The sequence below is a fragment of the Clostridium sp. USBA 49 genome (assembly GCF_900167505.1).
Taxonomy (GTDB): Bacteria; Bacillota; Clostridia; order Clostridiales; family Clostridiaceae; genus Clostridium_AT; species Clostridium_AT prolinivorans.
Genome location: NZ_FUYD01000011.1, coordinates 1 through 57671, shown reverse-complemented (window position 1 = coordinate 57671; position 57671 = coordinate 1). Strand labels below are relative to the sequence as shown.

Genomic DNA, 57671 nt, shown 5'->3' with positions numbered 1-57671 from the left:
ATAACAGCCTCAATAATATCGTCTTCAACAATACCGGCACGAATTTTCTCATCAGTAGTTTTCACAAGGCTTCCTCGTGTCGTCACTACTGCTGCTATTCCCGTTTCTTTGGTAATTGCAATGATATGTTGAATAAACACCCATTCGCTTGACATAGATGGTGTAACTCCATATTTGAATCTACCATATTTATCGGCTGCAGCTACCTCATATCCCCACTTCATTGCATTAAACGGCAAATCACTTACTACAGCATCAAAGTTAAGAAGCATACCATTTTCGATCAGTGCTGGTGCTTTAATTACATCGCCTAGTTCCATCCTAAAATTACAATGGCCATGCAAAAGAAGGTTAATCTTGCTCAAATAAAATGCATCTTTATTCATTTCTTGACCATAAACCATGAGCAAAGGGTTTAATTTTACCGCTTCTACAATCGTTCCTCCGACACCTGAACATATATCACACAAGCTGTGCTTTGACTTAACATCTATCAATTCAACCAGCAGCTGTGAAATGATGTCTGGTGAAGTAAACTGACTTTCTGCCATGATGTTGCCCCAAGTATTACTCTGCCTGATGTACCATTCAACAAAACTTCCTGCGACTTGATAATCCTTCAAATCCAAACGGTCAATATTGTTAATAACCATCCAAATACCTGCATCATCAACGTCCTGTAACCGCTTAAAGAGGTAATCAGTAAAGATCCCCTTTAATAAATAGTTTTCCTCTTCTAAACTTCTTGCAGCATACATGAGGAAATCCTTTACCCTGTCGTTGTGGACCCTGATGTCGTTCCAGGAATAACTATCTACAATGTGCCAACCTAACCTTTCCTTGGTGTCGTTAATCCACTTTATTGTCAGTACACCGAGAATCAAACGATTAGCTTCTTCCGGACGCACTCTTCCTTGCATATAATCTGAAATCTTATAAGTAACTTCAGTGATAGGGTTAACATCTACCACAACATTCCCTCCTTCAATCCATTTTCTTCCGTTAAGTAAAATATAGCATATGTACACATCATTGTCAATTGGTTTTTAATAACCTTTTTTTAGTTTTTTTATATATTTTTTTAATTACTATAATACATAATTAGATTTTGTTTTTAAGTTCAAACAACTTTTTGCAAATACATATATAAAACTTATTTCATTAGCATCATATCTATCCAATTTCCTCAACCCCCTACAAAAAAGACAATTATCTAATCCGGTAACTCAACTACACATTTTCAGGGTAGTTGACATATTCCCTCAAGCAACAAAAATAAGGGTTTCCTGACATTGCCACATCCGGCAGATCGGCCTCGAGAAAAACTAAATGTCTGGAAACCCTTTATTTACAAGCTTTTCAGTTTTTTATTTCTCAACCCTTGACATCAATGTGACGCACTCAACGTGCACAGTATGAGGAAAAAGATCAACAAGCTTTACCTTTTGTACAGTATAATTATTATCTATAAGTATTTTTAAATCATTTATTAAACTTATCGGATTGCATGAAACATATATTATATTTTTAGGGTTAAAATCTATTACATATTTTAATGCAGTTTTATGCACTCCTGGTCTTGGTGGATCAAGTATTACTGTATCTGGTTTATCAGTTAATTTTTTTATTACTTCAGCTACATCTCCAGCTATAAATTCACAATTTTTTAAGTCATTATATTTTGCATTTTCATTGGCTGCTTTTACTGCTTCTTCTATAATTTCTACTCCTATAACTTTTTGGGCTTTAGGAGCTACTATCTGTCCAATAGTTCCAGTACCACAATAAAGATCAAAAACAGTTTTTGATTCTGAGTTTCCTAAAAAGTCTCTTACTACACTATATAATTTTTCTGCTCCTTTAGAGTTAGTTTGAAAAAATGAAAAAGGAGTTATTTTAAAATTTAATCCAAGCAAACTCTCAATTATATAATCTCTTCCATAAAGTATTTCTATTTCATCTGCAGTAACTACATCAGAAAGTGAATCGTTTATTGTATGAATAATAGAAACTAAAGTACCTTTATAAACTAAGTTTGTTAATTTTTCTGTAATTTCTTTAAAATCAAAATCCATTTGAGATGTAGTAACTATATTAATAAGTATTTCTCCAGTATTTTTAGCTTTTCTTATAACTAAATTTCTTAAATATCCTTCATGTGTCAATATTTTATAATGCGAAATATTCTTTTCTCTAAAATAATTAAGTACTGTAATTAAAATTTTTCTATAGTCTTCATCTACAATCTGGCAGTTATCTACAGTAACAATACTAAAAGTTTTCCCTTTAAAATGCATTCCAAGAGAAAGCTCTCCCCCTTTTTCATAATCACCAAAAGTAAATTCCATTTTATTTCTATATTCAAATTCTTCTGGGCTTTTTTCTATGCCTAAAAATTCAAATCCTTCTATTTCTGCTTCTTTAAAAAGCGCTAGTACCTGTTCTTTTTTTAAATCTAACTGATTTTCATAAGGAATGTTTTGATGACTACAGCCTCCACACTCTCCAAAATGTATACATTTGCTCGGTATTTTATAATTTACATCTTCTAATATTTTAGAAGGTTTAGCCTCTATATAATTTTTCTTTTTTTTTATTATTTTCCCAATAATTTTTTGATTTGGCAAAGCGTTTTTTACATATATTTTTTTATCTTCTGCAAAACCTATTCCCCAGCCTGGAAATTCGGTTTTTTCAATTTTAATCTCATATTCATTGCCTTTTTTCATAAATTTATATCATCCTCTCCAAGATTTAAAATTTATTTTATAGCACAATTTATTATTTATAATTTTTAATAAATTTTTAAATAAAAAGCTTTTACTTAAGCTTATTAACTTAAGCAAAAGCTTTATTTAGAATTTTTTAATTAAAATTTTCTTTTTTTATTATATCTAATATATCTTGTATTTTTTCTACTATATAATCAGGATTATACACCATTATCTTATCTATAGGCAGAGCTGTATATTTTACTAAACATGATTTAGCTCCAGCATTTTTACCACATAAAATATCGTAATGGCTATCTCCTACCATTATTGCTTCATTTGTGGATATTTTTAACCCTTCACAAGCTTTAATTACCGGTTCTCCATCTGGTTTATGTTTAATTGTATCTTCTGGAGTTATAAAAACATCTATATAATTAAGCAAATCAAAAAGTTTCAATCCTCTTTCTGCTAAAATTTTTCTTTTAGAAGTAACTACTCCAGTTTTTATTCCTAATGTTTTAAGTTCAGATAAAGTTTCTTTAGCTCCAACTACTTCTTTTGTAAGTTCATCATGAATATTTTCATTATATTTTCTATAAGTTTCTAATAATATATGAGCATTTTCTTTATCATATCTAGACAATGTATCTAAAAGAGGTTCTCCAAAATGCATAACAATTTCATCTTTAGATGCATCTAATCCAAGATGCTTTTTTAATGTGTATTTAAAGGAATTTATTATTAAATCATTGGTATCAATAAGAGTACCATCCAAATCAAATAAAACTGCTTTTATCAATATAACCTCCTGTATTATCCAAATCTATATAACTATTTTTGTTATATATTAATTAAAATTATTAACATTCATATATAATTATCTCACAAAAGTTTTTTTATTAAATATTGCTCATTATATGTAGATGTAATAAAATTTCAGTTTCAAATCAAATTCTCTCAAAGTCTTGATATTCCTATTATTCTTCAAAACCTTCTGGGAATTCTGCGTTGTGATATACATCTTGAACGTCGTCATCATCTTCAAGAGCATCAAGCATTTTTTGTATTTTTTCGGCTGTTTCCATATCTACTGCTGTATAGGTATTTGGAATCATCTTTAATTCAGCTTCTAAAAATTTAAGACCATTACTCTCTAAAGCTTCTCTAACAGTCCCAAAATCTTCTGGACTAGTAGTAATTACATAAACTTCATCTTCTACTTCAAAATCTTCTGCACCAGCATCTAATGCCATCATCATTAATTCATCTTCATCAATTTCATCTGTTTTTTCAATAACAATTTGCCCTTTCTTTTGGAACATAAATGATACGCATCCTGTAGCACCTAAATTACCGCCATACTTTGTAAAAGCGTGTCTTATATTCCCCGCTGAACGATTTTTATTATCAGTAAGTACGTTAACTATAACTGCAACTCCACCTGGAGCATAGCCTTCATAAACTATTTCTTCATAATTAGCTCCATCCATCTCTCCAGCGCCTTTTTTTATTGCCCTATTTATAGTATCTTGCGGCATGTTATTTGCTTTAGCTTTTGCTATAACATCTCGAAGTTTATTATTTGTCTCTGGATTAGAACCAGCTTTAGCTGCCATTATAAGTTCTTTTCCTATTTTAGTGAATATTTTACCTTTTTTAGCGTCAGTTTTGCTTTTTTTTGCCTGTATATTATGCCACTTTGAATGTCCTGACATAAAAATCTCTCCTCCTAACAAAAATATATAAAATTAATATATAAACATACAAAAACATACAAAATATTATATCATATAAATTAAATTAGATACAACAAAAGAATTTTCTGAATTTTCCAAATTAATTTATGCCTTAATATTCTTCATATAATCTATTCCCTGATTTAAAATAAAATCCTTCGTTTTCTTCAGTCAAATTCACTCTGCCTGAAGTAATTTCAATTATACTATTTTTTATTTTATTTAAATCCTTAATTTCACAATATATTTTTATATTTACTTTATCTGAATAATTTATGTTTTCAATATGCCACAAATTTTGATTTAAATTATATTGTACCTTACCTAACATATCATAATCTATTTCTATATTTAATGAGCATCCTTTAACTTTTTCAACTATTCCGCTTTTTTTAATAGCTAAAGCAGCTCCTTTTGAGTAAGCTCTAACTAGTCCCCCTGATCCAAGTAAAATTCCTCCAAAATATCTAGTTACTACTATAACTGTATCTGTAACTGAATTTTTTTTAATTACATCTAAAACCGGTATTCCTGCTGTTCCCTGAGGTTCTCCATCATCACTATATCTTTGTATTCCCATATTTTCTCCAATTACATAGGCATATACATTATGAGTAGCTTCTTTATGCTCATTTCTTATTTTATTTATAAAATTTTTTGCTTCTTCTTCGCTATATACTCTTTTAGCATGACCAATAAAAATTGACTTTTTTTCTTCAAATTCACTACTTACTTCATTTTTTATTGTAAAATAACCCAATATATCCCACCTACCTATAAAATGCTTATGTTTTATATAATTTCATATTAGATATTTAAAAAAATAATATCTTATTAAATATTACATAGATACTCCTCTGCAGCCTTTTTTAAATATTCTTTAGAAGTATTTTCATATATAAATTTAATTTTATCTATAGCTTTTTTACTTTTAATTTTATTTAAAGATTTAATAGCATAAAGAACTACTTGAGAATTTTCATCGTCAAGAGCCCTTATAAGAGGTACTTCTAAAGATGTATCCCCTATTTTCCCCATAGCTGAAACAGCCATTCTTCTTACATTTACATGCTTATGTACCATAGCTTTTTTTAATATATCTAAATTATCAATACTTTTTAATTCTCCTAATATCCAAATAGCACTTTCTTTTTCTTTAGAAACCATAGATGTATAGTTATTTTTTATATAAGAAGTAAGATTTTTTATATTTTTCTCATCTAAATATTTAAGTGCATATAATTTATCCTGTTTACCTAAATTACATAAAATTTTAAACAATTCTTGTATATCTTTACTTTTAGCCAAAAATCTATATTTTATCTTACCTTCTATTATATGTCTTTTTATTTCTTCTTTGTCAATATTTCTTATTTTACTAATAGCATCTATTGATTTACCTTCTAAAAATAAAAAATAAGTTATATCTTCAGTTGTAAAATTATCTATTTCATCCCAATTAAGCTTTATTAGTCCTTTGTTCAAATAAATCACTACCCTTTTAAAATATCGCTTATTACTTCTAATCCTTTTTCTATTTCACTATTATTTACTTTAGAAAAACCCAATCTAAAAAAATTTTCTCCTTCTTTAGCATTTTTGTAAAACAAAACACCAGGTGTTATTAATACACCTTTTTCTTTACATTCATAAAAAAGATTTATACTATTTTTTTTAACATTTCCTATGTTTTTTAAATAAAAATTAAGACCTCCACCTGGAGAAATAAAGCTTACTTTTTCCCCTAATATTTTTAAAATACTTTCTTTCATAAAATTATATCTTTCATTATAAATTATATTAAGTTTATTTATGTAATTTCTCCAAAATCCTTTTTCTATATATAGTTGTAACGCTCTTTGCATAAGACTTGACGTAGCTATATCAGTATCTACTTTAGAATTTTGTATTTGCTCTTTAAAAATATTAGGACAAATTAAATATCCAATTCTTATTCCAGGTAAAAAAATTTTTGAAAAACTTTTTATATATATAACTCTATCGCTATCATCTAAAGCTCTAAAAGTAGAATATTTAATAGAGTTATCATAAATAAGTTCAGATAAATAATCATCTTCAATTATATAAAAATCATATTCTTTTGCAAGATTTAATATTTTAAGTTTTTTTTCCAGGCTATAACTTATTCCTGTTGGATTTTGAAAGTAACTCATAAGATAAAAACATTTTATTTTATGTTTTTTTAATATACTTATAAGTTCAGTTAAATTTGCACCATCTCTTTCCATATTTACTTCAAATATATTAGATCTTCTTCCTTTAAATACGGATAAAGCTCCACTATATGTAGGTTTTTCAACTATTATATTATCATTTATATTTATTATAGCTTTTGATACTATATCAATTCCTTGCTGTGCTCCTGAAACTATAAGTATATTATCAATATCAAGCTTTTCATTCCAAAAATATTTATTTATACTTTCTCTAAGCCCACTAAAACCCAGTATTTCTTGATATGCAAGAGCATTAGATCCATCTCTATCTAAAACTTCATTTAACACCTCTTTAAAAGTTTCAACTGGGAAAAAATCACTGCACGCATTTTCCCCAGTAAAATCAATAAAACTTTTAAATCCACCTGCCGATAATTTTTTAAATGTTTCTGAATAATCTTTTTTAAAAGTTTTATTTATATCTCTTTTTTTTGCATAAGTTCCACTTCCAAGTTTTAAAACCGCATAACCTTCCATCTGTAATCTTTTATAAGCATTTATGATTGTATCATTATTTACATTTAAAAACTTTGAAAATTTTCTTATAGAAGGTAATTTTTCACCATCTTCTATTTCATTTGAATCTATTAATTTTTTAATATGTCTGGATATCTGTATATATTTAGGTATATCTCCTTCATAAAATTTTAATTTATATTTTTCCATTTAATCACCTTTAAATTATTTATTAAAATTTAAGCTACTAGCATAAATTTTAATTACACTAGTAGCTTTTATTTTATATAAAATATACATTCTCTTTAAACAAAACTTTCCCATCTTCTGTTTTAAAATCTCTACTATCTTTTTTAATAAGTTTTTTCTCCCAAAGCTTATTTAATATATCTTCAACAGCTATATCATAACTTTCAAAAAGCTTATCATTTTTTATGTCTTCTGTACTTAAAAATTGATCTTTTTGCTTCATATAATTTATTAAAATAGAAGCGGTGTTTCTAATAGTCTCATCAATTTTATCTTCGATATAATTTATAGTATTTATAATAGCTTTACAGGGATCTTGACTATGAAAAAATAATTCATCTACACATTTTTTAAAATTATCATCTAAATTCATAGCCATAGTTATTGCATCTTTACTTATCATATAACCTGAATAATTTATAAAAAGTTTAGCATAGTTTAAAGTGCATTCTATCGCAGCACTATAAGCTGTATAAATTCCATCGTTTGAAAGATATTTTTTACATACATCTATAGATTTTAATACTTTCCCAAGATAAACCATATTCCATCTTTCTCTATCTAAATCAGGATAATATCTTCCGCTATCATATTTTATAGTTATATCCATATCCTTTGAAAAAACAAGTCTGGAGGAAGCAAACATTCTATGCATAAATCCTCCTTTTAAATCTTCTTCATAAAGCTGAATAAATTTATCTTTACTCATAAGTTTAATGTGTACAGGAACGTCTTTTTCTTCTGTATATATATTTTTTATATTAGGCATTTTATTATCTAATATAACAAACAAATCAATATCAGATTCATCCCACAAATCACCTGTAACCATACTTCCAAAAACCATTACCGCTAATACTGATTCATTAGCTTTAAGTCTATCTATTATGCTATTAAAAGCCTTTTGGTATTGCAAAATAGTTCTTTCCACTAAAATCCCCTCCTTTATATAATAAAACTTATATTTTATTATAATATAAGTTTGCATAAAAACAAATAGTATAATTATAAATTATTCAAAATTCAGAAATTTAATATTTATTCATTTATATATTAATTTTTAACTTTAATATAGCTCTTTAGTAGAATAGTGCTAATTTATGTTAATGAATAAAATATATTATAAAATATATTTCTTGTTAATATCCTTATATTAGTAAATTATATTTAGTTTTAACTTTATGTATCTATATTAATGCATTTTTATATAATATTTACACTTAAAATATATAATAATTATACTATAAAAAGTATTTTTATTAAAAATTACTTACTATATGCCAATAACTTATCCTTCTAAAATTTTTTCGAATAGTAAATTTTTTACTATATATTTTATATAGATTATTAGGTTTAATAATATTATTTTTTTATTAAATATTTTTTGCATTTATTGTAAATTTCTTCATCAACATCTGCAAATATACAAGTTCCATTCTCGTTATATTCTTGTTTATAAACATTAGCATTTCTATAAAGGAAGGCTGCTATAGATTGTTCTGTATAAGGTATTAAAAATTCTGCTTTTATTAAAATCTTAGGAAGATTTTTAGAAATTTCATCTAAAAGAGTATCAATATTTATATTTTCTTTAGCTGATACCTCTATAATATTCATGTCTTTATAATTTTCTTTTATATTTTTTATATTTTCTTCAATTGCTTTATCTATTTTATTTAGTACCAATATAGTTGGCTTATTTATAGCGTTAAGCTCTTTAAGTACTAAGTTTACAGCTTCAATCTGCTTTAGAGCTTCATTAGATGAACTATCTACTACATGAAGTAAAAGATCTGAATTTATAACTTCCTCTAAAGTAGATTTAAAGGCTTCAATTAAATCATGAGGTAATTTTCTTATAAAACCTACTGTATCACTTAAAGTTATAAGTCTATTATCTTTAAGAAGCACAGCTCTAGTTGTTATATCCAGCGTTGCAAATAACATATCTGCCTCAAAAACTTTTTCTTTTAAAGGAAAATCTTTAGGCATAGCTATATCACAAATTTTATTTCGTAATGTAGACTTCCCCGCATTAGTATATCCAACTAAAGATACCTTTGGAATATCATTTCTTCTTTCTCTTTGTGTTTCCCTATGTTTTTTTGTTTTTTCAAGTTCTCTATTAAGATCGTATATTCTTTCTTTTATATGCCTTCTATCTGTTTCAAGTTTCTTTTCGCCAGGTCCTCTTGTACCAATACCTCCACCTGTTCTTGAAAGTACTGTACCTAATCCTGTAAGCCTTGGAAGCCTGTATTTTAATTGTGCAAGTTCAACTTGTATTTTAGCTTCTTTGCTTTTAGCTCTTCTTGCAAATATATCTAATATAAGAGTTGTTCTATCAATTACCTTAGTTCCTATAATATCTTCAAGATTTCTAACTTGAGATCCACTAAGTTCGTCATCAAAAATTATTACATTTGCTTTTAAAGCTTGACGTAACATTGAAATTTCTTCTACTTTTCCTTTTCCTATATAAAAAGCAGAATCTATTTTATTTCTTTTTTGAAAAACTTTATATATAGGATTTACATTGCAAGCTTTAGCAAGTTCCTCAAGTTCATCTAAACTTTCTTCACTTTCTACTCCTACTAATAAAGCTCTTTCTGTTTTATCTTCTAAAACTTCATAATTTTTTAGTATAGATTCTATATATTGTATTTTATCTAAAAAGTTAAAATTTATAGCTTCTTTTAAAGATAATGGCCCTACTATTTCTTCTGTTAGTGTGTTATTTTGCACACAGCAAAAACCTATACTCACTTCTAAACATTTACCATCTTTTTCTGATAAAGCTGCAATACAATCTAGTTTAAGTTTTAAAAGAGCTGATAAATCTAAAGCTGAAAGTTTTGAACTTCCATTGGGATGAGTATGTATTATTCTTATGCCTGAAAGTTTTTTTTCATTTATATCTATTACAGGCATTTCAACAGTAGAACTATCTCCTATGGCTATATTTATAATTTTTCCTTTTCTATCTATAGCTATACTTATTTCTCTATTTATTTTATTTGTTATATCGCAAATTATAGTAGAAATCTCTTCAGTAAAAAGTTCATCTTTATAAATATTAATATCATATAATTTTTCTAATTTTTCTAATAATGAATTTTTAATTCCTTCTATATTCCCATATATCATTATATCACTCCGTTTATTAATTTCAAAAATATTCCTCTACTTGACAACTTTCATATAATTTTATACTATAAAAACAATCTTGTAAATATCTATTAATTTGGAGGATTGCAATGGAAAATAAAAAAAGAAATATACTTATAACTAAAGAGGAAATTGAAAAAAGAGTATCAGAAGTCGGCCATGAAATTACTAAAAATTATCAGGGCAAAAACTTATATGTGCTTTCTTTATTAAGAGGTAGTTTTATTTTCACAGCTGATTTAGTAAGGCATATAGATGTACCTGTTAAAATTGGATTTATGACTACATCTAGCTATGGTAATAGCGAAGAAACTTCAGGCGTTGTAAATGTAGTAAATGATGTACCTGATAATATTGAAGGGTATGATGTTTTAGTTGTAGATGATATAATTGATAGTGGTATTACAATGAAATTTGTTATGGATCATGTAAAATCATTAGGAGCAAAATCTGTTAAAAGTTGTGTATTCCTTGATAAACCAGAAAGAAGAAAAGTAGATTTAAATCCAGATTTCTGCTGCTTTAAAATTCCTAATGTTTTTGTTGTAGGATATGGATTAAATTATGGAGATCATTATAGAAATATTCCTTATGTATTTAACTGGGAAGAAAATTAATGTTATAAATGTTATACAAATAATAATATTTTTAAAATATAAATACTTTAAAAATATTGAAAAGCCATACATAAAATTAAGATATATTCTATTTCTTTTTTATGCATGGCTTTTATTTATAAAATTATATAAATAATATTATTATATAATATGGCTTTTAATAAAGTTTATTTTATAATCAAGTTTTTTAATTTTTATATGTATTATCTAGTTTATAAGAAGCATCATTTAAATCTAGATCTATAAATGTATTTGGTATTTTACCAACTATTATAGTTTCAGCTATAGGTACTTCTCTTTTAACTTCAATTTCGTTATTTTTAGTTGGAATTATTACTCTTACCCTTGCAGAAACTTGAACATATATTTTATGTCTTGTTTGATTTATTCCAGCACTTTCAAATTCCGATTGATATTTAGTTTCTATATATCCTATAGGTTCCATAATAACTGGTACTTTAGGCCCCATTTGTGCCAAAATATTATTTTTAAATATATATCCTATGGGAATTTTTATTCCTGTCTCTCCCATTTTTTTTAACTCATTTTGAGAACTTATAGATATATCTGTTGCTATTTTATTCATTTTTAAAGTATCTGCTTTAAGGAAAACTATATTCCCATCTTTATCTTTTTCAATATGTATTATATCATCATAATTAAATTCTTTAGAACATTCATTTAATATAGCATTGTTTATTATTTCCATAGATTTAAATCTCATTTGAGCATCTGCAACTACCATTATTGTTGGAGTTATTATTTTATCTAAAGCATATATAAATATATTAAAGCTCATAAGTATACTTATAAATATCAATATAATTTTTACTTTATTTTTTTTCTTTATAATATCACCTTCTTTTTAATGTAAAATTTACTTTTTCAGCCTATAACTAAATTTCTTAATTATGCTCATCTCTATTGTATAAATTTTAAAAGTTTAATATAGAGCTATTTAATAAAATAATAATATTTATTAAATAATATTAAATGAAATATTTATTTCTTATATTACTTATATTTAGTTATTTAGTTTTCATTATTGATATCTATAATATAATTTATTTAAACTTATTCAATTTTAATACTTAAATCTGAATAAATTTTTTATTTTTGTAAATATTGGTAGTGTACATATTTATTTTTTATATACAAAAATACTTAATTTCTATAGATTTATATATTTTTTATATTATGATATAATAATGAAAGGTTGTCTATATTATTATTTGGACAGGTTTTCAAGGAGGATTAATATATGCAAGAAGAAAAAAAATCTAATAATACTAAGAAAGCTAAAAAAAAGACTTTAAAGATATTAAAAAATATACTTATTTCTCTTTTAATTATTTTTATTTTATGTGGTGTAGCAGGTGCTGGTGTAATATTTGCTATTATTAAAACTTCCCCACCTTTAGATGTTGATACTATTTTAACTTTAAGTGAGCCTTCTTCTGTATATGATAGTGATGGAAATTACATTGACGATGTTGCAAGTTCTGAAAAAAGAGATGTAGTTTCTATTAAAGATGTTTCGAAAGATTTAGTTAATGCTTTCATTAGCATAGAAGATGAAAGGTTTTATAGTCATAAAGGAGTAGACTATAAAAGAGTTTTAGGAGTTGTATATATTGATATATTAAATAAGTTAAAAGGAAAAAATCAAATGCAGGGAGCTTCTACTATAACTCAACAGCTTGTTAGAAATGCTCTTCTTACTACCCGTGAAAAAGAATCTACTTTTTTAGATACTTTTACAAGAAAAATCAGAGAAATGTATTTATCTATAGAACTAGAAAAAAAATATTTAAGTAAAGAACAAATTCTAGAGGCTTATATGAATACAGTTCCTTTTGGAGGCATAATTCATGGGGTTGAAGCTGCATCTAAATACTATTTTAATAAATCCGCAAAAGATTTAACTTTAGTTCAGGCAGCTTACATAGCTGGACTTCCTCAAGCTCCTGGAATATATAATGCATTTTTAGAATCTGCACAAAAAAATCCTACTCCTTATTTAAATAGGACTAAAACTGTATTAAGTATGATGTTAAAAAATAATTATATATCACAAGAACAATATAATGAGGCTATATCTCAAGTAACTGTAGAAGGTTTAAAATTTAATAAATCTTCTTCTATAAATAATAATAGATTAGCTTATGAATGGTTTGTCTTACCCGCTTTAGAGCAAGTAAAAAGAGATTTAAAAGCACAATATAAGTATACTGATGAAGAAGTTAATAATTTATTGTCATATGGAGGTCTTAAAATATATACTACTATGGATAGATCTCTCCAAGATGCTGCTCAATCTATTATAGATGATAGCTCAAATTATGGAAGTGTTAAAACTAAACTTTTAACTAATGACAAAATTATGGATCCTCAAGCTTCTGCCGTTGTAATGGATTATCGTACTGGAGAAGTTAAAGCCTTAATTGGCGGAAGAGGTAAACAACCTGCAAGATCTTTTAATAGGGCAGCTTTTAACGGTTCAAAAGAATTTTTAAAGCCTGTAGGTTCTAATATAAAACCTCTTACAGTTTATGCGCCTGCTATAGATTCAAAACAAGCTACAGCTGCTACTGTTGTAGAAGATTCTCCTATTGGAAGTGATATAAGGAAACAATGGCCTGGATGGGAGCCTAAAAATGCTAATTTAAAATATAAAGGATATGTTACTTTAAGAGAAGCATTAAAAGAGTCAATAAATTTAGTAGCTGTAAAACAAGAATTTGCAATAGGTCTTCAAACGGGTATATCTTATGGAGAAAAATTTGGTTTAACATTTAATTCCGATGATAAGGCTAGTCTTGCTTCACTTGCTTTAGGCGAAATGAATGATGGTGAAAATACACTAACTATGGCAGCTGCTTTTGGTACTTTTGGTAACAATGGTATATATACTGAACCAAGATTATATACAAAAGTTATAGATAGACGAGGAGCTGTTATATTAGAAAGTAAATTATCAACTCGAAAAGTACTTAGTCCTCAAAGTGCATATATTATGTATGACATGTTGAAAGGTCCTGTAAGTCCTGGAGGTACTGGAACTAATGCAAAATTTGGTTCTATGCCTGTAGCAGGTAAAACTGGTACTACAGGAGAAAGAATGGAATTATGGTTTAGTGGATTAACTCCTTATTATTCAGGATCTATTTGGATAGGTCATGATAAACCTGAATCGTTTCCTTCTAAAGGTATAGGAAGTAATACTGCCGCTGCTATGTGGGGTAAAATAATGAAGGCTGCTCATAAAGATTTAGCAGTAAAAGATATACAAATGCCTTCTGGTATAGTTTCAAGACAAGTTTGCAAAGAATCTGGAAAAGTTCCTACTGATCTTTGCTATAAAGACCCTAGAGGCAGTCAAGTATATACAGAAATTTTTATAGCTGGTACTCAGCCAACTGCACTTTGTGATATTCATGTAGAAGCGCAAATTAATAAATCAAATGGTAAAATTGCAAATGAATTTACTCCAGCAGAACTTTTAGAAAAAAGAATATTTATAAAAAGAGATCATAAATCATCAAAAACTCTTGAAGATAGCGCTTATGTACTTCCTACTGAAATAGATGATACTAAACCTGCTCCAGCACCAGTAGTACCAGAACCTACCCCTAATCCTGTACCTACATCACCAGAGCAGGAACAACCTAATAATCAAGAGAAAAGTGATACTCAAGATACAAAAAATAATAGTAATATAAACTCAAATTCAAATACAAATTCAAATTCAAATTCAAACGCAGAAACTAAACCAGATCAACCTCAAAATGATTTACAAAATAGTAATACACAATAAAAAAATAAAGAAAGTCATATGACTTTCTTTATTTTTTACTAAAATTCACAAGTTTTTTGTTGTAATTTTTTAAAATTTCTTCCATAGCTTTTGTAATTATAGGCGCTCCTATAGTTATGTTATCTTTACCATCCATTTTACCTATATCTCCAATTCCAACTATATATGGTACATCAATGTTTGATAATATATTTACTGTATCACCTTTTAATATACAAGTATTTGTTTCATTACCATATTTATCTACTGCTTTATATGTTAAATTTCCAAACTTATCTATAGAACAGTCTACTTTAACACCCTTTACTTTAGATGTATTTGAGGCAACAGCTACTATACCTATTACTTCTATATCTTCATCATTTATAATTGTATATATAGCTTTTTCTCCATCTCCCATGCCTGTGTCTCCTTTATCATCTGCCATAACTATCACGGGATCATATTTTGCCATTTTTATAAATTCCACAATTTTTTTACCGCTTAATTTCGTAGGATTACCTGCAGAAAGAGATATACATCGTCCTCCTATGTTTTTAGATGCTTCTTCTACAGCTCTTTTAGCAATATCATCACCATCTGTAACTATTATTACTCTTCTTTTCAAAGTATTCACTTCTTAGTTTTAGGATTAAATAATACTGCCATTAAATAGCCAAATACTATAGCAGCAGTAATTCCACCTGCTGTTTCTTTTATACCACCTGTGAAAGCACCTAAAATTCCTACCTTATCTACTTCCTTTATTACACCTTTTGCTAAACTACATCCAAACCCGGGAAGAGGAATGGTTGCTCCTGCTTTACCAATTCCTATAATAGGATCGTAAATTTTTAGAGCACCAAGTATAACTCCAATAGTTACAAAACTTACTAATATTCTTCCTGGAGTAAGTTTTGTTTTATCAATTAGTATTTGTGCTATAACACAGAATATACCTCCAACTATAAATGCGTTAATATAATCCATTATTAGAAGCCTCCTTCTAGCTGTCAATAAGTGTTTATATTTCTACAGCAACAGCATGTGCAACACCAGGAATATTTAATCCTTGATAGCATGATGTAGAACTTAATAAAGCTCCTGTTGATACAAGTAGAACTTTTTTTAATTTACCACTTATCATATTTTTGTATATATAGCCACAGTCTACTACTGCCGAACATCCACAGCCACTGCCTCCAGCATTGGTATTCTGCCTTTCATTATCAAATATTTCTTCACCACAATCAATATAGTTTTTACTCAAATCATAATTATATTCTTCTAATAAGAGCTTCATAGTAATTTCTTTCCCGAATTTTCCAAGATCTCCTGTCACAATTAAATCATAATCTTCAGCTTTTCTTCCAGTATCTATAAGATGCTGTGAAATTGTACTTACTGCTGCAGGAGCCATAGCTTCTCCCATATTGTTAACATCATTTACTCCATAATCTTTTACTTTTCCTATAGTTACATAACTAACATAAGGATAATTGCCTTCTTTCCCTAAAACCATGGCACCTGATCCTGTTACAGTCCATTGTGCTGTTGGTGGTCTTTGACTTCCATATTCTAGTGGGAATCTAAATTGTCTCTCTGCAGAAGAAAAATGTGAAGAAGTTGCTGCAACTGCATAATTAGCAAATCCTCCATCCATAAGCATAGCCGCTACTCCTAAAGACTCAGTCATAGTTGAACAGGCTCCAAATAAACCTACAAAAGGTATATTTACATCTTTTGCTGCAAAACATGAAGATGTAAGCTGATTTAATAAATCTCCTGCAACTAAGTAATTTATGTCTTCTTCTTTTAAATTAGCTTTTTTTATACTTTCAGTTACAGCCATATATAGCATACTGCTTTCGGCTTTTTCATAAGTATCCATGCCATTTAAATCATCTTGAAGTATTCTATCAAAATAGTCTTTTAAAGGGCCTTCTCCTTCTTTAGGTCCCACTACACTATAAGTAGAAATAATTCTAGGTTTACTGTCAGTTTTTATAGTTTGATTTCCTACTCTTTTGTTCATAATCATCACCTACTTAATAAAATAATATATTATTCCTACTATTACTGATGAACCAATACCATAAACTAAAACCGGACCAGCTATAGTAAACATTTTTGCTGCTACTCCAAATATAAATCCTTCTTTTTTAAATTCCATTGCAGGAGAAACTATAGAATTTGCAAAGCCTGTAATTGGTACCAAGCTGCCAGCTCCTGCAAAACCAGCTATTTTATCATAAATTCCTATTCCTGTAAGAAATGCTCCTAAAAATACCATTGTTATAGAAACTAAACTAGATACAACGTCTTTTGGAAGACCTAAACTTGTAAAATAGTTCATAACTAATTGACCAATTACACAAATAAGCCCTCCAACCCAAAAGGCATTTATACAATTTTTTAATAAATTAGATTTTGGTTTAATTTCGGAAGATACAGTTTGAAATTTTTGCTTTAATTTCTCGTCTTTTTTATCCATCTATTTTCACTTCCTTGATTTTTATAATAATTTCTTAAAAATATTTTGTGCAAATTAATATTTGTTATTCAATAAATTAATTTTACTGTAAATAAAAAAGACTTCAGTATAATTTTTATCTGAAATCTTTAATTATTTAAAAATATTATATACAATATTTTAATAAAAATAGGATACACATTTTGTATCCTATCCACTTAATCTTTCTTTCATAATTTTTAACACTTTTTTTTCAATTCTAGATACTTGAACTTGACTTATACCAAGAAGTTTTGCCACTTGAACCTGAGTTTTATCTTTAAAATATCTAAGCATAATTATTTGTCTAGCTTTTGTATCTAAATTTGATAACGCTTCTTTTAATGCTATTTTATCAACTATTTCATTATCTTCTTCAAAGTTTTCACTAAGTTTATCGATTAAAAGAACTGGAGAACCATCATCTTGATGTATAGTATCATATAAATATTGCATTCCATTTGCTGATTCTAAAGCAAATATAATCTCTTCACTACTTATACCTGTATATTGAGATAATTCCTCAATTGTAGGTTCTCTGCCTAATTTTTTAGATAGAGTTTCTTTATCATAATGAAGTTTTCGAGCAACATTTTTTACACTTCTACTTACCTTTATAATACCATCATCTCTTATAAATCTTTTTATTTCTCCCATAATCATTGGAACAGCATAAGTAGAAAATTTTACATTAAATTTAGGATCAAAATTATTAACAGCTTTAACTAGTCCCATAGAACCTATCTGAAAAATATCTTCATATTCATATCCTCTATTTAAAAATTTTTTACTTATAGCTGAAACAAGAGGCAAATTAATCTGAATTAAATTATCTAAAGCCTCTTTATCTCCATTTCTTGCTTTTATTATAAGTTCTAAATTATCTTCATAATTATATTCCTGTTTTTTTAGAATCTCTTCATCCATAACTTCCACCTAATTTAAAGGTTTAAAAACCTTTTTCATTATTATATTTGTTCCTTTTCCTTTTTCTGAAGTTACTTGTAAATTATCCATAAAAGTTTCCATTACAGTAAATCCCATACCAGATCTTTCAAGATCTGGCCTTGAAGTATAAAGTGGCTGCATAGCAAGTTCAATATTATCTATACCTACTCCTTCATCGCTTACTATAATAGTAAGTTCATTTCCTTCTATTCTTGCCTCAATTTTAACTATTCCCTCACCTCCGCCATAACCATGTATTATAGCATTAGTTACAGCTTCTGATACCGCTGTTTTAACATCTGTAATTTCTTCAATAGTAGGATCAAGCTGAGATACAAAGGCTGCTACTGCTACTCTGGCAAAACCTTCATTTTGTGATTTACTTAAAAATTCTATCTTCATCATATTATCGTACATTTTTATCCCCCCACATTAAATACTCTTTAATGCTTGTTCCACATTTTCATAAAGCTTAATTATTTTAAACATGCCAGATAAGTCAAAAACTCTCTTTACTGAATTATTTACATTAGTTATGCAGACTTCCCCTTTTTTCATAGAAAGTTTTTTATATCTTCCAATAACAACTCCTATACCTGAGCTATCCATAAAAGTAACATTGGTAAAATCTAAAATTAACTTTTCTATATTATCTCTATCAAGTCTATCATCTATTTTATTCCTTACTTCTTCAGCGCTATGATGATCCAGTTCTCCTGACATATGCACTATAAGTTTCTCATCTTGTTTTTGAAACTTTAAATACATTCATATCCCCCTCTATCTAGTAAATATTTTAATATCAAGACAAATTTTAATTTTGTCCATATATTATTATTCTATACATTCCATTATTTTCCTTCTAAAAATGCATAAAATTTTATATCTTTTTATATTTTAACCATATTTATATTAATTATACATTTAATTTGTTAATATTTTCTTGCAATTTTACAAAAAAATAAAATTTGAACTTTTAAAAGTTAAACATATAATTTTAAAGTTCAAATTTTATTTTTTAATATCTATATATGACTCTATTATATCAATTTCGAAATTACTTATATTAAAAAAATTATATAAAGTATTATCTATATTATTTTCTAAATCCATATAATTTGGTATACAAAGTTTCATTAAATTATTAGGATAATATTCATAAATATCTACTCCAAGTTTTTTAGCAAAAGTTTTAAAATAAAATTCATATATTTTACTATTTAAAATTTTTAATAAATATTCATAAGAAAATGGAATATCTTCTTTTAATTTAAGACAATAAACATCAGCACTAAAAAAGCTTCCCTTATCTAATGAAAATCGATTATTATTTGATTTAAATGGAAATACTATTTTTTCTCCCTCAAAAATAGTATAATCTCTACCCCATTGAAGTTCATACCATTTTCTTATACCTTTTTTACATTCTCTTCTATTTAAAAGTTTTTCTTTAAATTTTGAAATATGGCTTATTATATTGGGAAATTCATTTTCATCATCAATCAAATCTGAATATATTAAATAAAGATCTTTTTTAATAACTTTGTCTTTTTCAATAAAGCTGCTCTTTATCCAAGGTTTTATTATAGAAGTTTCTAAATTTTCATTATCAATTGTATTTTTATCTACTACAAAAGCTTTATCGCATCCAGTTATTATTCCTTGAAAACTAAAACATATATTGCTTAATGTTGTAAAGCATTTTTGTTCAATTTTATCTATTATTTTTCTTTCAGTTTCATCTATTAATATCCATCCATTGTTATTTAATATATTTTTGTTTATATAAAATGATTTATAATATTTTCCTTCATTATTAAAAAGTGAATTAAAAAAATATTTTTCTTTTTTTAATAAAGGTTTTAAAACTTCTATATTTTCATTTTTACTTTCTAATGTTAAAAATATTATTACAGTATCTATACCAACATTTTTAAAAGGCCTTACTCCATAAAAATCTATAATTTTATCAATAGAAAAATATTCTTTTAAAGTTTTTCTTAATTCTTTACCGCTTAAAGATTCAATAAAATATCTTGAAGTTATAAATGTAAGTTTTCCCATTTTATTCAAATTGTTTATGGCTTCATAAAAAAAACAATAAGATAAATCTCCTTTATCTTTAAATACTTTATTATATTTATTTCTTATAATATTTGAGTAATTTTTATCTAGTGATTTTTGTCCAATATAAGGAGGATTACCTATAAAAATATCAAACTTTGAATTATTTTCTTTAAGTAAAAAATCATCTTTTACAAAATTTTGTGGTTTTATAGTTTCTCCTATACTAAATAAATCTATTAACAAAATTTTTAATGCAGTTTCATCAATATCAAATCCAAATAAATTATTATAAATTATATGTTTATCTATATCTTCTTCTTTTAAGTTTATATTATGTATATTATTTATTTTGTATAAGTTTTCTTTATAAATATTTTTTAAGTGTTTATAACATTCAATTATTAAATTTCCACATCCGCAAGATGGATCTGCAATTTTTATATAAGGATTATTAATTACATCTGAACTTATTATTGTATTACAAACTATAAATTTAGAAATTTCTGGTGGAGTATATATGACTCCTTTACTTTTTTTATTTTCTACCAAATTAAAATAATATTCGCCAAATCTTTCATTTTTACCAATATTTAATTTCAATTTATAATTATTTATTGCAGTAGTTTTGTAAATAATATCAATAGGCTGTAGAATAATATCATAAATTTTTTCAATGCTTTCTACAAAATTATCATGCATTTTAAAATCTCCATTATATAATTTTAAATAGTTTCTATAAAATTATACCATAACTAAAGGAGGGACAAAATATGGATAAAAAGTTTCTATCGTTTTTTCTTGTTTTTTCTCTTTCTATAACTTCTTGTTATAGAATAATAAATAAAAGCAAAAAAATATCAGTAGCAGCTAATAAGACTATAAGCCTTGAAAATACACCTAAATTTCAAGAATATATACAAGTAACTGAGCCTGAAGAATCAAATAAAAATAAAAGTGAAATATCTCCTATACCAAAAGAATTATCCCCAAAAGAAAATAATTTTCAAACAAGCAAAACCAATAATTTTAATACTACAGAAAAAGATTGGTTTTATAAACCTAAAAAAGATGGTACTCCTTCAGAAGAACCACCTGAAGTATTAAATATACTAAAAAAATATTCAGGATATTATTTAGGAGATACTTCAAAAAAAGAAATATATTTAACTTTTGATGAAGGATATGAAAACGGATATACATCTAAAATATTAGATGTTCTAAAAGAAAATAATGTTAAAGCTGCTTTTTTTGTAACAACAGATTATATCAATCGTAATAAAGATTTAATAAAAAGAATGGTCAATGAAGGACATCTTGTATGTAATCATTCAAATAGCCATCCTTCTATGGCAAAAGTTGCTCTAAAAGGTAAAGAAAAATTTGAAGAAGAATTTACTCTTACAGAAAAAGCTTTTGAAGAAGTTACAGGTACAAAGATGCCTAAGTTTTTTAGACCACCTATGGGAAAATACAGCGAACTTTCCATGCATTATACTCAAGAATTAGGATATAAGACAATATTTTGGAGTTTTGCTTATAAAGATTGGATACCTGAAAAACAACCTTCTCATGAATATGCTAAAAAAATAATAATGGAAAGGACTCACAATGGAGGTATATTCCTTTTACATGCAGTATCAAAAACAAATGCCGAAATACTAGATTCTGTTATAAAGGAATGGAAAAGCAAAGGTTTTGAGCTTAAAACATTAAATGATCTTCCACAATAAATAAAATTAAATGTACTTTTGCAAAGTATATTATATATTGTTTAGGCTATATTAATAGGAAATAAATAAAATATGTGTAAAAATGAGCTTTAAGTGAATTATAGAATCTCTTTGCGAAAGAATAGACACAAATCCTAGTGATTTTCGTTTGTTTGAGCGTTAGTGAGTTAACGAAAGCACTTGATTTGTGTCTATTTTAAGCTTAGAGTTTCTTAGACAGTTATCAGCTCATTTACACATATTTTTTATTTATTATAACATTAATTGAAAACTTACTTCTATATTTTTTAACAATTCCTTTAATTTATAATTTTGAGTTTACTATATTCATTATGTTTTCTTTTAGTTTTAATCCTTCATTAACAAAATATGTACATTTTTTATTAATATTTTCTTTATATTCTTCATCTTTTATTCCCGACAAATTAATTTTTACATTCAAAACTGCGCTTTCAATAGCAGCTTGTAAAAGTAATGCTGCTACTCCACTATCAGAAATAGCATTTTTATTCCCATATTTAGCTGAAATTTCAATATATTTATACATTTTAAAAGCTTTTTCTGCTACATTAAAAGGTATTTCAAGAGCTTTTTTATATCCTTCTTCTAATTTAGTTTCTCTAATATATTTTTCTTCTTCAGTATTCTTAGGGAGTTTAAACATATTCATAAGTTCTAAAAATTCTTCTGCATCTTTTTCCATTAAACTTAAAAATTCATCTTTGTTAATATTAGTTTCATTTAAACTATTTAATATTTCAGCCTTCATATATTCATCATATTCATTGTATGTTTTTTTGCCTATAGTCAAATTAAATACCATAGAGCCAAGAGCACTTCCAAGTGATGCAGCTAATGCAGCTACACCACCGCCTCCTGGTACTGGAGAATTTGAAGCTAATTTATCTATAAAAGATTTGATAGTTAAATTTTGAAGCATATTATACACACCTTTCTTAATAGGCCTTAATTAATTATGTTAAAAATTTTACAGCTTTTATTATACTTTATACATCTTTCATTTTCTATGTTTTATAATTATTTATATTAAATATTTTTTTCTTTCAAAATTTCTTTATATATTGAATCAAATAATTTAAAATTTTCTTGTATATTATAATTTTCTTCTACATACTTTCTTCCATTTTTGCCCATTTCTATGCGTAATTTTTCATCATTAATTAGTTTTATCATAGCATCAGCTAAAGATTTTTCTGATTTTTTTTCTACAACTATGCTTGAATAACCTGGTTTTGCTGCTTCTACTAATCCTCCTATATTTGTTGTAATAACTGGTACTCCACAAGCTTGAGCTTCAACTGCTGCAACTCCAAAACTTTCAATTTCACAACTAGGAAATACAGCAATATCAAAATTATTAAATCTATCAGCAACCTCTTCTTGACTTAAATAACCTAAAAAAGTAACATCTTTATCTATATTAAGGCTTTTAGCCAAATTCTCTAAATATTCTCTCTGACTTCCCTCTCCAGCAATTTCTAATTTTATATTTTCTATTTGTTTTTTTACTATTGCAAATGCTTTTATTAAATAATCTATACCATAATTACTCTCAAGAGTTTTAATTGTCCCAATAGTTATATAATCTTTTTTAACTTTTTCTTTATTTTTAAACAAATTTAAATCAACGCCAAAAGGTGTTATTTCAATTTGTTTTGAAGTATATTTTTGCGTTTCTTTTGCCATAGCTTTACTTGTAGATAATATTTTGTCTGCTCTTGATAAATTAAATTTTATTATATTTTTACATATAAAATTAATATTAGGAAATTCATATATATCGCTGCCCCATACAGATATTATATAAGGTTTATAAAAACACAAAGAACCTAAAAGGCCATAACTGGAAGCATAATGTGCATGTAAAATATCAGGCTTTATTTTTTTTACAATATTTATAATTTTAAAAATGCAAGTAATATATTTTGTTTTATGTAAAATACTATTTTGTTTTATATCATTTATATTTAGTCCTAAATTATATACTTTTACTCCATCAATATTTCCAGGACTTAATGATATAACAGTAATTTCATATCCTTTCTTAGCAAAATATTTACATAATTTTTGTGTATGTATGCTGCCTGCATCTGCTAAATAACATATTTTCATTAGTTTCCTCCAATTATTATATTAATTTCTAATTCTTTAATTATTTTAACAATTTAATTTGCTAATTTAATGAAAACTTTATTAACAAATTTTAAATAAATATATTAGCTTTTATTTTATGTTGTTATAATTAATATAATTTATACATAAATTTATAAATTATAAATATTTTTAAGCATAATTAAATCTTATAAAATATAAAAAGTCTGTTGTAAAATATTTTTTATTACCTTACAACAAACTTTTTTTAATTTAAAATGCTCCTCTTCTTTTTACTACAGAAAAAATAGTTTTAAAAATTATTTTTAAATCCAAAATCAATGAAAAATTTTTTATATAATTCAAATCATAATAAATTGTTTTTCCTAATTCAATTTCTCCTCTGCCATTTACTTGAGCAAGTCCAGTTATACCTGGAAGTACTAATAACCTTTGTTTATATTTTTCAGGATAATATTTAACAACTTCTGGTATTTCAGGACGTGGTCCAACTAAACTCATAGTTCCATTTAAAACATTAAATAATTGAGGTATTTCATCTAAACTGCTTGATCTTAAGAAGCTTCCAACTTTTGTTACTCTACTATCTTCTTTACTCTGAAATATAAAATTTTCAATATTTTTAGGATCTATATTAAGATCCCTTTTAGCCTCAGCATTAATAACCATAGTTCTAAATTTATAAATAGTAAAAATTCTACCATCTTTACCTACACGTTTTTGTTTAAATAATGCTGGTCCTTTAGAGTCAAGCTTTATAGCAATTGTTATTATTAAAAAAATAGGTAATAGTATTATAATCCCAATTATAGATAATACAATATCAAAAATTCTTTTAATTCTAAATTGAATTTTTTTGCTATTTATATCTTTTTCTATATCTATAAAAATATTGTTACAATTTTCCATGCTTTCCATGTTACCCTCCAAAGCCATTTTTAATGATTTAATAATTAACTACTTCTTTTGCTATCACTATTATTATCTAGAAAGTTTTGTATTTTTTTCAACAGCTCTTTTGTTTTTTAATAAATAGAATGAAAATAATCCTTCTATAAATCCTAATCCATAACTTATATGAAGCATAGGAAATACAAATGGTAAATATTTTAATAATTTTTTATTTTTATTAGATAATTTAAAAGAAAATAATATATCTAATAAAATATATATAGCTATCTCAGGTAACCACAAATACATAAAATGGTGATTTATTAAACTTAATATTAATCCTAATAAATTATATATTACAAAAGCCATAGGAATTAAATGCCTTAAGGATGCAGTTTTTCCATGCTTTTGCATAACTCTAACTTTCCAAAATCCATACTGATAATATTGATTCCAAAGCTTTTTAAATGATGATCTACTGTAATAAGTAGATTTTATCTTGGGAGAGAGCAAAATTTTGTATCCATTTTTAATTACTCTATAATTAAGTTCATCATCTTGATTTCTTACAAGTTCTTCATCTAAATATCCTACTTTTTCTAAAACTTCTCTCTTATAAGCTCCAAAAGCTACTGTATCTACATAAATTTCTTTTTGAGCATATCTAAAAAGAGCATTTCCTACACCAAAAGGTGAACTCATAGCAAGTGCAATAGCGGCTCCTTTTAAATCATGGCTTATAGTGGTAATAGGTCCTCCACTACAACCAACTTCTTCGTTCTCAAGGCTTATAACATTCTCTTTTATAAAATCTTTATCAGCATAAGCGTGAGCACCAAATAATATTATAATATCTGCACTGCTTTTTTTAATGCCTAAATTTACACCTTTAGGGACTATCCTTCCAGGATTAATAATTAACTGTATATTTTTATATTTTTTATTATATTCTTTTACTATTTCTGTAGTTTTATCTTCCGAAAGCCCATCTACTACAAATATTTCATATAATTCTTTAGGATAAGATTGATTTACAAAAGAATCTAGACATTTACCTATATATTTTTCTTCATTTCTTGTTGGTATAATTACTGTTACTTTTTTTAAATCCATAATTGATAACACACCTTTTTTAAATTAACTTTAAATATGCATTCCTTATAAAATTCATATTTTTTTCCCATAAAGCTTTTTTATAAATTATATCATTATTTATTATAGCAAAATTATTAAAATTATTAAAATTGTTAAAAGCATTTATTATACATTCATACAAACTATTTTCATTTATTTCATTTATTACATATCCATTATATCCATTTATTATCCATTCTAAATTTGCAGGTATATTAGAAACAATAGGTATTGTACCACAAGCCATAGCTTCTAACAATGTAACTGATGTAGAATCTGAAGTTGGAATTGATATATATAATGTGGATGATTTTAATAATTCTACCACTTTAGATTTATCAACACTACCTAAAATATCAATTTTATTTTCTAATTTTAATTCTTTAATAAGATCTATATATATTTGTTTTTCTGCTCCATCATTTGCAATAATAAGCTTAAATTCAGAATCAACTAAAGTTAATTTATAAAAAGCTTTAATTATAACATCTATATTAGAATTGCTGCATAGAGTTCTTAAGCTTAATATAGTTTTATTGTATTTTTTTCTATTAATATTATTAAAAAATTTATCATCTATACCCATTGGAACTGTAATAATCTGTTCTTTAGCTTTTCCTAATTTTTCAATTTCTTTACTCATATAATTAGAATCAGAAGTTACAATTTCGCATTTTTTAAGTACATACTTTGTTATTTCTTTATAAATAATATTTTTTTTAGGAGTAACTAATATATCAGTCCCCCAAGTAGATACAACAAGAGGAGTTTGTTTTGTTAAAGCTCCTAATAATCCATAGCTTGTTAAATAATGAGAATTTACAATGTCAGGTTTTAAATCTTTGATTATATTTCTTATATGTTCAGTCTTTTTTAAGTATGAAAAATTCCCTCCATTACTATTAACCTTAATGTCTTTTCCTAAATTAATAACATTTATATTTTTAATGTAGTTATCTCTAAAGGTAACAATAGTAACATCATCACCTTTATCTCTAAAAAATTCACACCATCTTTTAATATGAATACTTTGAGCATCCCCTAAAAAACATATTTTCATACTTATCTCCTAATTAATAAACTTAATTGTATAAGATTTTATATTATTTTTTAAATGTTATATAAACTTATTTAAAATATCCGCAATTAACTTTGAAGCATTTCCTCTGCCAAATATCTCATTTTGCTTTGTTGTAGGATTAAAATGTAATATAGATTCTAAAATTTTACTCTTATTAGCTCCAGCTAATACATTCCATCCATTTTCTACAGTCTCAATCCATTCAGTTTCATCTCTTATAGTAATACATGGTTTATGCATAAAAAATGCTTCTTTTTGAACTCCTCCACTATCTGTAACTATACGACTAGAATTCATTTCTAATAAAATCATATCAAGATATCCTACAGGTTCAATTATATTTACATTATCATTTACTTTTAGTCCATAATCCTTAATATATTTTTTTGTTCTAGGGTGAAGAGGTAAAATTATTTTTATTCCACATTCATTTAATGCTTCAATAATATTATTCAATCTTAAAATATCATTAGTATTTTCAGCTCTATGTATTGTAGCTAAAATATATTCATTATCTTTAAGCTTAAGTTTATTTAATATATCTGATTTTACTTTAGCCATTTCTCCAAAATGAATTATTGCATCATACATTACATCTCCTACATTAAAAACACCACTTTCAATTCCTTCTTTAAGAAGATTTTTTTCTGCAGTTTTTGTAGGCACAAATAATAATTTTGATATATGATCTGTTAAAATTCTATTTTGCTCCTCAGGCATATTTTTATTAAAACTTCTAAGCCCTGCTTCGATATGTGCTACTGGTATTAACATTTTGCTAGAACATAAAGCTCCTGCTAAAGTAGAATTTGTATCTCCATAAACTAATGTTAAATCTGGTTTTTCTTTTTTTAGTATTTCTTCAAGTTTAATAAGCATATTACCAGTTTGTACTCCATGGTCTCCTGAACCTACATGGAGGTTATAATCTGGATAAGGAATGTTTAATTCTTTAAAAAATATTTCTGACATATTGGGGTCATAATGTTGTCCAGTATGAACTATAATTTCTTTGTTATTTTTTCTTATTTCTCTTGAAACAGCAGCAGCCTTTATAAATTGAGGTCTAGCTCCTAATACAGTAACTATTTTCATACTTATCACCTTTATTCAATTTTTTTAATTTCTTCAATTAATAGTTTAGTAAGATTTTCTCTACTATATTTTTTTATTACTTCTAAATTTGGAGTTAATGATTTTGTTTTATATATGAAATCATTATAAGCTTTTAAAATAATATTTTCAATTGCGCTTTGATCAGATGGTAAAGCTGTATATCCTGTACTTGTCTCTTCGATTAAATCTTTTGCTACACCATTTGGTACTAATCCAAGTATAGTTTTCCCTGTTCTTATATATTCAAATATTTTACCAGTATAAATTCCTTCACTTCCCTTGCCTTCATCTATAATCAAAAGTAAAGCATTAGCTTTACATAATTCTATTAAACTTTCTTTATGAGGCATATAAGGCCTATGTATAACTACATCTTTATATTTGTTTTTATAGTAATTAATAAGCTCAATATAAGAAGTACCTATTTCTCCAACAAATCTAATCTGAATTTTATTTTTATCAATTATATTCTTATTTATAAGATTATCTATAGAAAAAAGGATTTTTTCTGGTGATCTTTTACCATAAAGAGTACCATTATATAATATAACAAATTTTGAATTTTTTTCAGATAATTCAAGATTTAATCCTTGAAAATCTTCTTCATCATAGCCATTAGGTATAGTAACAAATTTATTTATATCTTCATCAGGATATCTTTTTATAAAATCTTCAATAATAGGTTTACTTACACTTATTATTTTGTTTGCATTTTTTACTACTTTAGCTTCTAATTTATTAAAAATTTTTTGTACTAAAAAATTATATTCTACAAAAGGATTTGATGCCCATGGATCTCTAAAATCTGCAATCCATTTTGTCCCAAATTCTTTATTTAATTTATATCCAATTAAATGAGTACTATATGGACCGCTAGTTGTATAAATTATGTCTATATTTTTTTCTATAATAATTTCTCTTCCTTTAGAAACAGCAAAGTCAATCCATCCTTTTTTATCATCAGGTATAAACATTAAATTATATAAATTTAAAAACATTTTTTTTAAATAATTTTTTATGGAATTTAATAAATTTAGTTTTATTTTTTTTGCACCAAGTGAAGATGAATTGTTAGATAAATTTTCATCTAAAGTATTAATTGAGTTATTAGTTTTTTTCTTTGCTATTTTAAGTAAATTATTCATTATATTTATTTCTTTTATATCAGTTCTATAAACAGATATATTTTTATTTATGTCTTCTTTAAGTGAAAAATCTTTTAATCCTTCTGAATTTTCTTTAACAGTAAGTACATTTACATTATATCCAAATTTACTTAAATAATTAGCAAATTTTGTAGTTCTTTGTACACCCGCGCCTCCTTTAGGAGGATAATAATATGCAATTATTAATACATTTTTCATTTGAATTCACCCATTAATCTTTTTTCTTATTTTTCTATTTATAAATTTATTAATTTCTGTATAAATAAAACTCATATCCTCTTTTGTAATAACACATATACTTTTAAAACTTGATTTAGTATATCTGGAATAAAAATATATAGAAGTTAATGTAAATACTATATAAGAGATACTTGATGCTATTGCAGCACCGTTAATTCCTATTCTTGGAATTAATATTAAATCCAATATAATAGTTGTTATTCCAGATATGGAGGATGAAATTATATTTTTTTCTGTTTTACCAACACCAGCTAAAAAATTAGCTAATATTTTCGAAACTGAAAAAAAACTAATTCCAGGAAGTAATAAAATTAAAGCAATATATGCATCTGTAAATTCTTTACCAAATAAAAATATAATGAGAGGTTTACTTATTATACTTAAAAATATTGAACAAATAACTATAAAAAATAAAGTAACTCTACTAACTCTATTAATAAATCCTTTTAACTCTTCTATGTTTTTAGAATTTGAAGTCATAGGAAAAACTATAGTAGATATTGTCCCTGAAACCTGCCATAATGCTTCACCTAAAGAAACTGCATTTTGATATATAGCAACTTGAGATAATTCTAAAAAATAATTAATTATAAATACATCTAATCTATAATTAATCATCTGAATTGTATTAGATATTTGGCTTTTGGCACCATAGCCTATCATTTTTTTATAAAAAACAAAATTAAATGAAGGTTTTACATTATATTTTACAATTACTATATAAATTAATATAAGTTGAATTATTAATGTTGATAATAATGTAGAAAAAATTATATATAAAGGTGAATTAAAAACTAATAAAGAAATTAACATTAGAATAAAAGTTATTATTTTGTCTAACACATTTATTTTATTAAATCTAACAATATCTTGTAATCCTAATATTAAATTTATTAAGCTTGATTTCATAAGACTCATAGGAATTATAAATAATAAAAGTATAATTATACGGTTATCTATTCCTTTAAATATAAAATTTATAGGATGAACTAAATGTATACTAGCTATAATTAACAAAATTATAAATGAAAAACCACATATTATTAAATTATAACCTAATATGTTATTAATATTTTTTTTATCTTTACCAACAAAAAATATATTTGCAGCTTCAAATCCCAACCCCAATATCAGCATACTAAAAGCTATTATATTATTAGATACTCCAATAACCCCTTTACCTGAAGCACCTAATAATCTAGATAGCAAAATAGTTGTTATCATAGAAATTCCAAATCCAAATATATTGCTGATAAAAGTTAATACAGTAGATTTAAAAAATTTCATATTACACCATCATTTCTTTTTAAAATATTTGAAACAAAACTGCCGCTTATTCCCATTAATATCCAAAATGGAGAATATGCTATAACTGAACTTGGAGCAAAAGCTAAAAATACAAACACTAAAGTTGTAATAGAAATAGCTACTATATAAGGTTTAAATTCATTTGAACAATTTTTATAAATTTTTAAACTATCAAAAGACATACTTAAATAAATATATATATAATATATTAATATAGGTATACCAAAATCTCCAAGCACTTCAAACCATAAACTGTGAGGATTTGTTATGCCAAATGTATTATCTTGAAGCCTTATATATTCAGCAATATTACCAACACCAAATCCTAAATAATTTTTTTCAATTATTACACCTTTTATAACATCATATATAAGAGTGTATCTTTCATTATTAGAACCATTTCCTCCTAATTTTAAAGGCACTTCATTTTTATCTTCATTATCATTATTATTAATATCAATACTTAACATTTTTAAAAAAGGAGTAGCATTAAATTTTCCATAATATTTTGAGGAGAAAGGTAATGCAGAAAATATAATAAAAATTATCAAAGATAATACTCCATATTTAAATGATGCTTTAATAATACTTTTTTTCTTAATTAAAATTCCTATTGCTATACCAATAAAGAAAATTATAAATAATGAAATCCAGCATATTCTACTGGTTGTAAAAATTAAATTTATTTCACTTATTATAAATAAAATTATATATATTATTTTGTCCAACTTTTTATCAGTAAATATTATTCCTGCAAAAAGTAAGGCTATACCTAAAACTAAGAATACAGCATAATTATTTTGATTATAAAAAAATACTATTGGAATTCTTTCAAAATATTCTTTTCCTGTGCCAATTAATCCTAATTCTACATAATTAGTAATAACACCATAACGTATTTTGAATATTTCTAATGTACCTAAAAATAATACTCCGCAATATAAATATTTTAAAAATGAAAATGTTTCTTTTATGTCATTTAATGATTTATTTTCTAGATAAATCATTACTATAACTGAGAACATAATTAAATAAGTAATATATAAACTAATTCCTGCTTCTATATTTTGAACAAAAAATAAACTTAAAGTAGAATATAATACAAATACAGCAAAAAATATAGTATATTTATCTTTTATAAATTTTTTTAAATTTTTAATATGTATATTATTAATATTAACAGTAATAAAATTTAAGTAATATATTAATATGGAAATATATGAAAAATATAAATCATATCTATCAGTTAATTTTATTTTCATATTATAGCTAATTATAGAAAAAAGAATTGTTGTAAAATACAACTGTTTTCTTATATCGGAAGAATACTTTTTTCTTATTAATATTACAAATATAAGTGAAAAAATTTGAACTACTGCAATGCTTGGATTATTAATAAAATTTAATATAATTAAAACTACAAAAAGTAAAAACAAAATATTTCTTTTATCTTTAATTATTTGCATATCTTCCTCCATTAAAAAATTTATTACTATTTATTTAAAGTCTTAAAAATAAGATTCTATTATTTTCTTTAATATATATTTAATATTTCTTTATAAGAATTTATTAATTTGTTTGATATAGAATGGCTGCTATAATTTTCAACAGCGTATTTTCTTATTAAACTAAAGTCATAGTTATTATAATTATAATAACTATTTTCAAGTTCTTTTGATAAGGCTTCAATATTTCCACTTTCAACTAGCTTTCCTAATCCTTCTTTAACTATATCTTCAGGGCCACCACATTTAGTAGAAATAACAGGTGTCCCTGTAGCTAACGCTTCTATAAGTACAACTCCAAATGTTTCATAATAACTTGGAAGCACAAAAATATTTGCTTCCCATAAATTTTTTCGAACTTCTTCTCTTTTAAGCATACCAAGAAATTCAACCTGAGAATTAATACCAAGTTTATTTACTAATTCTATTAATTCTTGTTTTTGTTCTCCATCTCCACCTATTCGTAAAATTACATCTTTATTACCTTTAAAAGCTACAGCAAATGACTTTATTAATACATCTGCCCCTTTTTTAGGTGTTAAAAAAGCTGTAAATAAGAAAATAAATTTTTCTTTTTTCTTTTTTTCTTTAAAATAAAAATATTCTGTATCTACCATATTAGGTATAACATCAATTTTGCTGTTTTTTGAATATGAACTAAGTAATTTTGCAAAAGGACTACTTACAGCAATAATTTTCTCTGCATTATCAAACGCTTCATTTATATATGGAATTTGCCAAGATTTAATTAAATTTTTAGCAAACGATGAGGAATGTTCTGTTATAATGTATGGTACTTTAAACTTTTTAGATAATTTCATAGCAGTATACCCAGCCCATAATACACTATGTGCATGAATTATATCTGGTTTACCATATTTTTTAACATAATTTTTATATAATTTTTCAGCTTCATATATCCATTGTTTTGATTGCATTTTTTTAGTTTTAGGAAAAATATTCCAACTATATTCTCTAAATACATTTACATTTTCTTCGTAATTTTGTTTAATTTGAAAATGGTAATCTTTTATATGTTTTAATTTAAATTTAGAGAGCCATCTGGTTTCAGGATAAATTAATCCTACTTTAATTCCTTCTTTAGTTAATGCTTGAGCTTGTTCTTTAAAAAATATACCACTTAAAGGCATATCTTTAGTTGGATACCATGAAGGTATTATTAAAATATGAAGCTGTTTATTGTTCATTTATACCTAATCCTCTCTATAAAATTATTGATTTTTTAATAATTGATCCTCAGGAACATTTTTTAAAAATTTAGCTGGATTACCTGCAACAATAATTTTTTCATTTACATCTTCTGTTACTACACTCCCAGCCCCTACAAATCCATCTTCATAAATTATTTTTCCAGGAAGTATAGTTGCCTGTGCTCCTATTCTTCCACCTTTTTTTACTGTAATACCTTTAAAATGCTTATACCTTTCTTTTGAACGTGAAGCAAAATTATCATTAGAAGTTACTACCCCTGGAGCTATAAAAACATTGTCTTCTATAGTTGAATAGGCAGTAATATAGGCATTAGTTTCTATTTTGCAGTTATCTCCTATTTGTGTAAAATTTTCTACAGAAACTCCTCTTCCTATAATATTTTTATCTCCAATAATTACATTTTCACGTATTGTAGATAAATCTGCTATTAAGTTCTGCTTACCAATTTTACAACCTAAATATATAATTACCCCAGCTCCAATTAAACATTCATCTTTAATTACTGCAGGCTCAAGAATCTGCTCATTTTTTAATATACTGTTTACTGCTATCATAGGTTTTTTACCTATAACTGTATTATCATCTATTCGCACATTGTTTCCTATTTTAGTACCTTTATGAATTACAACATTATTCCCTATAATACAATTGTCACCTATAACAACTTCATCATCAATAACAACAAAATGTCCAAATTTAACATTACTGCCAATTGTAGATTTTTCAGATATAAAATTCATTTTAAACCCTCTTCTCAAATGATTAATTTTTATATTTAAATCATATCCAATGTTGAGAAACTTTCTATTGGAAATTTAACCGGAAGTCCAGTTTTTCTTGATTTATATGCTGCTAATATTATAGACATACCTTTTTTACCTTCTTCCCCATTGATTAAAGGTTCTCTATTTTCTTTAATAGCGTCTATCATATCTTTAAATAATGGAGTATGTCCAAAGCCATAAACTGTATCAGGGTCTCCTTCTTGAGCTTTTAAAATTTCATTTTCATCATCAAGCCCATCAGCAAATCTCCATGTTTCAATTTTATTTACAGCTAAGCCGCCTATGCAAACTGTACCATTCTCTCCAAAAATGCTTAATGTTTCTTCTAAATTTTTAGGATATACACAAGCACTACCTTCTACTATACCAATAGAACCATTTTTAAATCTTATAAGTATAGCTCCAAAATCTTCAGCTTCTATATCTCTTAAAAAAGTATCACTCATTGAATATACAGTATCAATTTCTCCACCCATCATCCATTGAAGCAAATCGATGTTATGAATACATTGATTCATTAATGTACCACCATCAAGCTTCCAAGTGCCTCTCCAAGGTGCTTGTTTATAATAATTCATGTTTCTATTCCACAATATTCTAGCAGTACCATTTACTAATTTCCCAAATCTATTGGATTCTATTGCTTCCCTTAATTTTTTAATTGGTTTATTAAATCTATTTTGATGACTTACACATAATTTTACATTATTCTTTTTAGCACATTCTATCATTTTATCAGCATCTTCTATTGAAAGTGCCATTGGTTTTTCTACTATAACATGCTTACCTTTATTCATACAATATATAGCTATTTCAGGATGATATCCACTTTCTGTAGCTATTGTTACAACATCTATGTTTTCTTTTTCAAGCATTTCTTTATAATCTGTATATACATTTACCGATTTTTCATTATTAATTTTACTTTCATATTCATTTTTCTTAGCTAAAGCATTTGCTTCTATAATATCACAAACAGAAACCAAAGAAGCTTCATCTTTGTTTTTAATTAATGCTTCTATATGCTTATAAGATATTCTTCCACAACCTATAATTGCAAATTTTAATTTTTCCATAATAAATCACACCTCTTAGTAATGATATTAGTACTGGTAATGGTAAGGATAAGCAAAATCTGCTTATCCTTTTATTATAATTTATAGTTTATTAATCTTATCTCTATTATTTTTAACATCCTTAGTAGCGTTTCTAGTATCATATAAAATTTTAGCTCTGTCAACAATCTCTTGATATGGATAGCAGCTATGATTTGTTGTTATTATAACTATGTCTGCATCATCTATAACATCTTCCCAATTAACTGATATATATTCTTTACCATTATGTTTAAAGTTTGGAATATATGGATCATTATATATTACTTCAGCACCATTTTTTTCAAGATGTTCTATAACTTTAAGTGTTGGTGATTCTCTCATATCGTCTATATCATTTTTATAAGCTGCCCCTAAAAGTAATACTTTTGAACCATTTAAAGCTTTCTTTTCCTTATTTAATAATTTCATTGCATTTTCTACAACAAATTCAGGCATATAGTCATTTATTTCTCCTGAAGTTTCTATAAGTCTTGTATGATAATCATATTCCTTTGCTTTCCAAGATAAATAAAATGGATCTAATGGAATACAATGTCCTCCTAACCCTGGACCTGGATAAAATGCCATAAATCCATATGGTTTTGTTTTAGCAGCTTCAATAACTTCCCAAACATCTATGTTCATCTTTTTGCAAAGAATAGCCATTTCATTAGCTAATGCAATATTTATGTTTCTAAAAGTATTTTCTAGAATTTTTTCCATTTCAGCTACTGCCGGAGATGAAACTTCCATAACATCACTTTCTAATACATTTCTATAAAGCATTGCAGCAACTTCTGTACACTCAGGAGTACATCCTCCAACTACTTTAGGAGTATTCTTTGTTTTAAATTGTTTATTACCTGGATCTACTCTTTCAGGAGAAAATGCTAAGAAAAAGTCTACACCACATTTTAATCCGCTTTCTTCTAAAATTGGCTTAAGTATTTCTTCTGTAGTCCCAGGATAAGTTGTACTTTCAAGCACAACTAACATTCCTTTATGTAAATATTTTGCCACACTTTTGGATGAATTAATTACATATGATAAATCCGGCTGTTTATATTTATCTAAAGGTGTTGGTACGCATATAGATACTGCATCAACTTCTCTAACAAAACTAAAATCAGTTGTTGCTCTTAATTTTTTAGATTTAACTAAATTTACAAGATCTTCATCAACTATATCTCCTATATAATTATGTCCTTCATTTACCATATCTACTTTTTTAGATTGAACATCAAAACCAATAACATCATAACCTGCTTTAGCCTTTTCTACTGCAAGAGGCAGACCAACATAGCCTAATCCTACTACACCAAGTTTTGCAGTTTTATTTTTTAGTTTTAATATAAGTTCTTCTTTTAAATCAGACATTTTAATAACCTCCTAAGTTACTTAATTAAATTTAGTAATCAGAATAAATGTTTTAGTAACTTTTTTATTTATAACTTTTTTATTTGTTTTATACATTAATATATTTTAACTCTTTTTAGTATAAGTTGGAACCTTTTTCTTCATTAATTCAAATACTTCTTCATCACTTTTATTTAGAACATTTTTAAATTCATCTATAGATTTTTCCAAAAAAGCAATGTCATATTCCATAGGCTTTTCAACAAATATTTTTTTGTGCTCAGTAGAAGTTAATGCTACTTCATCCATTAAAAGTTCTTCATATAACTTTTCACCAGGTCTTAGTCCTGTATATTCAATTTTTATATCTATATCAGGTCTTAGTCCAGAAAGTTTAATAAGGTCTCTTGCTAAATCAGCAATTTTTACTGGATCTCCCATATCTAAAACAAATATTTCTCCACCTTTTGCTATAGCTCCAGCCTGTATAACAAGTTGAGCTGCCTCAGGTATAGTCATAAAAAATCTTGTTATATCTTTATGAGTTACTGTAACCGGCCCCCCATGAGCTATCTGTTTTTTAAATAGAGGTATTACACTGCCGTTACTTCCAAGTACATTTCCAAATCTAACAGCTACATATTCAGTTTTACTAACTTTATCAAAAGCCTGTATCATAATTTCACAAAATCTTTTAGATGCACCCATAATATTAGTTGGATTAACTGCTTTATCAGTACTTATTTGAACAAATCTTTCAACTTCATATATATCACTGCATTTAACCACATTATAAGTACCTAATATGTTATTTTTTACTGCTTCTTTAGGATTTTCTTCCATTAAAGGAACATGTTTATGGGCTGCTGCATGAAATACAACATTAGGTCTATAAACTTCAAACACTTCTTTAATTCTTTCATAATCTCTTATAGATGCAATTATTACTTTTAAATCCATATTAGGATATAAATATTTAAGTTCCATTTGTAATTCATAAGCATTGTTTTCATATATATCAAGAATTATTAATTTTTTAGGATTAAATTTTGAAATTTGTCTGCAAAGCTCAGAACCAATAGAACCTCCGCCGCCTGTTACCAATATAGTTTTATTATTTATATATCTGTTTATATTTTCATTATCTAATTTTATAGGTTCTCTACCAAGCAAATCATCTATATTTACATCTCTTATTTTGCTTATATTTACATCTCCATGTATTATTTCATATATTCCTGGTATAATTTTTAATTTACATTTAGTTTCTTTACATATATTTAAAATTTTTCTCTGTTCTATTAAATTCATAGATGGTATTGCTAAAATTATTTCATCAACTTTTTTATCTTTACATATGTTTATTATAGAATTTCTTCCACCTAATACTTTTATTCCGTTAATTACTTTGCCAAACTTTGATTCATCATCATCTATTATTCCAACTATTTTGTAATTAAGTTCACTATGCTTTTTAATTTCTTTAATAAGCATAGCTCCCGCATCTCCTGCCCCTATAATCAAAACCCTTGATTTGTTTTTGTTTGAAAATTTTTTTATTTTATCTGCTTTATAATTTGCATTAGCTATTCTATATATTAATCTAATACCGCCAAATAAAATTATACATAAAAGCCAAAAAATTATATGGACAGTAAGAGGAAATCTATAATATTTATGGTTGAAAATTTTGTAATTAACCAAGTAACTATAAATTATAAATACAATATTAGAAAGAGTAGTAGAATAAATTATTGAAAGTATTTCTTCAAGAGAAGCATACTCCCATATGCTGTTATAAAGCTTAAAAATATAGTTAAAAACCATAAATATAAATGTTACAGGTATAAATGACAAAGCAAAAAACACAATATAATTTTTATCTACTTTAAAATCAAATCTAAGAAGCAAAGCTAAATATAAAGAAATAAAAATTATACAAATATCGTATATAACAAACTTATTTATTTTTTTCATTTAACCACATCCCTCAAACTAATAAATTTATGTAAAGATACTATTTAAAACAATATATGAATTATTTTCCATAAAATAATTATTAAATGCTTACTTTTACATTTTACCTTATTTTATTTTTTATTCAAGTAAAATATATAAAAAATTACAGGTCTTTTTAGTAAATTTGACTAAAGACCTGTAATTTTCTTACTTTTATTAATTATCATTATTTATTTCTTTATATAAATCTTTAAATAAAGGATTATCTTTTATTGTAAGCAAATATTCCATAAAAGGCTTTTTAAGATCTTCTCTTTTAAGTGCAAATTCAACAGTTGCCTCAAGAAAGCCTAATTTATCTCCTACATCATATCTTCTTCCTTCAAAGTTATATGCATACATAGCTTCGCTGTTTATTAAAGTTTTCAAAGCATCTGTTAGTTGAATTTCTCCACCTTTACCAGGAGCAGTGTTTTCCAAAACATCAAAAATCTGAGGCGTAATTATATATCTGCCTAATATTGCTATATTTGATGGAGCTTCTTCTATTTTAGGCTTTTCTATTAAATCTTTAATTTTATAAACTCTATCTTCTATATGCATTCCTTTAATAATTCCATATTTTGAAACTTCTTCTTTAGGAACCTCTTGAACTCCTATTATTGTTGTTTTATATTCTGTATAACAATCTATAAGCTGTTTTAGACATGGCACTTTACTATCTACTACATCATCCCCAAGCATTACAGCAAATGGTTCTTTACCAACAAAAGTTTTAGCACAATATATAGCATGGCCTAGTCCTTTAGGTTCTTTTTGTCTTATATAATGTATATTTACCATGTTAGATATATCTCTAACCATAGTTAATAATTCTTGTTTATTGTGGGCTTCAAGTTCTTGTTCTAATTCTACAGACTTATCAAAATGATCCTCTATAGCTCTTTTATTTCTTCCTGTAATTATAAGAATTTCTTCAATTCCTGATGCTACAGCTTCTTCAATTATATATTGTATAGTTGGTTTATCCACTATTGGAAGCATTTCTTTAGGCTGAGCCTTAGTTGCTGGTAAAAATCTAGTGCCTAAACCAGCTGCAGGTATTATAGCTTTTTTAACTTTCATTTGTAAAACTTCCTTTCTATATTAAACTTAATTATATACTATGATTTAAACCCTAATAAGTATATAAGTATAAATTAACTTTCATTATACAATTTGTTATGATTTTAAAAAATTACTGTTATATCAATATATAATGATTAATTTTCAATAAAACTACTTTTTGATATATTTTAAAATAATAATTTAAATTTTTAAAATTTGATTCAGACATTTAGTAAAATACTAATATTATCTTTCTATTTAAAATTCTTTTACTTATTTTCCTGATTACATATACTATTTTTATTTTAATAGATTTTCGACATAAAAACTTATATTATATATATTACCATATTTTGCAGATTTATATTATATATATTACCATATTTTGCAGATTTAATGTATATAAAAACATTACTATTATGAAATATTTATTTTCATAATCTTTTTTCATAATATGTAATTAAATATATATTTATAATATTTTTAAATTTATATATTTAAATATTTATAATATTTTTAAGCAATATTTGCAAACTATTAAATTACTTTTTTCACTTTTTTATATATCTAAAATATAGTATAATACTTAAAGATGTAAAAAAGAATAATATTATGGTAAAGGAAGGTATAAAATGGAAAATAAGAAAAAACATAGCAAAAAAAAGTCTAATAAAAAAAATAAAAAAATTCCTATAATTCTTTCTATATTTATTTTACTTGCATTAGTTGCTGCTGCTCTTGGAGGATATACTTTTACTCAATTAAATAAAATGAACACAGCTGATCTTTCTAAATCAAATGAAGATTTAGGTATTGATAGTGAAATTGAAAATTTAATTAATTCTCAAGATCCAAAAAACAATGTTATAAATATAGCACTTTTTGGATTAGACAGAAGAGATAAAAATGCTTCTAGCCGTTCTGATGCATTAATGATAGCAAGCATAGATAAAAATCATAAAAAAATTAAATTGTCTTCAATTATGAGAGATACTTATGTTGCAGTTCCTGGACATGGAAATAGAAAGATTACAGAAGCTTATGCCTTTGGCGGTCCTCAACTTACAATTAAAACATTAAATCAGAATTTTAAATTAAATATTAAAGATTATGTAGCTGTTGACTTTTTCGGTTTAGAAAAGATAATAGATTCTATAGGAGGGGTTCCTATTGATGTAAAAGAAAGTGAAATAAAATACATAAATGGCTATATGTCTGAAGTTGCAAATATTGAAGGTAAAAGTATTACCCCTATTAAAAAATCAGGTCTTCAAACTTTAAATGGAATGCAAGCTGTTGCCTATAGTAGAATACGATATGTAGGAACTGATTACGAAAGAACAGAAAGACAAAGAAAAGTTCTTACAGCAATGATAAAAAAAATACAATCTGCAGGAATAACAAAATATCCTTCTATGGTTAGTGATTTATTACCTTATACAGAAACAAGTATTTCTAAAATGGACATACTGTCTATAGGTACAGAAGTTTTAACTTCAGGAATAACTACTATAGATCAAGAAAGATTCCCTGTAGATGGTTATGGACAAGGAACAACTGTTAATGGTGCTTCTGTTATAAAAGCAGACATGCCTGCGACTATTGATCAAATTCATAAATATATTTTTGAAGATATAAAGCCTGTCCCAAAAAAGTAATACAATAAAAAAACAAAATATATAAATAATTTTATAAATATAAAAGCCTTGTAGATAGAAAAATATTTATCTCTACAAGGCTTTTATATATTAGATTGTAAAATGCCTATTTTACTATATTAATTTTTATTTTTTTCCATTTATAATTTTGTCTAATTCTATTACTATCTCATCTTTACTATTTAATTTTTTAGCTATATCTAAATGATTTTTTGCTTGATCCATATCACCTATATTTATATAACACATTATTAAATTTGTACATATTTCCACAGATTTAGTAGCCTCAAAAGCCTTTCTTAAATATTTTATAGCCGTTTCATAATCTTCAAGTGCAGCATAGTTTATACCAAGTTCATTTACTACTTCAACTAAAGCATTGTCTAACCCTAAAGCTTCATTAAGATAATATATTGCTTTTTCAAAATTTTCAAGAATTCTATATCCTACAGCAATATAATAATACAAAGAAGCATTATCTCCATATTCATCTAAAAGAGGAATAAGAAGCTTTAAAGCTTTATTTGCATCTTCATATAAAAGTTCTTTTCCTTTTTCAAAGTTTATTATATTATTTAAAGAATGAATAAACTCTGAAATTTCTTCTGTTTTTTTGCCTCCTTTAGATAGATAAGTATTTATAGAAACAAGTGCAAATTCATAATTACCTTCATCTCTTTTAATTATAGCTTCATATAAATATGGTAGTGGACTATTACCCACTATTTTAGCTTTATCAATTATATAAAGTTCTTCATCTTTAAAATTTTTATCCTTTTGTCTTATAACATCAGCTAAAGTAAGAAGTTTATCATAATTTTCTTCATTTTCTTCTACTTTAACTAGTCCATTTAAAAATATAAAAGCCTCTTCATAAAATTCTTTTTTTACTTCATTAAATATAATGCTTTTTATAAATGAAATACTATTTTGTATATTAGAAAGCATTTTTACATAATAGTCTGCATATCTAAAATGTTCATCAATACCTAAAACATAAAACATGCCTTCTATAAAAAATGTTATTGGTATTTCATCTAAAGATTTTCCATTTTTAATATCTTCAATAATCTTATTTGATTTTATAGGCATATAAATATCTTCATTTAAATATATATTAAATATTTTCATTAAAGTTTCTTTTTTTATATCTAAAAATAATATATTATTAAGTTTTTCTGAAAAATAAACTTTCCCTTCCATTTTATCACCTTCCAATCTAAAATTATAAGAGTGAACCTTAAAGGCTCACTCTTATAATTTTAGCAGTTAAAAGCATTATTTACTATAGTCATTATATTATTTTTAAATTTTTCTACTTTATTATCTGCATCTTCTAAGCTATTTCCTATACATGAAACATATATTTTCATCTTAGGTTCAGTCCCAGATGGCCTTACCACAAACCACGAACCATCTTCTAATATAAATTTAAGCACATTTGATTTTGGAAGATTTATCTCTTTTTCTCTATTATTTATTAAATCCTTTTCTACACTTAATTTATAGTCCATCTTCTTTATTATTTTAACATTATCTATAGAATCTTTCATTGAATTTCTTAAATATTCCAAAGCCTTTGATATTTTTTCCTGGCCTTCTTTACCTTCAAGCTCTATAGATATTAAACTTTCTTTATAAAAACCATATTTTTCATAAAGTTCCATTAAAGCATCATAAAGACTCATACCTTTAGTTTTATAATATAAGCTCATCTCACTTATAAGTACTGATGCAATAACTGCATCTTTATCTCTTACAAAGTCGCCAGCTAAATACCCATAACTTTCTTCAAAACCAAACAAATATGTATTACTATGAGTTTCTTCAAATTCTTTAATTTTTTCTCCTATATATTTAAATCCTGTAAGAACGTTTATAATTTTTACACCAAAATCTTCTGCTATTTTTGCAGCCATTTCAGTAGTAACTATAGTTTTTATAATTGCTCCATTTTCAGGAAGATTATTTGTTTCTTTAAGAGAAGAAATTATATAATGAGTTAAAAGAACTCCTGTTTGATTACCTGTAAGTACTTTGTACTCTCCTTTATTATCTTTTACTACAACTCCAATTCTATCACAATCAGGATCTGTACCAAAAATTATATCTGGTTGTACTTTTTCAGCCATTGAAAGAGCTAATTTAAATACTTTAGGATCTTCTGGATTAGGATAAGCTGCTGTTGGAAATGTACCATCTGGAAGTTCCTGCTCTTTAACAACAAATACATTTTCATATCCTAATTCTTTTAAAGCTCTTCTTACTGGTATATTACCAGAACCATGAATAGGAGTATATATTATTTTTAAATCCTTTGCTTTTTCTTTGATAAGTTCTTTTCTTATTGTAAGGCTTTTTACTTTATCTATATAACTTTTATCTATCTCTTCCCCTATTATATTCAAAAGTCCTTTGCTTTTTGCTTCTTCTATAGATATTTTTTTTACTTGAGAAAAATCTGATACTTCTGAAATAAATGATAGTATATCAGAAGCTGATTTATCAGTAACTTGTCCACCATCTTCTCCATATACCTTATATCCATTATATTGTTTTGGATTATGAGACGCTGTAATAACTATTCCTGCCTTAGATTTTAAAGCTCTTACAGTATAAGAAAGCATAGGCGTAGGTCTTAATGATTCAAATAAATTAACTTTAATATTATTAGCACAAAGTACTGAAGCTGCAGTTTCTGCAAATTCCTTTGACATTATTCTTGAATCATAAGCAATACTTACAGAAATATCGTTTTTATTATATGTATTTAAAAGATATTGTGCCAATCCTTGTGTTGCTTTCCCTACGGTATATATGTTCATTCTGTTGCTTCCAGCACCAATTACACCTCTAAGCCCTCCTGTACCGAATTCTAATTCCTTATAAAATCTGTCCTCCAATTCTTTTTCATCTTTTATAGACTTAAGCTCTTCTTTAGTTGCATCGTCTATTTCATTAGAATTAATCCATAAGTTATACCTTTCTTTATATGTCATAATTTCCCTCCTAAAATTATATAATGAACATTTTTATTATACTATAAAATCGTGGAAATAAAATACATTTTTTTATATATTATTAATTTTTTATATTTATTCTTAATACGGGCGATTTTTCATTACATCTATTATAAAATTTAATTGTGCCAAACTTAAGTTATTTTTATATTTATAAGGTACTTTTTCAAACTATAATAGAGGTAAGTTTTTAATTAACTCTATTGTAAAAATATGTGTAAATAAACTTATACTGTGCAAAGAAACTTTAATATCAAAATAGGCACAAATCAAAGTGCTTTCGTTAGACTCACTAAAGCTTAACAAAAACACTTAATTTGTGCCTAATAATATTTAATTTATAATTATTTATACATTAAATATTATTTATAAATATTTATAAATATTTATAAATTTTATATAAATGTTGATATTTTAATACTCTAAAATCCTATAAATTAGTTTATAAAATTTTTATTTAGTTTCAAATTACAAATTGCATTTTATGCATTTGAACTACTTGAAACATTTGGAGTATCTTTTATTATTACGCTTGTATTTCCATCAACTACTGTGCCTATAACTGTATTGGGATTATCTATAAATGTAATTTCATCAGACACTTCTATATCCATTAATCTATATGTATCACCAAATTTTAAATTTGAAATATCTGCATTAATAGTTTTAGGCATATTAGAAGCAGCGCATTGTACTTTAACTTTGTTACGTTCTTTTTGAAAAATTTTACCATCTTTTATTATATTGTCTTCTCCAATAAAAGAAATAGGAATTTCTGTAACAATTATAGAATTACTATTTAATGATTCTAAATCTATATGCATTAATTTTCTATTTACTGGATCTTTTTGTACTTCTTTTATTAATGCTTTATGCTCTTGACCATCTATGTTTACAGTGATTACACCATGTTCACCACTATTTTCTATTTCTTTTGAAATTTCCATCTCAGCAATTTCAAATAATAAATTAGACATATTTTTCCCATAAAGTACTCCTGGTACTTTACCATTTCTTCTTTCTTTTTTGGCTTCATGATTACTCTTTTTTTCTCTTTTTACAGCATTTAAAATCTCCATTTTTATCCCTCCTACTTCTTCTATTATTGCCATTATTTAATATTTATATACATTGCATATTATGAGAATAATACTAAATAAAAGCTTTTATAATAAAATATTTATAATATATTGTATTTAATATTGCATTTAAAAACTCTATATCCTATAATAATGTTGTTTTACATATATATAAATTTATTATTTTTTAAATTTAGCAGCGTACTTTATGAAAGAAGGTGTTTTTTTTAGTGTATAAATTGGATCAAAATCAAACTCCTCTTTTTGATGCCCTTTTAGAATATGTTAATAGAGATACTATACCTTTTCACGTACCAGGTCATAAAAACGGTAGAGGTATGGATGAAGAATTTAAAAATTTTATAGGTGAGAATCCTTTTAAAATTGATGTAACAGTATTTAAACTTGTAGACAGCCTTCATCATCCAACAGGCCCTATAAAAAAAGCACAGGAATTAGCCGCAGATGCATATGGCTGTGAAGCTTCTTTCTTTTCTATACACGGTACTTCAGGAGCAATTCAAGCTATGATAATGTCTGTTGTAAGTGATGGGGATAAAATTATTATACCTAGAAATGTTCATAAATCTGTTACTGCTGGCATTATTTTAAGTGGTGCAATACCTGTTTATATGCAGCCAGAATTAGATAAAAGAGTAGGTATAGCTCATGGAGTTTCCCCAGAAACTGTAGAAGAAACTTTAAGACAAAACCCTGATGCAAAAGCAGTACTTATAATAAATCCTACTTATTATGGTGTTTCCACAAATATAAAAAAAATAGCAGATATAGTTCACAGCTATGATATTCCTCTTATAGTAGATGAAGCTCATGGTCCTCATCTTGGTTTTAACGATAAATTGCCTATGTCTGCCATAGAAGCTGGTGCAGATATATGTGCTCAAAGCACTCATAAAATAATAGGAGCATTAACTCAATGTTCTTTGCTTCAAGTAAATTCAAAAAGAATAGATAAAGAGAGAGTTCAACAAGTTTTAAATTTACTTCAAACTACATCACCTTCTTACATACTTATGGCATCTTTAGATTGTGCAAGAAGACAAATTGCACTTTATGGAAAAGAATTATTAGATAAAACTATAGAATTATGTAATTATACAAGAAGAGAAATTAATAAAATACCTGGTTTTTATTGTTTCGGTGAAGAAATTTTAGGAAGCCTTGGAGCTTATTCATTAGATCCTACAAAAATAACTATAACCTGTCGTGACTTAGGAATTACTGGTTATGACTTGGATATGATTTTATCCAATAAATATCATATACAGATGGAACTTTCAGACCTTTATAATGTTCTTGCTGTCGGTTCTTTTGGTGATACTGAAGAAAATATGGAAAAACTTCTTAATGCGTTAAGAGAGATAAGTTTAGAATATTATGGTAAAGGTAATAAAAAATCAGATTTTATAGATATACCAAGCATACCTCAATCTGTTCAAAAACCTAGAGAAGCTTTTAATAGTGAAAAAAAGTCTATTCTTTTAAAAGATAGTATAGGCATGATAAGTGGAGAATTTTTAATGGCTTATCCTCCTGGAATTCCTGTTTTATGCCCAGGAGAAATAATAACAAAAGAAATAGTAGACTATGTAGAAAATCTTAAAAACGCTGGATTATATGTTCAAGGTACAGAAGATCCTAAGGTTGAATATATTAAAGTTGTAATACCTAATTAAATATTTTATATAAAAAGAGTACAAATTAAAATTGAGTATAAAATACTCAATCTTAATTTGTACTCTTTTGTTTTTTATGTGAAACTTATATTATGATTATATAAAAAAGTCTTTTTATTAAATATTGACTACTATATATAAATGATGTAATAAAAACTTAGAAACACTATAATTAGAAACACTATAAATTGTATAACAGAAATTAATTTACAGCTTGTTTTAAGTTAATCATATAGTTAAATTTTATTAATATTAAATTTAACTATATGATTAACTTATAGCTAAATACTTCATCTTTTTTACAATATATTAAATACTTATTTAAATATAATTTATATTCTTATATTTTTTATTCTATTATCTATCTTTTCATTATTCATATCACTTAAAAATTTTAAATATTGTGAGTTTGTCATATAAAGTACATTTTTATAAGTTTTTATAATTTTAATATAATAAGATAATTCATAGCTAACTTTCATAAGTGAAGAAACTATATCTTTATTAAATCTAAATGGAATCTTCTTTTTTTTCTTTTCAGCCATTTTCTTTACATAATCTAAATAATTTTCTAAAGTAGATATTAATTTTACTTTTTCAAAATTAAGCTTTAATATTTCTTCATATAAAGGATATAATATTTGAATTTTTTCTTTATTAAAAGGTTTATATTGCATTTGATTAACTAAATCTGAAATTTTTTCTACAGCTTCATTTATCTTTAATCTAAGTTCTAGAAGTTTTATTGAAACATTTTTAATATTTTCTGTATTTTCTACACCTTGACTTTTTAAAAAGTCTAATCCTTTTATTATGTCTTTAATATCCTCATTTGTTCTTTCTAATCCTTCCATATTTAAAAGTGCAGATATAAAGCCATAAGTTTTATCTTCACTATAAAAAAGTTCATAATAATGTCCTAATTTAGCAAGTTCATTTTGTATATTTTTAGAGTGTACAAAATTATTGTATTCATCTACATACAAAAATCCTGTCTTTTCATTTTTGAAAAAAGTTTTTTTGAAAAATATAATTTCTTTATAAATTTTATCATTAAGTTCTAAACTTCCAGAAACTTTGCAAATTTCATTTTTATTTAAATATTTTTCTAATAAAATCATCATTTCTTTAGATGGTTCTTCGTATACAGGCATATTTATCTCCTTTATTTTTTATTATAATTTCATTTCTTTGTATTCATCTTCTGTATAAACATTTATACCATTTCTTATAAGAAGTTCCGCTGTTACTCCGTTTCCTTTTATCTTTTTTCCAGAAAAACTTCCATCATAAATTTCACCTTTACCACAAGAAGGACTTTTAGATTTTAAAATAGCAATTTTTGAATTAAGCTCTTTTGCAATTTTTAACGTTTCTTTTGCACCTTTAATAAATTTATCTGTTCCATCATCTCCATTTACACTTATAACTTTACATTTTCCATCTAATACACAAGCTCCACTACCACCAAAAATTTCATGAGGAGGTCTTGGTGTCGGAAGTCCTCCAAGCTGTTCTGGACAAACTAATAGAGCTTTACCTTCTTTTAAAAGTTTTACTATTTTTTCATCTAAATTGTTTTTACCATCATAACGAGTATTAATACCACATAAACAAGCACTTATAATAATCATTTTAGTTCCACCACCGTAACTCCACTGCCACCTTCACCATAACTTCCAAGTCTATAACTTTTTACATGTGGATGTTTTTTAAGCATTTCATTTATAACCTGTCTTAATACACCTGTACCTTTACCATGAACAACAGTAACTTCAGTAAGGCCTGCTCTATATGCATCATCTAAATATTTATCAGTAGTATATAAAGCTTCCTCTGAATCCATTCCTCTTAAATCAACAGAAGAAGGTACTGATTTTAAATTTAAATTTACTTCTCTTTTTTTTATCTGTTTTTTTTCTTCTTTTGAGATTTTAGATGCTCTTAAATCTTTTAATTTTACAGTAATTTTCATAATTCCTGCTTGAACCTGAAGTTCACCTTTATTATCAGGCTTAGATAAAACAATGACATTTTGATTTAAAGAAGGTAAAAATACTTCTTCACCTTCCTTAACTTCTTTTAATGCCTCTCCATTTTCATCATTTGTATCATTTATAAAATCTTCAACATTTTCTAATTTATTTTTAAGTTTTTTTCTTTCTTCCTCTAATTTTTGTCTTACTTCTGAAGAATACCCCATTTTTTCAAGTTCTCTTATATTTTTAAGTATAGTATCGGCTTCTTCTTTTGCATCTTTAATAAGTCTTTTAGCCTCTCTTTGAGCATTTATTATAGCATTTTCTCTAGTTTTTTGTAAATTAAAAAGTTTTTCTTCATATTTTTCTTTTATTTTAGCTGCCTCAATTTTTAAATTTTCAGCTATTCTAGCATCATTTTCAGCCTTAATGCTTTTTTCTTGAAGACTTTGTATAAGTTCTTCAAATTTTAAAGTATCACTAGATATTTTTTCTCTTGCATCATTAATTATATACTCTGGAAGTCCAAGCCTTTTTGATATTTCAAAAGCATTTGATTTCCCTGGAATACCAATAAGAAGTCTATATGTAGGCTTTAAAGTTTCAACATCAAATTCTACTGAAGCATTTTCAACTCCAAAGGTTTTAAGTGCATATCCTTTAAGCTCACTATAATGCGTTGTAGCTACAATTTTAGTACCTCTTTTCCTTAAATGTTCAAGAATAGCTATAGCTAATGCTGCTCCTTCTGTTGGATCAGTTCCTGCTCCAAGTTCATCAAAAAGTACTAATGAATTTTTATCTGCTTTATTTATTATATTTACTATATTAGTCATATGAGAAGAAAATGTAGAAAGGCTTTGTTCTATGCTTTGTTCATCTCCTATATCAGCAAAAATTTCATTAAAAAAACTTACTGTAGAATTTTCACGAGCAGGTATCATTATACCACTAAGTGCCATAAGATGAAGAAGTCCTACAGTCTTTAAAGTTACAGTTTTCCCTCCTGTATTAGGTCCTGTTATTACAAGAGATGTAAACTCTCTTCCTAAATAAATACTTATAGGCACAACTTTTTTAGAATCAATAAGCGGATGTCTTCCCTCTATAATATCTATAATTCCATTATCATTTACATTTGGACAAGTACAATTATAACTACTTGCAAATTTAGCTTTGGCAAATATAAAGTCTAATTCCCATACTATATTTGCATTATTTTTAACTGCAATTATATTTTCATAAACTTTTGAAGAAAGTTCAGAAAGTATTCTCTCTATTTCAGCTTTTTCTTTAAGCATAAGCTCTTTAATTTCATTATTTAAATTTACTAAACTTATAGGCTCTATAAAAAAAGTAGATCCTGAAGAGCTTTGATCGTGTATAAGTCCTTGTACTGAACCTTTATATTCAGCTTTTACAGGAAGTACATATCTTTCTCCCCTTATAGTATATATATTATCCTGCAAAAATTTAGAATTAGTTCTTATTAAAGAATTTAATTTATCTTTTATAGAAACATTTTTGTCTTTTAAAGATTTTCTTATATTATAAAGAGTAGTACTTGCCTTATCAGAAATTTCCTCATCACTTACTATAGCAAAAAAAATATCATCTTCTAATTTTTTTAAAGGTATAATACCTTCACATATATCCTCAATGACTTTAAAAGATTCTTCTTCTTCATTATGACTTATATATTCTTTAAATCTTCTTGCACAACGAAGCATATTTGCAATTTTTAAAAGCTGCCCAGGCATAAGATCAGATGCTTTTTCCGCCATTTTTATTCCTTCTCTTACATCATATAGACCTTCAAAAGGAGGATTTCCTTTTTTAGTTAAAAGCTCTAACGCTTCTTTAGTTTCTTCTAAATGTTTTGAAACCTCATAAATATTATCATAAGGAGATAAATTTTCTATTATATCTTTACCTGCAGCTGTTACAGTATAATTTTTTATTATATCTTTTATTTTATAATATTCTAAAATTTTTAAAGCCTTTTCGTTCAATCTATTCAACTCCTCTTTTAAAATGCCCTCTAGTAAAGTTTTTATAGTCATAAGGCCATTTGCTTTCTTTAAAAGCATTTAAAATTTTTAAAGTTTCTTCATAATTTTCATCAATAAAATCTAATCTAAAAGAATTTATATTCATGTTATTAATTTCATCTAAGTTAGGTATTAAATTTGTAGAAACACTATTGTATATATAGCTTCTGCAGAATTTATCAGTTTTTAAAATAAATTCCTCACCTTTTCTATCTTTTAGTACATAGTTTCCATATTCACAATTTTCTTTACAATTAACATTACTGCATTTGCCCCCTAAAATACTTCCAACAGGGCAATATTCACTTACCATAAGTTCTTCTTTTCCATATATTTTCATTTGAATTTTTGATATTGTATTTTTAACAATTTCTATTATTTCTCTTTTGTTTAATTCTACACTTAAACAAACTTCATTTAAAAATTTTTCATAAAATAAAACTGAATAGCTGTTAAAAATATTAAGCTTATAATCTCCTATTATAGAAAGAGTAGAATTAAATTTATTAATTATACCTAAATTAGAAGTTACTATTCCCTTAATATACGGCAATGATTTCTCTATTATACTGCAAATATAGTTAAATTCTTCTTTTATTATATTTGGTATCTTTAAATAAATTTTATCATAATTTAAAAGCTTTATATCCTCTAAATTTAAATTGTTTTGCTTTTTAAAAATATCAACAACTAAAACTCCATTTATATTACTATCTATAAAAGCTTTTATCTGTTCAGTATTATTTACTATAACAAATACTTCTTTTGATTTTTTAGCATTTGTAGTTATATTTTTATTAGCTAAATAACTTGTATTAAAATTTAACTTTCTTTTACTTTTGCCAATTATATAATTTTGTATTTTTTCTATAAGTTCTCTTCTTACAAAATTTATTGAAGATAAAGGTAAAAATCCTTCTTCAAAAAATTCAAATTGTATGTTTTCAAACTTAAAAGGAGTGTCTTTGCTTTTTTGAAGATTTTCTTTAATCTTATCTATATCTAACGGTTTTTTAATTGCACTTTGAACTATATCTCCATATTCAATAAATTCTTTACCTTCATAAGTAGTTTTAATAACAAGTCTTTCTCCTTTTTTAAAAATTACATTAAGGCTTAAAGATATTTTTCTTTCAAATATATCTTTATAATAATTTTCTAAATATTTTAAAAGCAATATATCAGAAGTTTTAAAAATAATATCTCCATTTTTATATTTTAATGGTAAAAGCTTGACTAAATCACCTTTAAAAGCTTTTTCTACCTCTTCTCCATTTTTTATTATTTTAGATAAAGTAAATCCTTCTTCTTTAACTCTTATTCCATCACCTATTGAAATATCCTCTTTAAGTTTTACTAAAGAATTTTTAATTGCCTCTCCAATTTCTATACCTGTATTTTTAGGAAATTTATAAGCCATCATATCTTTGCCTTTGTTCCCAAAAAGATAAGCTTTTGAAAATCCTTCTCTATTAAAAAGTTTTAAAAGCTTTTTATTTTCATTTTCAAAATCAAAAGCTGTGTTATTATAAATGCTGTCAATAGCTTTTCTATATAAGCTTACAACTCCAGCTACATATTCTGGTCTTTTCATCCTTCCTTCTATTTTTAAAGAGGCTGCTCCACTATTTATTATTTTTTTAATATCAGAAAGTGTACAAATATCTTTAGGACTTAAAATATAGGCAGAACTTTCTCTTAAATTATTTTTATCTATCAAAGTATAATAAAGCCTGCATGGCTGTGCACATCTTCCTCTATTTCCGCTTCTTCCACCTATTATACTGCTCATAAGACATTGACCTGAATAACATATACATAGTGCTCCGTGTATAAATATTTCAGTTTCTATTCCTAAATCTTTAGAAATATGTATTATTTCTTCTAAAGAAAGCTCTCTTGAAAGTACTATCCTTTTAAATCCTAAGTTTTTTAAAAATAGTGCTCCCTCTCCATTATGAACTGTCATTTGAGTAGAAGCATGTATTTCAAAATCCGGGAGATTTTTTCTAATAATATAAGCTAAACCTGTATCTTGTATAATTAAAGCATCTACACCAATTTTATATAAAAAACAAGTATAATCTAATGCTTCCTTAATTTCACTTTCTTTTAAAAGTGTATTTAAAGTTACATAAACTTTAACACCATATAAATGACAATAATCAACTGCTTTTATAATATCTTCTTCATCAAAATTAGACGCATAAGCTCTTGCAGAAAATTTATTTCCTCCTAAGTAAACTGCATCTGCTCCACCTTGTACTGCTGCATATAAACTTTCCATATTCCCTGCTGGAGCTAATAGTTCTATATTTTTCATATTCATCTCTCCAATATATTCTCACTTAAAAATATTCTATCCCTTATTATACAATAGTTTTTAAAATTTAAAAGCATTATTTTAAAAGTAAAAAACTATATAGAATACATTTATACTTTATATTTTTTAGAATTATAATTATAAAAAATATAGTAAAAAACGAGATAGGATATACATACATCCCTCTCGTTTTAATTTTAAGAATTTAATATTTTATTATAACTTTTATATAATTTTTCTATACAATTAGACCAATTATAATTATTTAAAACATGATTTTTAAGCTTAATTTTCTTTTTTTGCTTTAGACCTTCTTCTAATACTTTTAAAATGTTTTCATATTCATAAGGATTTACATAAAGAGCCATATCTTTAAAATATTCTTCTGCACTTCCCTCCATTGTAGATATTATATTGCATCCACTTGCAGCAGCTTCTAATGAAGATAATCCTGGCATTTCCATAAAACTTGGAAGTACATGAATTTTAGAAAACCTATAAGCGTTATATATATGATAACTATCTACAAAGCCAAGATAAACAACATTTTTATATTTCATACATTCATTAAAATACGAAGTATCATTTATATTTCCAATAAGTACAAGTTTTACTCCTAACTTATTGCAAGCTTTAGCTAAGGCAAGCTGATTTTTTTGGGGTGTTATTCTTGCTACAGAAAGTACATAGTCTTCTAAATTATATCTTCCCTTTAAGTTATAAAGAGGAGTTTCATCATTTTCTACTTCAACACCATGAGGTATTATACTGCAAGGTAATTCAATATTAAAATCATTTCTAAGCATATTTTCTTCTATTTTACTGTTTGGATAAATAAGTTTACAGCCTTTTAATATTTCTTCCCTATAAAGTCTGCATCTTTCCCAAAGTTTTATATTTTCTACTTGATTTTTATATATATAGTACTTTTTTAAATTACCATATATAGGTGTTATAACAATATTTTTCTTTTGTTTATGAGCTTGTTTATAATATTTATATGTCTCTCCCATTCTAGTTAAATTAAAAAGATGTACTATGTCATAATCTGAATAATCTGTTATATAGCCGTCATTAATATAAACTTCTACTCCCAATTTTTTTAAATATTTATATGTCATAATAACTATTTTAGAATCACCAGCAAAGCTTTTTATATAGTCTCCTCTTACGCAAAGTAAAACTTTCATAACTCCTAATCCCCCTAAAATTCCGTCGTAATTATCTTTTTAGAATATACCTATGCTGCAAATAAAAATAATATCACGATTTTATATAAATAAAAGATAATATTATAAACACATTTTAATATACCTTCATATATTATAATCATGAAGATAATTTATGTCTTAATTAAAATATATTTTTTTCCCTTTTAAATGGAGGTTAGTATTATGAAAAATAGCATAAGCTTATGCATGATAGTAAAAGATGAAGAAGAATACCTTCCAAGGTGCTTAAAAAGTATCAAAGATATTGTAGATGAAATTATTATTGTAGATACAGGCTCTAAAGATAAAACTGTAGAAATTGCCAAAAGTTTTGGTGCCAATGTTTACTATTTTAAGTGGACTAATAATTTTAGTGAAGCTAGAAATGAATCATTAAAATATGCTACAAAAGATTGGATATTAATTTTAGATGCAGATGATGAAGTATATTCTGAAGATCAAAAAAATTTAAAATCCTTATTAGATAGTTCATTGGATGAAAATATAATTTACTATTTTCAAACAATAAATTATTGCGGAGATGTAATTGATGATAATTTTACAACTATGAATTTAAATCCAAGATTATTCAAAAATAATAAAGGTATTCATTATGAAGGAGAGGTTCATAATCAATTATCTTATCCAGAAAATATTCAACATGCAATTTGTGATTTCATAAAAATTCACCATTATGGATATATGAATAAAGTTATAAAAAATAAAGATAAAAAAAATAGAACAATTACCCTTTTAAAAAATCAATTAGAAAAAAATCCTGATGAACCTTTTGCTAATTTTAATTTAGGAACTGAATATGCTGGATTAAATGATTATAAAAATGCTTTAAAACACTTTTATAAATCTTATGAAAAATTTGATCCTCAAAATGGATATAGTTTTTTACTAATATTAAGAATAGTTATAGCCAATTATCAATTAAAAGATTTTGATAATGCTTTAAAATTTATAAATATTGGTATTGAATATTATCCTGATTTTACTGATTTATATTTTTTTAAATCTCTTATATTTAAAGATTTAGATATGCCCATACTTCAAATAAAAGCTTTAAAAAAATGCGTTGAATTAGGGGAAGCACCTCCTCAATTAAGATGTTACTATGGTACAGGAAGTTTTAAAGCATACTATGAACTTGGCAATGCATATTTTAATCTTAAAGATTATGATACTGCTTACAATTATTACATTGAAACAATGAAATCAAAAAATGATTTTATTACTCCATTATATAATATTGCTCATATATTAAAAATTAGAAATACTCCATTAGAAGATTTTAAAAAAATTATGGAAGATTTTTTACCCGATTCTCTTAATTCAAAATTAATACTGATAAACTTATTTTTTAATGAAGATTATTATGATACAGCATTAGAATACATTGAAAAATATGAACAATATTCAACAATTACAGAAAATTTAAATTTTATAAAAGCCAAATGTCTTTTAATGACAGGTAAATTTAATGAATGCATTTGCTTAAATAATGTAGAAGAAAATAATTCTTATTATGTACCTCTTTCTATGTATAAAGTTATAAGCAATATATTAATTAATAATTATAATGGAGCATTATCTATATTAAATAATTTTAAAGAAGATAATTTATCAAACCATGATAAAAAGCATTTTAAAGTGTATTCTCAGCTTTTAAAGCTGTTTACTAAAGAAGCTTTATTAGATATATCTAATGAAGAAAATGAATCAGAATATCTTAATATTATTTTGGAAATTTTAGAAATTTTACTTGTAAATAATAAATTCAATGAATTTAAAATAGCTGTAAATTTATTAAATTTAATAAATAATAAATTTATATTGCTCGCTTTTGGGAAACTTTATTATAAATATGGATATATTGAACATTCAAAAAATGAATTAATAAGATCAATAAAAGAATTTGAAGTATATGATAAAGAATCTTTAAAAATTTTAATGAATTAATAAATACTAAATTAGATTATTATATTCTTAGAGCCTGCAAAAAATTTTGTGTAAACTGAATAAAAAGCACTCTTTCTTGGCAAGAATTTGGATAGATAATATACCAAATATTTACAAGAAGGAGTGTTTTTTATGTCGAATATTTCTAAAGAAATTTTAAGAAATTATGTTAATGAGCAGAACTTTAAAAGTCCTAATGATGTTTTAGCTGCTATGAAAGAATTATTTAAAGAGGTACTGCAAGAAGCATTAGAAGCAGAAATGGATACACAGCTTGGATATGACAAGTATGATGTTACTGAAAAACAAACCTCAAATAGTAGAAATGGATACTCAAAGAAAAC

Annotated in this window: 48 protein-coding genes (1 of these 48 running past the window's edge); 7 read left to right on the top strand and 41 right to left on the bottom strand. The window is 25.5% G+C overall.

The annotated features are described in order from the left end of the window. From B5D11_RS10065 to hflX, 9 genes are all read right to left on the bottom strand, one after another. A protein-coding gene (locus B5D11_RS10065; RefSeq protein ID WP_078682908.1) for an N-6 DNA methylase crosses the window boundary here: on the bottom strand, positions 1-971 show its 5' portion. The gene continues 904 nt to the left of window position 1, outside the view; 971 of the gene's 1875 nt are visible here — the first part of the coding sequence; it begins with the start codon at positions 969-971; the stop codon falls past the left edge of the window. A gap of 396 nt (positions 972-1367) precedes the next feature. Next, entirely contained in the window at positions 1368-2729 is a 1362-nt protein-coding gene (gene rlmD, locus B5D11_RS10060; RefSeq protein ID WP_078682907.1) for a 23S rRNA (uracil(1939)-C(5))-methyltransferase RlmD, read from the bottom strand. Between the two features lie 136 nt (positions 2730-2865). Beyond that, positions 2866-3513 (bottom strand): pyrophosphatase PpaX, encoded by a 648-nt coding sequence (gene ppaX, locus B5D11_RS10055; protein WP_078682906.1) that lies wholly within the window; start codon positions 3511-3513, stop codon positions 2866-2868. Between the two features lie 178 nt (positions 3514-3691). Beyond that, complete coding sequence (locus B5D11_RS10050) at positions 3692-4429, bottom strand: YebC/PmpR family DNA-binding transcriptional regulator (protein ID WP_078682905.1); 738 nt, start codon at positions 4427-4429, stop codon at positions 3692-3694. 133 nt (positions 4430-4562) lie between these two features. Further along, positions 4563-5210 carry a YigZ family protein gene (locus B5D11_RS10045; protein WP_078682904.1) on the bottom strand — a complete coding sequence of 216 codons (648 nt, stop codon included), beginning with the start codon at positions 5208-5210 and terminating at the stop codon, positions 4563-4565. A 74-nt stretch (positions 5211-5284) separates the two neighbouring features. Continuing rightward, positions 5285-5935 (bottom strand): HEAT repeat domain-containing protein, encoded by a 651-nt coding sequence (locus B5D11_RS10040; protein WP_078682903.1) that lies wholly within the window; start codon positions 5933-5935, stop codon positions 5285-5287. Between the two features lie 8 nt (positions 5936-5943). Next, positions 5944-7353: an aminotransferase-like domain-containing protein gene (locus B5D11_RS10035; RefSeq protein WP_078682902.1), complete on the bottom strand. Its 1410-nt coding sequence runs from the start codon at positions 7351-7353 to the stop codon at positions 5944-5946. A gap of 73 nt (positions 7354-7426) precedes the next feature. Continuing rightward, on the bottom strand, positions 7427-8323 hold the full coding sequence (locus tag B5D11_RS10030; RefSeq protein ID WP_078682901.1) for a nucleotidyltransferase domain-containing protein: 897 nt from the start codon (positions 8321-8323) through the stop codon (positions 7427-7429). Between the two features lie 431 nt (positions 8324-8754). Continuing rightward, a complete protein-coding gene (hflX, locus tag B5D11_RS10025) occupies positions 8755-10539 on the bottom strand; it encodes a GTPase HflX (protein ID WP_078682900.1) in 1785 nt (594 codons plus the stop codon). A 110-nt stretch (positions 10540-10649) separates the two neighbouring features. On the opposite strand from hflX, the gene hpt reads away from it, so the two are divergent. Next, the gene (hpt, locus tag B5D11_RS10020) at positions 10650-11177 is read left to right on the top strand and encodes a hypoxanthine phosphoribosyltransferase (protein WP_078682899.1); all 528 of its coding nucleotides are present in this window, start codon (positions 10650-10652) and stop codon (positions 11175-11177) included. A gap of 187 nt (positions 11178-11364) precedes the next feature. On the opposite strand, the gene yunB is transcribed toward hpt, so the two are convergent. Further along, positions 11365-12027: a sporulation protein YunB gene (gene yunB / locus B5D11_RS10015; RefSeq protein WP_078682898.1), complete on the bottom strand. Its 663-nt coding sequence runs from the start codon at positions 12025-12027 to the stop codon at positions 11365-11367. A 411-nt stretch (positions 12028-12438) separates the two neighbouring features. On the opposite strand from yunB, the gene B5D11_RS10010 reads away from it, so the two are divergent. Then, positions 12439-14994: a transglycosylase domain-containing protein gene (locus B5D11_RS10010; protein WP_078682897.1), complete on the top strand. Its 2556-nt coding sequence runs from the start codon at positions 12439-12441 to the stop codon at positions 14992-14994. 28 nt (positions 14995-15022) lie between these two features. On the opposite strand, the gene B5D11_RS10005 is transcribed toward B5D11_RS10010, so the two are convergent. The 8 genes from B5D11_RS10005 to B5D11_RS09970 form a co-directional block, all read right to left on the bottom strand. Beyond that, a complete protein-coding gene (locus tag B5D11_RS10005; protein ID WP_127836457.1) occupies positions 15023-15610 on the bottom strand; it encodes a stage V sporulation protein AE in 588 nt (195 codons plus the stop codon). Beyond that, the gene (spoVAE, locus tag B5D11_RS10000; RefSeq protein ID WP_078682895.1) at positions 15607-15963 is read right to left on the bottom strand and encodes a stage V sporulation protein AE; all 357 of its coding nucleotides are present in this window, start codon (positions 15961-15963) and stop codon (positions 15607-15609) included. The genes B5D11_RS10005 and spoVAE overlap by 4 nt, the downstream gene beginning before the upstream one ends. 34 nt (positions 15964-15997) lie before the next feature. After that, positions 15998-17008 (bottom strand): stage V sporulation protein AD, encoded by a 1011-nt coding sequence (gene spoVAD / locus B5D11_RS09995; protein ID WP_078682894.1) that lies wholly within the window; start codon positions 17006-17008, stop codon positions 15998-16000. A gap of 9 nt (positions 17009-17017) precedes the next feature. Then, complete coding sequence (spoVAC, locus tag B5D11_RS09990; protein ID WP_078682893.1) at positions 17018-17467, bottom strand: stage V sporulation protein AC; 450 nt, start codon at positions 17465-17467, stop codon at positions 17018-17020. Between the two features lie 189 nt (positions 17468-17656). Then, positions 17657-18412, bottom strand: a complete 756-nt coding sequence (gene sigF / locus B5D11_RS09985; protein ID WP_078682892.1) for an RNA polymerase sporulation sigma factor SigF — start codon at positions 18410-18412, stop codon at positions 17657-17659. Positions 18413-18421: 9 nt separating this feature from the next. Further along, positions 18422-18850: an anti-sigma F factor gene (gene spoIIAB / locus B5D11_RS09980; protein WP_078682891.1), complete on the bottom strand. Its 429-nt coding sequence runs from the start codon at positions 18848-18850 to the stop codon at positions 18422-18424. Between the two features lie 15 nt (positions 18851-18865). After that, entirely contained in the window at positions 18866-19201 is a 336-nt protein-coding gene (gene spoIIAA, locus B5D11_RS09975) for an anti-sigma F factor antagonist (protein ID WP_078682890.1), read from the bottom strand. A gap of 243 nt (positions 19202-19444) precedes the next feature. Further along, positions 19445-21199 carry an Eco57I restriction-modification methylase domain-containing protein gene (locus B5D11_RS09970; protein WP_078682889.1) on the bottom strand — a complete coding sequence of 585 codons (1755 nt, stop codon included), beginning with the start codon at positions 21197-21199 and terminating at the stop codon, positions 19445-19447. A 71-nt stretch (positions 21200-21270) separates the two neighbouring features. On the opposite strand from B5D11_RS09970, the gene pdaA reads away from it, so the two are divergent. Then, positions 21271-22230 (top strand): delta-lactam-biosynthetic de-N-acetylase, encoded by a 960-nt coding sequence (gene pdaA, locus B5D11_RS09965; RefSeq protein WP_078682888.1) that lies wholly within the window; start codon positions 21271-21273, stop codon positions 22228-22230. A 304-nt stretch (positions 22231-22534) separates the two neighbouring features. Here pdaA and B5D11_RS09960 read toward each other — a convergent pair whose 3' ends face one another. From B5D11_RS09960 to galU, 15 genes are all read right to left on the bottom strand, one after another. Next, the gene (locus B5D11_RS09960) at positions 22535-23170 is read right to left on the bottom strand and encodes a cyclodeaminase/cyclohydrolase family protein (RefSeq protein ID WP_078682887.1); all 636 of its coding nucleotides are present in this window, start codon (positions 23168-23170) and stop codon (positions 22535-22537) included. A gap of 107 nt (positions 23171-23277) precedes the next feature. Then, a complete protein-coding gene (locus B5D11_RS09955; RefSeq protein WP_078682886.1) occupies positions 23278-24363 on the bottom strand; it encodes a glycosyltransferase family 4 protein in 1086 nt (361 codons plus the stop codon). 252 nt (positions 24364-24615) lie between these two features. Then, positions 24616-25281: a sugar transferase gene (locus tag B5D11_RS09950; protein ID WP_323052672.1), complete on the bottom strand. Its 666-nt coding sequence runs from the start codon at positions 25279-25281 to the stop codon at positions 24616-24618. 63 nt (positions 25282-25344) lie between these two features. Further along, on the bottom strand, positions 25345-26367 hold the full coding sequence (locus B5D11_RS09945; protein WP_078682885.1) for a glycosyltransferase family 2 protein: 1023 nt from the start codon (positions 26365-26367) through the stop codon (positions 25345-25347). A 19-nt stretch (positions 26368-26386) separates the two neighbouring features. Then, positions 26387-27448 carry a glycosyltransferase family 4 protein gene (locus B5D11_RS09940; RefSeq protein ID WP_078682884.1) on the bottom strand — a complete coding sequence of 354 codons (1062 nt, stop codon included), beginning with the start codon at positions 27446-27448 and terminating at the stop codon, positions 26387-26389. Positions 27449-27505: 57 nt separating this feature from the next. Next, positions 27506-28564: a non-hydrolyzing UDP-N-acetylglucosamine 2-epimerase gene (wecB, locus tag B5D11_RS09935; RefSeq protein WP_078682883.1), complete on the bottom strand. Its 1059-nt coding sequence runs from the start codon at positions 28562-28564 to the stop codon at positions 27506-27508. Positions 28565-28575: 11 nt separating this feature from the next. Beyond that, positions 28576-29949 (bottom strand): glycosyltransferase, encoded by a 1374-nt coding sequence (locus tag B5D11_RS09930; RefSeq protein ID WP_078682882.1) that lies wholly within the window; start codon positions 29947-29949, stop codon positions 28576-28578. A 6-nt stretch (positions 29950-29955) separates the two neighbouring features. Further along, complete coding sequence (locus tag B5D11_RS09925; RefSeq protein ID WP_078682881.1) at positions 29956-31278, bottom strand: oligosaccharide flippase family protein; 1323 nt, start codon at positions 31276-31278, stop codon at positions 29956-29958. Further along, positions 31275-32765: an O-antigen ligase family protein gene (locus B5D11_RS09920; protein WP_164850148.1), complete on the bottom strand. Its 1491-nt coding sequence runs from the start codon at positions 32763-32765 to the stop codon at positions 31275-31277. The genes B5D11_RS09925 and B5D11_RS09920 overlap by 4 nt, the downstream gene beginning before the upstream one ends. 68 nt (positions 32766-32833) lie before the next feature. Then, the gene (locus tag B5D11_RS09915) at positions 32834-34012 is read right to left on the bottom strand and encodes a glycosyltransferase (RefSeq protein ID WP_078682879.1); all 1179 of its coding nucleotides are present in this window, start codon (positions 34010-34012) and stop codon (positions 32834-32836) included. A gap of 24 nt (positions 34013-34036) precedes the next feature. After that, positions 34037-34777 (bottom strand): N-acetyltransferase, encoded by a 741-nt coding sequence (locus B5D11_RS09910; protein WP_078682878.1) that lies wholly within the window; start codon positions 34775-34777, stop codon positions 34037-34039. A gap of 35 nt (positions 34778-34812) precedes the next feature. Continuing rightward, the gene (locus tag B5D11_RS09905; RefSeq protein ID WP_078682877.1) at positions 34813-35898 is read right to left on the bottom strand and encodes a Gfo/Idh/MocA family protein; all 1086 of its coding nucleotides are present in this window, start codon (positions 35896-35898) and stop codon (positions 34813-34815) included. Positions 35899-35979: 81 nt separating this feature from the next. Beyond that, positions 35980-37296 (bottom strand): nucleotide sugar dehydrogenase, encoded by a 1317-nt coding sequence (locus B5D11_RS09900; RefSeq protein ID WP_078682876.1) that lies wholly within the window; start codon positions 37294-37296, stop codon positions 35980-35982. A 105-nt stretch (positions 37297-37401) separates the two neighbouring features. Then, positions 37402-39252: a polysaccharide biosynthesis protein gene (locus B5D11_RS09895; RefSeq protein WP_078682875.1), complete on the bottom strand. Its 1851-nt coding sequence runs from the start codon at positions 39250-39252 to the stop codon at positions 37402-37404. Positions 39253-39450: 198 nt separating this feature from the next. Then, positions 39451-40359 (bottom strand): UTP--glucose-1-phosphate uridylyltransferase GalU, encoded by a 909-nt coding sequence (galU, locus tag B5D11_RS09890; RefSeq protein WP_078682874.1) that lies wholly within the window; start codon positions 40357-40359, stop codon positions 39451-39453. Between the two features lie 614 nt (positions 40360-40973). Between galU and B5D11_RS09885 the strand changes: the two genes are divergently transcribed. Further along, entirely contained in the window at positions 40974-41999 is a 1026-nt protein-coding gene (locus tag B5D11_RS09885; protein WP_078682873.1) for an LCP family protein, read from the top strand. Between the two features lie 126 nt (positions 42000-42125). Here B5D11_RS09885 and B5D11_RS09880 read toward each other — a convergent pair whose 3' ends face one another. The 3 genes from B5D11_RS09880 to B5D11_RS09870 all read right to left on the bottom strand — a co-directional run bounded on the left by B5D11_RS09880 (position 42126) and on the right by B5D11_RS09870 (position 46098). Continuing rightward, positions 42126-43202 (bottom strand): tetratricopeptide repeat protein, encoded by a 1077-nt coding sequence (locus B5D11_RS09880; protein ID WP_078682872.1) that lies wholly within the window; start codon positions 43200-43202, stop codon positions 42126-42128. A gap of 59 nt (positions 43203-43261) precedes the next feature. Next, positions 43262-44998 (bottom strand): phospho-sugar mutase, encoded by a 1737-nt coding sequence (locus tag B5D11_RS09875; protein ID WP_078682871.1) that lies wholly within the window; start codon positions 44996-44998, stop codon positions 43262-43264. A 503-nt stretch (positions 44999-45501) separates the two neighbouring features. Further along, entirely contained in the window at positions 45502-46098 is a 597-nt protein-coding gene (locus B5D11_RS09870; RefSeq protein WP_078682870.1) for a 50S ribosomal protein L25, read from the bottom strand. A gap of 230 nt (positions 46099-46328) precedes the next feature. Here B5D11_RS09870 and B5D11_RS09865 point away from each other — a divergent pair, with 230 nt between their 5' ends. After that, positions 46329-47795 carry an aminotransferase class I/II-fold pyridoxal phosphate-dependent enzyme gene (locus B5D11_RS09865; RefSeq protein ID WP_078682869.1) on the top strand — a complete coding sequence of 489 codons (1467 nt, stop codon included), beginning with the start codon at positions 46329-46331 and terminating at the stop codon, positions 47793-47795. Between the two features lie 332 nt (positions 47796-48127). Here the strand turns inward: B5D11_RS09865 and B5D11_RS09860 are convergent, their stop codons facing one another. The 5 genes from B5D11_RS09860 to B5D11_RS09840 all read right to left on the bottom strand — a co-directional run bounded on the left by B5D11_RS09860 (position 48128) and on the right by B5D11_RS09840 (position 55338). Continuing rightward, positions 48128-48949: a hypothetical protein gene (locus B5D11_RS09860; protein WP_078682868.1), complete on the bottom strand. Its 822-nt coding sequence runs from the start codon at positions 48947-48949 to the stop codon at positions 48128-48130. A 21-nt stretch (positions 48950-48970) separates the two neighbouring features. Beyond that, positions 48971-49429: a DUF523 domain-containing protein gene (locus B5D11_RS09855; RefSeq protein ID WP_078682867.1), complete on the bottom strand. Its 459-nt coding sequence runs from the start codon at positions 49427-49429 to the stop codon at positions 48971-48973. Then, positions 49426-51786, bottom strand: a complete 2361-nt coding sequence (locus B5D11_RS09850) for an endonuclease MutS2 (RefSeq protein ID WP_078682866.1) — start codon at positions 51784-51786, stop codon at positions 49426-49428. The genes B5D11_RS09855 and B5D11_RS09850 overlap by 4 nt, the downstream gene beginning before the upstream one ends. Position 51787: 1 nt before the next feature. Further along, entirely contained in the window at positions 51788-54148 is a 2361-nt protein-coding gene (locus tag B5D11_RS09845) for a U32 family peptidase (protein ID WP_078682865.1), read from the bottom strand. Between the two features lie 197 nt (positions 54149-54345). Beyond that, positions 54346-55338 carry a glycosyltransferase family 4 protein gene (locus B5D11_RS09840; RefSeq protein ID WP_078682864.1) on the bottom strand — a complete coding sequence of 331 codons (993 nt, stop codon included), beginning with the start codon at positions 55336-55338 and terminating at the stop codon, positions 54346-54348. Positions 55339-55542: 204 nt separating this feature from the next. Between B5D11_RS09840 and B5D11_RS09835 the strand changes: the two genes are divergently transcribed. Beyond that, positions 55543-57327: a tetratricopeptide repeat-containing glycosyltransferase family 2 protein gene (locus B5D11_RS09835; protein ID WP_078682863.1), complete on the top strand. Its 1785-nt coding sequence runs from the start codon at positions 55543-55545 to the stop codon at positions 57325-57327. Between the two features lie 132 nt (positions 57328-57459). Further along, positions 57460-57671 (top strand): transposase (locus B5D11_RS09830; protein WP_078682862.1); only part of this gene is annotated, 212 nt, incomplete at its 3' end.

Bases quoted from the DNA above. Each gene is read 5' to 3' on its own strand.
- rlmD (WP_078682907.1), bottom strand. From the start codon at position 2,729: ATGAAAAAAGGCAATGAATATGAGATTAAAATTGAAAAAACCGAATTT.
- B5D11_RS10050 (WP_078682905.1), bottom strand. From the start codon at position 4,429: ATGTCAGGACATTCAAAGTGGCATAATATACAGGCAAAAAAAAGCAAA.
- B5D11_RS10035 (WP_078682902.1), bottom strand. From the start codon at position 7,353: ATGGAAAAATATAAATTAAAATTTTATGAAGGAGATATACCTAAATAT.
- hflX (WP_078682900.1), bottom strand. From the start codon at position 10,539: ATGATATATGGGAATATAGAAGGAATTAAAAATTCATTATTAGAAAAA.
- hpt (WP_078682899.1), top strand. From the start codon at position 10,650: ATGGAAAATAAAAAAAGAAATATACTTATAACTAAAGAGGAAATTGAA.
- B5D11_RS10010 (WP_078682897.1), top strand. From the start codon at position 12,439: ATGCAAGAAGAAAAAAAATCTAATAATACTAAGAAAGCTAAAAAAAAG.
- spoVAE (WP_078682895.1), bottom strand. From the start codon at position 15,963: ATGGATTATATTAACGCATTTATAGTTGGAGGTATATTCTGTGTTATA.
- spoVAD (WP_078682894.1), bottom strand. From the start codon at position 17,008: ATGAACAAAAGAGTAGGAAATCAAACTATAAAAACTGACAGTAAACCT.
- spoVAC (WP_078682893.1), bottom strand. From the start codon at position 17,467: ATGGATAAAAAAGACGAGAAATTAAAGCAAAAATTTCAAACTGTATCT.
- sigF (WP_078682892.1), bottom strand. From the start codon at position 18,412: ATGGATGAAGAGATTCTAAAAAAACAGGAATATAATTATGAAGATAAT.
- spoIIAB (WP_078682891.1), bottom strand. From the start codon at position 18,850: ATGTACGATAATATGATGAAGATAGAATTTTTAAGTAAATCACAAAAT.
- spoIIAA (WP_078682890.1), bottom strand. From the start codon at position 19,201: ATGTATTTAAAGTTTCAAAAACAAGATGAGAAACTTATAGTGCATATG.
- B5D11_RS09970 (WP_078682889.1), bottom strand. From the start codon at position 21,199: ATGCATGATAATTTTGTAGAAAGCATTGAAAAAATTTATGATATTATT.
- pdaA (WP_078682888.1), top strand. From the start codon at position 21,271: ATGGATAAAAAGTTTCTATCGTTTTTTCTTGTTTTTTCTCTTTCTATA.
- B5D11_RS09960 (WP_078682887.1), bottom strand. From the start codon at position 23,170: ATGCTTCAAAATTTAACTATCAAATCTTTTATAGATAAATTAGCTTCA.
- B5D11_RS09955 (WP_078682886.1), bottom strand. From the start codon at position 24,363: ATGAAAATATGTTATTTAGCAGATGCAGGCAGCATACATACACAAAAA.
- B5D11_RS09950 (WP_323052672.1), bottom strand. From the start codon at position 25,281: ATGGAAAGCATGGAAAATTGTAACAATATTTTTATAGATATAGAAAAA.
- B5D11_RS09945 (WP_078682885.1), bottom strand. From the start codon at position 26,367: ATGGATTTAAAAAAAGTAACAGTAATTATACCAACAAGAAATGAAGAA.
- B5D11_RS09940 (WP_078682884.1), bottom strand. From the start codon at position 27,448: ATGAAAATATGTTTTTTAGGGGATGCTCAAAGTATTCATATTAAAAGA.
- wecB (WP_078682883.1), bottom strand. From the start codon at position 28,564: ATGAAAATAGTTACTGTATTAGGAGCTAGACCTCAATTTATAAAGGCT.
- B5D11_RS09930 (WP_078682882.1), bottom strand. From the start codon at position 29,949: ATGAAAAATGTATTAATAATTGCATATTATTATCCTCCTAAAGGAGGC.
- B5D11_RS09925 (WP_078682881.1), bottom strand. From the start codon at position 31,278: ATGAAATTTTTTAAATCTACTGTATTAACTTTTATCAGCAATATATTT.
- B5D11_RS09920 (WP_164850148.1), bottom strand. From the start codon at position 32,765: ATGCAAATAATTAAAGATAAAAGAAATATTTTGTTTTTACTTTTTGTA.
- B5D11_RS09915 (WP_078682879.1), bottom strand. From the start codon at position 34,012: ATGAACAATAAACAGCTTCATATTTTAATAATACCTTCATGGTATCCA.
- B5D11_RS09910 (WP_078682878.1), bottom strand. From the start codon at position 34,777: ATGAATTTTATATCTGAAAAATCTACAATTGGCAGTAATGTTAAATTT.
- B5D11_RS09905 (WP_078682877.1), bottom strand. From the start codon at position 35,898: ATGGAAAAATTAAAATTTGCAATTATAGGTTGTGGAAGAATATCTTAT.
- B5D11_RS09900 (WP_078682876.1), bottom strand. From the start codon at position 37,296: ATGTCTGATTTAAAAGAAGAACTTATATTAAAACTAAAAAATAAAACT.
- B5D11_RS09895 (WP_078682875.1), bottom strand. From the start codon at position 39,252: ATGAAAAAAATAAATAAGTTTGTTATATACGATATTTGTATAATTTTT.
- galU (WP_078682874.1), bottom strand. From the start codon at position 40,359: ATGAAAGTTAAAAAAGCTATAATACCTGCAGCTGGTTTAGGCACTAGA.
- B5D11_RS09885 (WP_078682873.1), top strand. From the start codon at position 40,974: ATGGAAAATAAGAAAAAACATAGCAAAAAAAAGTCTAATAAAAAAAAT.
- B5D11_RS09880 (WP_078682872.1), bottom strand. From the start codon at position 43,202: ATGGAAGGGAAAGTTTATTTTTCAGAAAAACTTAATAATATATTATTT.
- B5D11_RS09875 (WP_078682871.1), bottom strand. From the start codon at position 44,998: ATGACATATAAAGAAAGGTATAACTTATGGATTAATTCTAATGAAATA.
- B5D11_RS09870 (WP_078682870.1), bottom strand. From the start codon at position 46,098: ATGGAGATTTTAAATGCTGTAAAAAGAGAAAAAAAGAGTAATCATGAA.
- B5D11_RS09860 (WP_078682868.1), bottom strand. From the start codon at position 48,949: ATGCCTGTATACGAAGAACCATCTAAAGAAATGATGATTTTATTAGAA.
- B5D11_RS09855 (WP_078682867.1), bottom strand. From the start codon at position 49,429: ATGATTATTATAAGTGCTTGTTTATGTGGTATTAATACTCGTTATGAT.
- B5D11_RS09845 (WP_078682865.1), bottom strand. From the start codon at position 54,148: ATGAAAAATATAGAACTATTAGCTCCAGCAGGGAATATGGAAAGTTTA.
- B5D11_RS09840 (WP_078682864.1), bottom strand. From the start codon at position 55,338: ATGAAAGTTTTACTTTGCGTAAGAGGAGACTATATAAAAAGCTTTGCT.
- B5D11_RS09835 (WP_078682863.1), top strand. From the start codon at position 55,543: ATGAAAAATAGCATAAGCTTATGCATGATAGTAAAAGATGAAGAAGAA.